50 protein-coding genes and 1 tRNA gene (1 of these 51 cut by a window edge) are annotated in these 55,163 nt (G+C 74.0%); 29 read left to right on the top strand and 22 right to left on the bottom strand.

Translation table 11 applies throughout. From position 1 onward, the window contains the following. The 3 genes from ACFY0O_RS21600 to ACFY0O_RS21590 all read left to right on the top strand — a co-directional run. Positions 1-143, top strand: the 3' end of a protein-coding gene (locus ACFY0O_RS21600) for a DUF4229 domain-containing protein (protein ID WP_388948900.1). The gene continues 166 nt to the left of window position 1, outside the view; only the last 143 of its 309 coding nucleotides appear in the window; the start codon falls outside the window, past its left edge; it ends in the stop codon at positions 141-143. Positions 144-531: 388 nt separating this feature from the next. Further along, on the top strand, positions 532-1,857 hold the full coding sequence (locus ACFY0O_RS21595) for a dicarboxylate/amino acid:cation symporter (protein WP_388948744.1): 1,326 nt from the start codon (positions 532-534) through the stop codon (positions 1,855-1,857). Between the two features lie 102 nt (positions 1,858-1,959). After that, entirely contained in the window at positions 1,960-2,925 is a 966-nt protein-coding gene (locus tag ACFY0O_RS21590) for a glycosyltransferase family 2 protein (protein WP_388948898.1), read from the top strand. An 11-nt stretch (positions 2,926-2,936) separates the two neighbouring features. Here ACFY0O_RS21590 and ACFY0O_RS21585 read toward each other — a convergent pair whose 3' ends face one another. The 3 genes from ACFY0O_RS21585 to ACFY0O_RS21575 form a co-directional block, all read right to left on the bottom strand. Further along, positions 2,937-4,139 (bottom strand): hypothetical protein, encoded by a 1,203-nt coding sequence (locus ACFY0O_RS21585; RefSeq protein ID WP_388948741.1) that lies wholly within the window; start codon positions 4,137-4,139, stop codon positions 2,937-2,939. A gap of 85 nt (positions 4,140-4,224) precedes the next feature. After that, complete coding sequence (locus tag ACFY0O_RS21580; protein WP_388948738.1) at positions 4,225-6,402, bottom strand: WD40 repeat domain-containing serine/threonine protein kinase; 2,178 nt, start codon at positions 6,400-6,402, stop codon at positions 4,225-4,227. Positions 6,403-6,797: 395 nt separating this feature from the next. Further along, positions 6,798-7,643: an MBL fold metallo-hydrolase gene (locus tag ACFY0O_RS21575; RefSeq protein ID WP_388948736.1), complete on the bottom strand. Its 846-nt coding sequence runs from the start codon at positions 7,641-7,643 to the stop codon at positions 6,798-6,800. Positions 7,644-7,755: 112 nt separating this feature from the next. On the opposite strand from ACFY0O_RS21575, the gene ACFY0O_RS21570 reads away from it, so the two are divergent. After that, the gene (locus ACFY0O_RS21570) at positions 7,756-8,190 is read left to right on the top strand and encodes a MarR family winged helix-turn-helix transcriptional regulator (RefSeq protein ID WP_388948734.1); all 435 of its coding nucleotides are present in this window, start codon (positions 7,756-7,758) and stop codon (positions 8,188-8,190) included. Between the two features lie 8 nt (positions 8,191-8,198). On the opposite strand, the gene ACFY0O_RS21565 is transcribed toward ACFY0O_RS21570, so the two are convergent. Further along, positions 8,199-8,528: a hypothetical protein gene (locus tag ACFY0O_RS21565; RefSeq protein WP_388948731.1), complete on the bottom strand. Its 330-nt coding sequence runs from the start codon at positions 8,526-8,528 to the stop codon at positions 8,199-8,201. A gap of 43 nt (positions 8,529-8,571) precedes the next feature. Between ACFY0O_RS21565 and ACFY0O_RS21560 the strand changes: the two genes are divergently transcribed. Beyond that, positions 8,572-8,919, top strand: coding sequence for a GntR family transcriptional regulator (locus ACFY0O_RS21560; RefSeq protein WP_388948728.1), 348 nt, complete (start codon positions 8,572-8,574; stop codon positions 8,917-8,919). Further along, positions 8,916-9,872, top strand: coding sequence for a DUF1648 domain-containing protein (locus ACFY0O_RS21555; protein ID WP_388948725.1), 957 nt, complete (start codon positions 8,916-8,918; stop codon positions 9,870-9,872). Before ACFY0O_RS21560 ends, ACFY0O_RS21555 begins: the two co-directional genes overlap by 4 nt. On the opposite strand, the gene ACFY0O_RS21550 is transcribed toward ACFY0O_RS21555, so the two are convergent. After that, entirely contained in the window at positions 9,857-10,636 is a 780-nt protein-coding gene (locus ACFY0O_RS21550) for a hypothetical protein (protein ID WP_388948722.1), read from the bottom strand. The genes ACFY0O_RS21555 and ACFY0O_RS21550 overlap by 16 nt on opposite strands. Positions 10,637-10,872: 236 nt before the next feature. Here ACFY0O_RS21550 and ACFY0O_RS21545 point away from each other — a divergent pair, with 236 nt between their 5' ends. Next, positions 10,873-12,741, top strand: a complete 1,869-nt coding sequence (locus ACFY0O_RS21545) for an AMP-dependent synthetase/ligase (protein WP_388948719.1) — start codon at positions 10,873-10,875, stop codon at positions 12,739-12,741. A gap of 82 nt (positions 12,742-12,823) precedes the next feature. Then, on the top strand, positions 12,824-14,368 hold the full coding sequence (locus ACFY0O_RS21540; protein ID WP_388948716.1) for an alpha/beta hydrolase: 1,545 nt from the start codon (positions 12,824-12,826) through the stop codon (positions 14,366-14,368). A gap of 31 nt (positions 14,369-14,399) precedes the next feature. On the opposite strand, the gene ACFY0O_RS21535 is transcribed toward ACFY0O_RS21540, so the two are convergent. Continuing rightward, positions 14,400-15,563: a lipase family protein gene (locus tag ACFY0O_RS21535; protein WP_388948714.1), complete on the bottom strand. Its 1,164-nt coding sequence runs from the start codon at positions 15,561-15,563 to the stop codon at positions 14,400-14,402. 173 nt (positions 15,564-15,736) lie between these two features. Continuing rightward, positions 15,737-16,750, bottom strand: a complete 1,014-nt coding sequence (locus ACFY0O_RS21530) for an AraC family transcriptional regulator (RefSeq protein ID WP_388948711.1) — start codon at positions 16,748-16,750, stop codon at positions 15,737-15,739. 117 nt (positions 16,751-16,867) lie between these two features. Between ACFY0O_RS21530 and ACFY0O_RS21525 the strand changes: the two genes are divergently transcribed. Then, a complete protein-coding gene (locus ACFY0O_RS21525; RefSeq protein ID WP_388948709.1) occupies positions 16,868-18,604 on the top strand; it encodes an AMP-dependent synthetase/ligase in 1,737 nt (578 codons plus the stop codon). A 30-nt stretch (positions 18,605-18,634) separates the two neighbouring features. Here the strand turns inward: ACFY0O_RS21525 and ACFY0O_RS21520 are convergent, their stop codons facing one another. Further along, positions 18,635-19,855 carry a PLP-dependent aminotransferase family protein gene (locus tag ACFY0O_RS21520; RefSeq protein WP_388948707.1) on the bottom strand — a complete coding sequence of 407 codons (1,221 nt, stop codon included), beginning with the start codon at positions 19,853-19,855 and terminating at the stop codon, positions 18,635-18,637. 128 nt (positions 19,856-19,983) lie between these two features. Between ACFY0O_RS21520 and ACFY0O_RS21515 the strand changes: the two genes are divergently transcribed. Then, the gene (locus tag ACFY0O_RS21515; RefSeq protein ID WP_388948704.1) at positions 19,984-20,847 is read left to right on the top strand and encodes a hypothetical protein; all 864 of its coding nucleotides are present in this window, start codon (positions 19,984-19,986) and stop codon (positions 20,845-20,847) included. Positions 20,848-20,967: 120 nt separating this feature from the next. On the opposite strand, the gene ACFY0O_RS21510 is transcribed toward ACFY0O_RS21515, so the two are convergent. From ACFY0O_RS21510 to ACFY0O_RS21500, 3 genes are all read right to left on the bottom strand, one after another. Next, complete coding sequence (locus tag ACFY0O_RS21510) at positions 20,968-21,171, bottom strand: DUF397 domain-containing protein (RefSeq protein ID WP_079427802.1); 204 nt, start codon at positions 21,169-21,171, stop codon at positions 20,968-20,970. Between the two features lie 198 nt (positions 21,172-21,369). Then, positions 21,370-22,254 (bottom strand): helix-turn-helix domain-containing protein, encoded by an 885-nt coding sequence (locus tag ACFY0O_RS21505; RefSeq protein ID WP_388948701.1) that lies wholly within the window; start codon positions 22,252-22,254, stop codon positions 21,370-21,372. A gap of 295 nt (positions 22,255-22,549) precedes the next feature. Then, on the bottom strand, positions 22,550-23,293 hold the full coding sequence (locus tag ACFY0O_RS21500; protein ID WP_388948699.1) for a GPP34 family phosphoprotein: 744 nt from the start codon (positions 23,291-23,293) through the stop codon (positions 22,550-22,552). Between the two features lie 278 nt (positions 23,294-23,571). Between ACFY0O_RS21500 and ACFY0O_RS21495 the strand changes: the two genes are divergently transcribed. From ACFY0O_RS21495 to ACFY0O_RS21485, 3 genes are all read left to right on the top strand, one after another. After that, positions 23,572-26,718 carry a hypothetical protein gene (locus tag ACFY0O_RS21495; protein ID WP_388948697.1) on the top strand — a complete coding sequence of 1,049 codons (3,147 nt, stop codon included), beginning with the start codon at positions 23,572-23,574 and terminating at the stop codon, positions 26,716-26,718. Positions 26,719-26,828: 110 nt separating this feature from the next. Then, positions 26,829-28,658, top strand: coding sequence for an MFS transporter (locus ACFY0O_RS21490; protein WP_388948695.1), 1,830 nt, complete (start codon positions 26,829-26,831; stop codon positions 28,656-28,658). Between the two features lie 98 nt (positions 28,659-28,756). Beyond that, positions 28,757-28,978, top strand: a complete 222-nt coding sequence (locus ACFY0O_RS21485; RefSeq protein WP_388948693.1) for a hypothetical protein — start codon at positions 28,757-28,759, stop codon at positions 28,976-28,978. Positions 28,979-29,411: 433 nt separating this feature from the next. On the opposite strand, the gene ACFY0O_RS21480 is transcribed toward ACFY0O_RS21485, so the two are convergent. Further along, positions 29,412-29,487: transfer RNA gene (locus ACFY0O_RS21480), tRNA-Arg, on the bottom strand. Positions 29,488-29,648: 161 nt separating this feature from the next. Here ACFY0O_RS21480 and ACFY0O_RS21475 point away from each other — a divergent pair. Together ACFY0O_RS21475 and ACFY0O_RS21470 are read left to right on the top strand one after the other, a co-directional pair. Beyond that, on the top strand, positions 29,649-30,509 hold the full coding sequence (locus tag ACFY0O_RS21475) for an alpha/beta fold hydrolase (RefSeq protein ID WP_388948690.1): 861 nt from the start codon (positions 29,649-29,651) through the stop codon (positions 30,507-30,509). 38 nt (positions 30,510-30,547) lie between these two features. Next, positions 30,548-31,774 (top strand): cytochrome P450, encoded by a 1,227-nt coding sequence (locus tag ACFY0O_RS21470; RefSeq protein WP_388948688.1) that lies wholly within the window; start codon positions 30,548-30,550, stop codon positions 31,772-31,774. 19 nt (positions 31,775-31,793) lie between these two features. Here ACFY0O_RS21470 and ACFY0O_RS21465 read toward each other — a convergent pair whose 3' ends face one another. Further along, positions 31,794-32,273, bottom strand: coding sequence for a RidA family protein (locus tag ACFY0O_RS21465; RefSeq protein ID WP_388948686.1), 480 nt, complete (start codon positions 32,271-32,273; stop codon positions 31,794-31,796). A 67-nt stretch (positions 32,274-32,340) separates the two neighbouring features. Further along, the gene (locus ACFY0O_RS21460) at positions 32,341-33,621 is read right to left on the bottom strand and encodes a M6 family metalloprotease domain-containing protein (RefSeq protein ID WP_388948683.1); all 1,281 of its coding nucleotides are present in this window, start codon (positions 33,619-33,621) and stop codon (positions 32,341-32,343) included. 260 nt (positions 33,622-33,881) lie between these two features. Between ACFY0O_RS21460 and ACFY0O_RS21455 the strand changes: the two genes are divergently transcribed. The 4 genes from ACFY0O_RS21455 (at position 33,882) to ACFY0O_RS21440 (ending at position 38,493) form a co-directional block, all read left to right on the top strand. Beyond that, positions 33,882-34,532, top strand: coding sequence for a TetR/AcrR family transcriptional regulator (locus tag ACFY0O_RS21455; RefSeq protein WP_388948681.1), 651 nt, complete (start codon positions 33,882-33,884; stop codon positions 34,530-34,532). A gap of 126 nt (positions 34,533-34,658) precedes the next feature. Continuing rightward, positions 34,659-36,212 carry an MFS transporter gene (locus ACFY0O_RS21450; RefSeq protein ID WP_388948679.1) on the top strand — a complete coding sequence of 518 codons (1,554 nt, stop codon included), beginning with the start codon at positions 34,659-34,661 and terminating at the stop codon, positions 36,210-36,212. 132 nt (positions 36,213-36,344) lie between these two features. Further along, positions 36,345-37,133, top strand: a complete 789-nt coding sequence (locus ACFY0O_RS21445; protein ID WP_388948676.1) for a dioxygenase — start codon at positions 36,345-36,347, stop codon at positions 37,131-37,133. Positions 37,134-37,515: 382 nt separating this feature from the next. Beyond that, positions 37,516-38,493: a sigma-70 family RNA polymerase sigma factor gene (locus ACFY0O_RS21440; RefSeq protein ID WP_358897220.1), complete on the top strand. Its 978-nt coding sequence runs from the start codon at positions 37,516-37,518 to the stop codon at positions 38,491-38,493. A 64-nt stretch (positions 38,494-38,557) separates the two neighbouring features. On the opposite strand, the gene ACFY0O_RS21435 is transcribed toward ACFY0O_RS21440, so the two are convergent. Next, positions 38,558-39,508: a helix-turn-helix transcriptional regulator gene (locus tag ACFY0O_RS21435; protein WP_388948673.1), complete on the bottom strand. Its 951-nt coding sequence runs from the start codon at positions 39,506-39,508 to the stop codon at positions 38,558-38,560. Positions 39,509-39,570: 62 nt separating this feature from the next. Here ACFY0O_RS21435 and ACFY0O_RS21430 point away from each other — a divergent pair, with 62 nt between their 5' ends. From ACFY0O_RS21430 to pfkB, 3 genes are all read left to right on the top strand, one after another. Further along, the gene (locus ACFY0O_RS21430; RefSeq protein WP_388948671.1) at positions 39,571-41,139 is read left to right on the top strand and encodes an MFS transporter; all 1,569 of its coding nucleotides are present in this window, start codon (positions 39,571-39,573) and stop codon (positions 41,137-41,139) included. Between the two features lie 146 nt (positions 41,140-41,285). After that, complete coding sequence (locus tag ACFY0O_RS21425) at positions 41,286-42,047, top strand: DeoR/GlpR family DNA-binding transcription regulator (protein WP_358897226.1); 762 nt, start codon at positions 41,286-41,288, stop codon at positions 42,045-42,047. Further along, positions 42,044-42,997: a 1-phosphofructokinase gene (gene pfkB, locus ACFY0O_RS21420; RefSeq protein WP_388948669.1), complete on the top strand. Its 954-nt coding sequence runs from the start codon at positions 42,044-42,046 to the stop codon at positions 42,995-42,997. Before ACFY0O_RS21425 ends, pfkB begins: the two co-directional genes overlap by 4 nt. On the opposite strand, the gene ACFY0O_RS21415 is transcribed toward pfkB, so the two are convergent. Further along, a complete protein-coding gene (locus ACFY0O_RS21415) occupies positions 42,994-43,794 on the bottom strand; it encodes a DUF6227 family protein (RefSeq protein ID WP_388948666.1) in 801 nt (266 codons plus the stop codon). The two genes, pfkB and ACFY0O_RS21415, sit on opposite strands and share 4 nt — an antisense overlap. 191 nt (positions 43,795-43,985) lie before the next feature. On the opposite strand from ACFY0O_RS21415, the gene ACFY0O_RS21410 reads away from it, so the two are divergent. Continuing rightward, complete coding sequence (locus tag ACFY0O_RS21410) at positions 43,986-44,624, top strand: vitamin K epoxide reductase family protein (RefSeq protein WP_388948663.1); 639 nt, start codon at positions 43,986-43,988, stop codon at positions 44,622-44,624. Between the two features lie 110 nt (positions 44,625-44,734). Here the strand turns inward: ACFY0O_RS21410 and ACFY0O_RS21405 are convergent, their stop codons facing one another. Beyond that, a complete protein-coding gene (locus tag ACFY0O_RS21405) occupies positions 44,735-45,145 on the bottom strand; it encodes a rodlin (protein ID WP_358897234.1) in 411 nt (136 codons plus the stop codon). A 281-nt stretch (positions 45,146-45,426) separates the two neighbouring features. On the opposite strand from ACFY0O_RS21405, the gene ACFY0O_RS21400 reads away from it, so the two are divergent. After that, positions 45,427-45,933, top strand: a complete 507-nt coding sequence (locus tag ACFY0O_RS21400) for a hypothetical protein (RefSeq protein WP_388948661.1) — start codon at positions 45,427-45,429, stop codon at positions 45,931-45,933. A 159-nt stretch (positions 45,934-46,092) separates the two neighbouring features. Then, the gene (locus ACFY0O_RS21395) at positions 46,093-46,335 is read left to right on the top strand and encodes a chaplin (protein WP_388948658.1); all 243 of its coding nucleotides are present in this window, start codon (positions 46,093-46,095) and stop codon (positions 46,333-46,335) included. 98 nt (positions 46,336-46,433) lie between these two features. Here ACFY0O_RS21395 and ACFY0O_RS21390 read toward each other — a convergent pair whose 3' ends face one another. The 5 genes from ACFY0O_RS21390 to ACFY0O_RS21370 form a co-directional block, all read right to left on the bottom strand. Then, entirely contained in the window at positions 46,434-46,775 is a 342-nt protein-coding gene (locus tag ACFY0O_RS21390; protein ID WP_358897240.1) for a hypothetical protein, read from the bottom strand. Positions 46,776-46,956: 181 nt separating this feature from the next. Beyond that, positions 46,957-48,201 carry a chaplin family protein gene (locus ACFY0O_RS21385; RefSeq protein ID WP_388948655.1) on the bottom strand — a complete coding sequence of 415 codons (1,245 nt, stop codon included), beginning with the start codon at positions 48,199-48,201 and terminating at the stop codon, positions 46,957-46,959. Positions 48,202-48,321: 120 nt separating this feature from the next. Then, positions 48,322-48,555 (bottom strand): chaplin, encoded by a 234-nt coding sequence (locus ACFY0O_RS21380; RefSeq protein ID WP_358897244.1) that lies wholly within the window; start codon positions 48,553-48,555, stop codon positions 48,322-48,324. 239 nt (positions 48,556-48,794) lie between these two features. Beyond that, positions 48,795-49,205, bottom strand: coding sequence for a rodlin (locus ACFY0O_RS21375; RefSeq protein ID WP_358897246.1), 411 nt, complete (start codon positions 49,203-49,205; stop codon positions 48,795-48,797). A 119-nt stretch (positions 49,206-49,324) separates the two neighbouring features. Beyond that, positions 49,325-49,579 (bottom strand): chaplin, encoded by a 255-nt coding sequence (locus ACFY0O_RS21370; protein ID WP_358897248.1) that lies wholly within the window; start codon positions 49,577-49,579, stop codon positions 49,325-49,327. A 181-nt stretch (positions 49,580-49,760) separates the two neighbouring features. On the opposite strand from ACFY0O_RS21370, the gene ACFY0O_RS21365 reads away from it, so the two are divergent. The 4 genes from ACFY0O_RS21365 to ACFY0O_RS21350 are packed head-to-tail and all read left to right on the top strand — an operon-like array spanning position 49,761 to position 55,043. Then, positions 49,761-50,864: a DUF3344 domain-containing protein gene (locus ACFY0O_RS21365; protein ID WP_388948651.1), complete on the top strand. Its 1,104-nt coding sequence runs from the start codon at positions 49,761-49,763 to the stop codon at positions 50,862-50,864. 19 nt (positions 50,865-50,883) lie between these two features. Beyond that, a complete protein-coding gene (locus ACFY0O_RS21360) occupies positions 50,884-52,110 on the top strand; it encodes a glycosyltransferase (protein ID WP_388948649.1) in 1,227 nt (408 codons plus the stop codon). Between the two features lie 2 nt (positions 52,111-52,112). Further along, positions 52,113-53,672 carry an exopolysaccharide biosynthesis polyprenyl glycosylphosphotransferase gene (locus tag ACFY0O_RS21355; protein ID WP_388948896.1) on the top strand — a complete coding sequence of 520 codons (1,560 nt, stop codon included), beginning with the start codon at positions 52,113-52,115 and terminating at the stop codon, positions 53,670-53,672. Between the two features lie 3 nt (positions 53,673-53,675). Beyond that, the gene (locus ACFY0O_RS21350; protein WP_388948646.1) at positions 53,676-55,043 is read left to right on the top strand and encodes an O-antigen ligase family protein; all 1,368 of its coding nucleotides are present in this window, start codon (positions 53,676-53,678) and stop codon (positions 55,041-55,043) included. Positions 55,044-55,163: the final 120 nt, after the last annotated feature.

Below are 55,163 nucleotides of genomic sequence, written 5' to 3'. Positions count from 1 at the left end.
CGGCCCCGCTCTCCTTCGTCCTGCTGCGCAAGCAGCGCGAGGAGATGTCCCAGCAGATCTCCGGACGCGTCGCGGATGCGAAGCAGAAGCTCGCCGCGAACCGCAGCCAGGAGGACGCGGCCGACGACGCCGCCCGCGCGTGACCTGCTGACACGAACGCTCCACACGAGCCCCGGCGCCGGGAACACCCCCCGGTCTGCCGGGGCTTCGGCGTTCCCGGGGTGCCGTCGGCGCGGCGGCTCGAGTGTTTCGCCCTCCATGGTCAAAGCATCTCTTTGGGTTTCTCAAAGCAGAAGTGTTAGCGTGTTCAACATGTTGACCTCCGCAGCGCACCCGATGGGCCCGAGCCCCGTGCTCGTGGCGCGCCTGCACGTCGACCTCTGCCGCCGCGTGTCCGCGGCCTGTTGCTGTTGCCGCTGAAGCGCCCGCAGCAGCGGTCGCCGGCCGGCCCGGCCCCTTTCCGGCTGCCGCCGTACCGCATCCCCCGCAGAAACCTTCCGCCGTACGTCCGTGCGTCCCCCGGAGATTGCCGTGTCCGCGTCCCCCCAGGCCCAGGCTCCCGCCAAGGCCTCGTTCAAGTTCCCCTTCTGGGCCCAGATCGTCGCCGGTCTCGCGCTCGGCGTCCTCTTCGGCTGGATAGCCCGCAGCCAGGACGTCAGCTGGCTCAAGACCACCCTCGAACAGGTCGGCGACATCTTCATCCAGCTGCTCAAGCTGGCCGTCGCCCCGCTCGTCTTCTTCGCGATCCTGGTGTCCATCACCAACCTGCGGAAGGTGAACAACGCCGCCCGCCTCGCCACCCGCACCCTGCTCTGGTTCATGATCACCTCGCTGATCGCGGTGGGCATCGGCCTCGCCATCGGCCTGCTGACCGACCCGGGCGCCGGCACCGGCCTCACCCCGGCCGACGGCAAGGAGCCCAAGCGGCACGGCTCCTGGATAGACTTCCTGACCGGCATCGTGCCGAAGGACATCGTCACCCCGTTCACCGAGCTGAACGTCCTGCAGATCGTCTTCCTCGCCGCCGTCGCCGGCATCGCCGCCCTCCAGCTCGGCGCCAAGGCCCAGCCCGTCCTGAACCTCGCCGAGTCCGTCCTGGAACTCCTCCAGAAGGCCCTGTGGTGGGTCATCCGCCTCGCGCCCCTCGGCACCGTCGGCCTCATCGGCACCGCCATCGCCAGCTACGGCTGGGACCTGATCGGCAAGTACGCCACCTTCACCGCCGACATCTACATCGGCTGCGCGCTCGTCATGTTCGGCGTCTACCCGCTGCTCCTGGGCACCGTCGCCAAGGTCAACCCGGTCCAGTTCTTCAAGGGCGCCTGGCCCGCCATCCAGCTGGCCTTCGTCTCCCGCTCCTCGGTCGGCACCATGCCCGTCACCCAGAAGGTCACCGAGCGCCTCGGCGTCCCGAAGGAGTACGCCTCCTTCGCCGTCCCGTTCGGCGCCACCACCAAGATGGACGGCTGCGCCGCGATCTACCCGGCCCTCGCCGCGATCTTCATCGCCAACATCTTCGACGTGCAGCTGGGCATCAAGGAGTACCTGCTCATCGCGTTCGTCTCGGTCGTCGGCTCCGCCGCCACCGCCGGTCTGACCGGCGCGACGGTCATGCTCACCCTGACCCTCTCCACCCTCGGCCTGCCGCTCGCCGGCGTCGGCCTGCTGATGGCCATCGACCCGATCCTCGACATGATGCGCACCGCCACCAACGTGGCCGGCCAGGCCCTCGTCCCGGTCCTCGTCTCGGCCCGTGAGGGGATCCTCGACAAGGAGGCCTACGCCGCCGCCTCGTCCTCCCCGCTGGACGAGCCCTCCGCGCCCGCCCAGCCGGCCCCGGTCGCCGTCGCCGCCTGACGCGACCCCGCCCGCACGGCGCGTACCCGCGGCCCCCGCCCCCGTCCGGGCGGGGGCCGCGTCGTGCTCCTCCGCATGCCGGTCCGGGGGGCTTCGCGCATGATGAGGGCTGTGGACGACCAGCGCGGGGACGCGCCCGCCCTGTCGGTCGCGGTCCCCGTCTTCAACGAGGAGGAAGTGCTGCCCGCCCTGGCGGCACGGCTCCGGCCGGTCCTGGACGGCTGCGGCGAGGCGTACGAGGTCCTCGCCGTCGACGACGGATCCACCGACCGCACCCCCCGCCTGCTGGAGGAGCTGCGCGCCGCCTGGCCCCAGCTGCGCGTGGTCACCCTGCGGCGCAACTGCGGCCACCAGGCCGCCCTCACCGCCGGACTGCGCCGCGCCCGCGGCGCGTACGTCGTCAGCATCGACGCGGACCTCCAGGACCCGCCGGAGGTCATCCCCGACATGCTCGCCCTCGCCCGGGCCGAGCGCCTGGACATCGTCTACGGCGTCCGCGCCGACCGCTCCACCGACAGCGGCTTCAAACGCCGCACGGCCGGCGTCTACTACCGGCTCATGCGCCGCCTCGCCGGCACCTTCGTGCCCGCCCAGGCGGGGGACTTCCGGCTGCTGTCCCGGGCCGTCGTGGACACCCTCAAGGCCCTCCCCGACCAGCAGCAGATCTACCGCCTGCTCATCCCCTGGCTGGGCTTCCCCAGCGGGCAGATCGCCTACCGGCGCGCGGAGCGGGCGGCGGGCACCTCCAAGTACCCCCTGCACAAGATGGTCCTGCTGGCCTTCGACAGCGTCACCAGCTTCTCCGCCGTCCCGCTGCGGCTGGCCACCGCGATCGGCGCGCTCAGCTCCCTGGTCTGCCTCGGGTTCCTCGTGTGGGCCCTCGTCGTCTTCGCCACGGGCAGCCCGCTGCCCGGCTGGAGCTCGCTGATCATCACCATGCTGTTCTTCGGCGCCGTCCAGCTGTTCTGCCTGGGCATGCTCGGCGAGTACGTGGCCCGCATCCACACCGCCGTCCAGGCCCGGCCGACGTACGTCGTGGCCCGCGACACGGGGGAGGAGGGGCCGTAGCCCCCCGGGCCTCAGACGAGCACCCCGGCGAAGAACATCGCGCCCAGGAGGGCGTACTGGACCGCGCAGGCCGCCAGCAGCGGGACCTGCACCCACGGGGACATGCGGCGGACGAGGACCAGCCCGACGAACATCTGCGCGTGGTTGCGGTACCAGGACATCTGAGCCCCGGCGACGAACGGCACCAGGAACACCGCCACCGTCAGCACCAGCGCGGCCCACTCCGCGACGGACAGCCGCCGCTCGCGGACCAGCAGGACGACGGCCGTCGCCAGCACCAGCAGCACGAAGGCGGTGTTCACCCACAGCTGTGGACGGTGCGCGGCGAGGGCGTGCCCCACCAGCCAGGGCAGGTCCCCCTCGGGCGTGTACCAGTCGCGGAACGGCACCCGGTAGGCCCGGGCCATCTCGGCGAAGGGCTCGTGCAGGTCGCCCTGCCCGTAGCTGCTCCGCTGGATGGTCTCGTACGCGTCCCAGCGGCCCGTCGCCTGCCACATCAGCCACTTGGCCCACAGCACCCCGCACCCGGCGGCCGCCGCCGACAGCCCGGCCTTGGCCCACCGGCGCGGCCACGGGTCCCCGCGCCAGGCGAACAGGGCGCTCGACAGCAGCAGCACGACGGCGACGGCCCCGACCGGGTGGCACGCGACCGCGACGAAGCCGCCCGCCGCGGCGGCCCACCAGGACCCGCGCCCGACCCCGGCGACGCAGACGAGCAGGGCCAGCGTCGCGAGGGCGATCGGGAACACCGCGTGGAAGTAGACGCCGCCCGGGAAGACGGCGGCGACGGCGAGGGTCAGGGCGGTGGCCCGGGTCAGGACGGCGCCGAGCAGCCACCAGAGCACCGCGAACATCCCCAGCAGCGCCGCCTCGGTGACGACGACGGCGGAGAGCTCGTAGGAGAGCCCGGTCGCGGAGACCGCCCGCACCGCCATGGGGTACCCGGGGAACCAGGCCACGTTCCCGCAGACGACGTCGGGGAAGTTCGCGTAGCGGTCCCGGCAGCGGAACATCTCGTAGCCGCCGCGCGCGATGGAGAGGTAGTGCTCGGAGTCCCAGCGGCGGCGGGCGGCCGTGGACCAGTAGGCCACCGGGGAGCCGTCACCGGCGACGGAGGCGCGCGCCACCGCCCAGGTGACCAGCTGGGACACCAGCCAGGCGACGACCGGCGGCAGCGCGGCGCGCAGCCGGCCGGGCCGGGGGGATCGGATCATCTCCCCGTCAGTCTGGCGACCCTCCCGCGCGATCGCACCCGGAGGCCCGCCGGCCGGACCGGCCGGACCGGCCGCTCACGGCCGCTCAGGAGACCTTCCAGAGGCGGACCGTGCCGTCGCCGCTCGCGCTGGCGAGCAGCTTGCCGTCGGGGCTGAACGCTACTGACCACACGGGCGCGGTGTGTCCCTTGGTGCGGGAGGTACGCTCCGTGCCGACGTCCCACAGGTGTACGGCGTTGTCCCAGCCGCCGCAGGCGATGGTCTTGCCGTCGGGGCGGAAGGTGAGGGAGCTGACGGTGGCGGTCTTGTTGGCGTGGAGGGCCGTCCGGGTCCCCTGCGCGGCGTCCCAGACGTCGATGGCACCCCAGATGCCGGCGGTCGGTTCCGCGGAGGCCGGGTCCGGGCCCGCACCGGGGTAGATGCCGTTGGACGTGCCGACGCTGCCGTAGGCCCCGGCGATGGAGCCGGCGACGGTGTGGCCGTCGGGGCTGAACGCCACCGAGGTCACCTCGTTCTGCTGGTTGGTGAAGGAGCGGCCGGGGGCGGTGGTCGGGCCGGCGACGTTCCACAGCCGCAGGCTGCGGTCGCTGCCGCCGGAGGCGAGCGCGGCGCCGTCGGGGCTGAAGGCGAGTGAGGTGACGCCGCCGGCGTGCCCGGTCAGCGTGGCCGCGGGGCGTCCGGTGCCGAGGTCCCAGAGGCGGATCCCGCTGTCGTCGCCCGCGCTGGCGAGCCACTTCGCGTCGGGGCTGAACGCCACCGACCGTACGCGGCCGGTGTGGTCCGTGAGGCCGGTGCGGGTTCCCTTGGCGACGTCCCACAGCTGGACCACGCGGTCCTCGCCCCCGGTGGCGATGGTCTTGCCGTCCGGGGAGAAGGCCAGGGAACGGATGGGGGTGTCGTGCTTGAGGGTCCCGGCGAGGGCCTTGGTGGACACGCTCCACAGCCAGACCGCGTTGCCGCGTCCGGCGGCGGCCAGGGTGGAACCGTCGTGGCTGAACGCCACGGATTCCACTGAGCTGCTGGGCTGGGAGAGGACGGAAAGCAGTTCCAGACCGGGCGCGGAGTCGTCCGCTTCGGTGAACCGCCGGACGAGGGACACCCCTCCCCAGGCCCCGGCCACGAGGCCGACGCCCCCGAGGAGCAGCCTCCGGCGGCTGGTACCCGGGCGGGGGTCGGTCGCGGGGACGGTCGGCGGGGGTGGGGGCGGGGTCGCGCGGTAGGCGGCGGGGACGTGGGCGTCGAGGCCGCCCGGTCGGACGGGCACGGCGGCGGGGACCGTTCCCGTCTCCTGTGTGGCGGTGGGGGTCGGTTCCGGGGCGGCCGCCAGAGCCCGGGCCCGGGCCGCCATCCGGTCCGCCGCCGGGGCAGCGGCCGGTTCCGGGGCGGGGGCCTGGGGCGCCGGTGCTGTCGCCGGGGCCTGGGCCGGGGCCGCCGCCGCTGCGAGCAGGGTGCGGAGCCGGGTCGTGGTGTTCTGGGCGTCGGGGCGTTCGGCGGGGTCCTTGGACAGGAGGGCGGCCACCAGCTCCACCAGGGCCGGCGGCAGGTCCGGCCGTACGGAGTCCAGCGCGGGCGGGGCCTCGTCCAGGTGGCGGCGCATCAGCACCCACACCTGGTCGGCCTGCGGGAACGGCGGGGCCCCCGTCAGCAGGGCGAACAGCACGCACCCCAGGGCGTACAGGTCGCACCGCGCGTCGACGTGCTCGCCGCGCCACTGCTCGGGCGCCATGTAGGCGGGCGTGCCGAACACCCGGCCGGTGACGGTGAGCCCGCCGGTGCTGTCGGCGGTGCGGGCGATGCCGAAGTCGCAGATCTTCAGGCGGCCGCCGGTGGTGAGGAGGAAGAGGTTCGCGGGCTTGAGGTCCCGGTGCACCACCTTCTGCGCGTGCGCGGCGGCCAGGGCCTCCGCGGCCTGGAGCGCCAGATCGAGGGCCTCGGGTACCGGTAGCCCGGTGCCGGGGGAGCGGGCCAGGCGGTGGGCGAGGTCCTCGCCCTCCAGCAGCTCCATGACGATGAACAGCCGGTTCTCGTGCTGCCCGATGTCGTGGACGACGGTGATCCCGGGGTGCTGGAGCCGCGCCCCGATGGCCGCCTCGCGCCGGAACCGGCCCAGGAGTTCGTCCGAAGCGTCGAACTCCAGCAGCACCTTCACGGCCACGGGCCGCCCCAGGTCGGCGTCGAACCCCCGCCAGACCTCGCCGATCCCGCCCTGCCCGAGCCGCGCGTCCAGCCGGTACCGCCCGGCCAGGCGTTCCCCCGCCCTCATCGTTCCCCCCGGTCGTCCAACGACAGCTGTGGCAGGGGCCATTGTTCAACACGGGGTGTCGGCGGGATCCGGGTGCGCCGGGATCCGGCGGCGCCCGACGTAAACCAACCCCCCTGACCCCCCGCTCGGCGGCTGCTCACTCACATGGGTGAATCATGCCAACTCGGCTGGATTTCTGGGTGGTTGGCTGGCACATGTTCGCCGCGACAACTCCAGACATGAGACGGCCCCCGGCGGGACTGGCATCCCGGTCGAGGGCGCGCGCGCCGCGTCCCGCATTCCCGCCGGGACCGTCCCAACAGGTGTCCTCCACGTCAACGTGGCGGACGCCGGTCCCTCCGTCGAGGTGGGCGCCGGTGCAGCGCCTGCCCGCCCGAGGAGCTGGACGCCGTCGCCTAGACGTCGACCGGGTGCCAGGACGGGCCGTCGGCGGCCTCGCGGACGTGGCCGAAGACCACGTCGGCGAAGTGGACGCCGAAGCCGATCGTGTCCGGCTCCGCGAGTTCCGCGGTCAGGCGGTGGCGGTGGACGGCGGTGGCGGGCTGGTCGTGGTCGAAGCCCGCGGACCAGGAGGGGTGGGAGGCCTGGAGCGGCGAGTGCATCGCGTCGCCGAAGGCGATCAGGCGCCGGCCGCCGCCGGTGATGACGTACTCGGCGTGCCCGGCGGTGTGGCCGGGGGCGATGCGGACGCGGACGCCCGGGAAGACCTCCTCGTCGTGGGAGATCGTGCGGACGTTCTTCGCGAGTGCCTGCGCCGCGCGGGGCTCCAGGACCTCGCGGTCCGCCCACTCCGGCTCGGAGATGAGGAACTCGGCGTGGCCGAGGAGGGGTTCGCAGGCCCAGCCGAGGTGGTCGGGGTGGAGGTGGGTGAAGGCCACCGCCTCGATGTCCTCGGGCCGGCGGCCGAGTGCGGCCAGGCTGTCGGGGAGGGCGCCGCCGTGGGCCGAGTGCAGGGGGCCGTCCGGGCTCTCGAAGGTGTGCGGGCCGATGCCGGTGTCGATGAGGAGGGCGCGGTCTCCGTGCTCGACGAGGAGGGCGCCGACGCTGCCGGCCAGGAGGCCCGCCCCGTCCAGGTACTCCGGGTGCGCGGCCCAGGTCGCGTCGGTGGTGTCGGGGAGGAGGTTCAGCGGGCGCAGGCGTACGGCGCCGTCCGGGACGTAGGACACCTTCGTGTCGCCCAGCTGGAGGGAGCGGATGCCCGAGGGGCGGTTCAGGCGGGTGGGCGTGGACAGGTCCGGCATTTCTTCTCCCTGGTGAGGCCTTCGGGGTGCGGCGATGATCACGATAAGCATCAAGCTTGAATCATTCAAGCTGTAAATGTTTCGTCTTGATGGGGTTGTTAGGCTGGGCGGCATGACCGAGTCCCCGGAGCCGCAGTCGCAGGCCGTCGCCGAACGGCAGTTGTGCGGCCTGGTCGACGGGCTCGCCCAGCGGATCGCCGAGCACGTGCGCGAGCGGGCCGCCGTCCTGGGGCTGACCGCCGCGCAGGCGACCGCGCTGCGGGAGCTGACCGGGCCGATGACCATGCGGGAGCTCGCCGAGCGGATGAACTGCGAGCCCTCCAACGCCACGTTCGTCGTGGACCGGCTGGAGAAGCAGGGCCTGGTCGAGCGCCGGCCCCACCCCACGGACCGGCGGGCCAAGCTCCTCGTCCTGACGGGCGAGGGTGACGTGCTGCGGGGGCGGCTGCTCGACCTGCTGCACGTCGATTCGCCGGTGGCGGGCCTCGCACCGGAGGAGCAGCGGCTGCTGCGCGACCTGCTGGAGCGGGCCGTCACCTGCTCCTGACGGGACCGTCAGAGCGTCTGGCCGCGCAGGAAGGCGACCGAGGCCAGCGCGAAGGGCGCCGCGTACCACCAGCGGCCCAGGGTGCGGTGGAAGACGGGCACGGCGGTGAGCAGCAGCCCGGCGAAGCACAGGGCGACGCAGGCGTCGGCCGTGAACAGGGCGTCGTCGCGGACCGGGTCGTACGGGCCGCCGTCCGGACGCAGGGTCAGGGAGACGGAGCAGAGGTAGCCGGCCGGCAGGTAGACGAACGCGGCCAGGGGGACGCCCAGGACCCACCGCAGGCAGCCCCGGTCCTGGGGCGGGTCGATGCTGTCACGGCGGCGGTGGTGGTGGGTCATGCCCACATCATCGCGAATGAATGGTGCTAGCTTCATTGGCACCATGTTGCTGAGGCTGAACGCCGCCGACACCCGCCCCCTGCACGAGCAGGTGGCCGGTGCGATCCGGCGCGCCATCGCCGACGGCGAGTGCGCGCCCGGGGACCGGATCCCGCCCGCGCGTGAGCTCGGGCAGGTGCTGGGGGTCAACGCCAACACCGTGCTGCGCGCCCTGCGGGCCCTGCGCGACGAGGGGTTGCTGGAGTTCCGGCGCGGCCGCGGCGTGACCGTCGCCGGTGGCGCCGAAGGACGCTCGGAACTGCTGGAGCGGGTGCGGGCCCTGGTCGCCCAGGGGGCGCGGCTGGGGTACGGCAGGGCCGAGCTCATCGAGATGATCAGGGGGATGACGTGAAGGACCGCGGGGTGTGGGGAGCGGCCGGCTGGGGGGCCGGGGTGCTGGCGCTGCTGGTGGGGCTGCCGCTCGCGGCGGCCGGCCGGCTGCCGGACCCGGTGGCCACCCACTGGACCGCGGACTCGACCGGGCCCGACGGGTCGTCGCCGCTGTGGGCGGCCGTGGTGTTCCCGGCGCTGGTGTGGACGGTCGTGGTGGCCGCCGTGCTGTTCGGGGCCCGGCGCGGACCCCGGCGCGCCTGGGGCTGGTCGGCGCTGGCCTTCGGCGGGGTGGTGCTCGCGGGGGCGCAGGCCTCGATCGTCCGGGCCAACCTGGACGTCGCCGACTGGCGGCAGGCCGGGGAGGTGACGGGCTGGGGCGTGGCGGTCATGGTCGCGGTGGCCCTGTCGGCCGGTGCCGGGGCGGGGCTGCTGGGGCGGGACGGGGCCGCGGAGCCGCCGGCCGCCGAGGGGCCCCGGATGGAGGTCCGGGACGGGGAACGGCTCGTGTGGCTGTCGGGCGCCGCCAACCCCTGGCTGCGACTGCTGGCCGGCCTGCTCGCCCTGGCCGCGCTGGGCGCTCTGGCCGCCGGGCTGGCGGGCCTGGCCGCGGGCCTTTTGCCGACCGCCGTGAGCCTCGCGTTCGCCGCCGTGGCGGTCCTGGGCTGCTCCTCCGTCCGGGTGCGGGTGACGGGGCGGGGGCTGGAGGTGGCCTTCGGCCCGCTCGGGTACCCGGTGCGGCGCTGGGCCGCCGAGGACATCCAGTCGGCCCGTGTGGAGGTGCGTACGGCAGCCCGGGCGGGCGGCTGGGGCTACCGGATCAATGGGCTGGGCACGACCGTGATGCTGCGCGGCGGGGAGTGCCTGGTCGTCCGGGCGAAGGGCCGCGACTTCGCGGTGAGCGTGGACGACGCCGCTCGCGGCGCCGCCCTGCTCAACGTGCTCTCCGCCGGCGAGGGTCAGCTCCGGGCGTAGGAGCCCAGGCCGACGAGGCAGTAGACGTACTCGTTGATGACGCTGCTGCCGAGGGTGTAGCGGTACGAGAACCCGTACTGCGTGTCGGGGTTCTGGTCGCAGCGGCTCATGTCCGAGGTCCCGGGGAAGCGTTGGATCACCCGGTAGTGCGCGTCGTCGGCCCCGCAGGACACCTCGCGGACGCCGGTGACGCGCGTCGCGGTCGTGGAGTCCGGCAACTGGCCGTTGAGGCAGGTCCCTTCGTCGAAGGGGCGGGGGGCCTCGGTGGTCGGGCCGGGCAGCGGGAGCGAGAACGACGGGGCGGTGGCCGGGGCGTCGTCGCCGGTGCCGGTGTCGGCAGGCGTGGGTGTCGGCGTGGATGCGGACGGGGTGTACGGGGTGTACGGGCTGTATGTCGACGAAGGCGTGACGGAGGCGGAGGCGGTCGGGTGGGAGTCGTCGTCGCTGCCGCTCGCCACCACGATGCCGATGACCAGCGCGGCGACGGCGCCGAGGGCCAGCAGGCAGCCGAGGGCGCCGGACTTCCCGGCGGGGGCGGGCGGAGGCGTCGGCGGGGGCGTCGGCGGGGGCTGCGTCGCGGCCGGGCCGCGCACCCGTATGCGCAGCAGCACTTCCTGATCGCCCACGCGGGCCCGGACGAGGTCGCCGTCCCGGGCCGGCGGTATCCGGAGCCGCACGCTTCCGGAGGGGAGGGGGAGGTCGACCGTCGCTCCGGCGGCGGCCTGGGCGGGGGTGAGCGTTAACTGGATTTCCTCTGACGACACCGGCTGCTCCTCAAGGTGGCGGTGCCCTGGCGGACGTCCGGATTCTCCCCCCTCCGACCTCGTCGACGCAGCCGTTCCGGCTCGTCGGGACCGGTTCGTGAGGTGTGCGGACCAGGGGTGGAGATCGTTCGCGGGGTGTGGAGCTGTGGAGGAGGGCTCGTTCGCAGGGTGTTCGCGGAGTGCGCGCGTGCGTAGATTACCGGCGGTAACTTGCGATCGACCGAGGAGAACGAGCCGTGGACGCTGCCGAGCCGAAGCTGGTCGAGCCCGTCAAGACGATCGTCGCCGGAGTGGTGCGCGAGGTGGCGGTGCCCGCCCTCGCCGGGGCGCCGGCCGGCGGATCGCTCGGGGACCTGCCCTTCCTCAACGCCCTGGAGGCCCCCGACGAGCCCGTGCTCGCCCGCAAGGAGCGCGACGGGACCTGGCGCGACGTCACCGCCGCCGAGTTCGCCGCCGAGGTGCTCGCCGTCGCCAAGGGGCTGATCGCCGAGGGCCTCGCGGAGGGGGACCGGCTCGCCATCATGGCCCGGACCACCTACGAGTGGACCCTGCTGGACTTCGCGGGATGGGCCGCGGGGCTGGTCACGGTCCCCATCTACCCCACCTCCTCCGCCCTCCAGGCCCGCTGGATCATCCACGACTCCGGGGCCGTCGCCTGCGCCGTCGAGGACACCGTCCAGGCCCGCCTCGTCAGCGCCGAACGCGCCCACCTGCCCGGCCTCGCCCACCTGTGGGAGCTCGACACGGGCGCCGTCGCCCGCCTCGTCAAGGCCGGGGAACACCTCCCCGACGCGGTCGTGCAGGCGCGCCGGGCCGTGCGCGGCCCCGACTCCTACGCCACCCTCGTCTACACCTCCGGCACCACCGGACAGCCCAAGGGCTGCACGCTCACCCACGGCAACTTCTTCGCCGAGGTCGACAACGCGGTGGCCCTGCTGCACCCCGTCTTCGACTCCGTCAGCAAGGAACCCGCCTCCACCCTGCTCTTCCTGCCGCTGTCGCACGTCTTCGGCCGGATGGTCGCCGTCGGCTGCATGCGCGCCCGCGTCAAGCTCGGCCACGCCCCCAGCATCGGGACCGAGGAGCTCCTCGCCGACCTGGCCGGCTTCCGCCCGACCTTCCTGCTCGCCATCCCCTACGTGCTGGAGAAGGTTTACAACACCGCCCGTGCCACCGCCGAACGCATGGGCCGCGCCGCCTCCTTCGACCGCGCCGCCGGCGTCGCCCAGCGCCTGGGGGAGGCGGCGGTCGAGGGAGTGCCGCCGGGGCTGGCGCTGCGGGCCGCCCGGGCCCTGTACGACCCGCTGGTCTACCGGCGCATCCGGGCCGCGCTCGGCGGCCGCGTCCGCTACGTCCTCAGCGGCGGCTCCCCCCTCGGGCGCCGGCTCGCCGCCTTCTACACGGGCGCGGGCATCGAGGTCTTCGAGGGGTACGGGCTCACCGAGACGACGGCCGCCGCGACCGTCACCCCGCCGCTGCGGCCCCGGCTGGGCACGGTCGGCTGGCCGCTGCCCGGCACGGCGGTGCGCATCGCCGACGACGGGGAGGTGCTGCTGCGGGGCGGGCACGTGTTCGCCGGGTACTGGAACGTCTCCGCGCAGCCGGCGGGGGAGTGGCTGGCCACGGGCGACATCGGCGAACTCGACGCCGACGGCTACCTCACCATCACCGGCCGCAAGAAGGACCTGATCATCACCTCCGGCGGCAAGAACGTCGCCCCCGCCCCGCTGGAGGACTGGCTGCGGGCCCACCCGCTGGTCGGTCAGTGCATGGTCATCGGCGACAACCGGCCCTACGTCGCGGCCCTGATCACCCTGGAGCCGGAGGGGCTCGCGCACTGGCGGCAGATGCACAAGAAGCAGGACGTGCCGGTGCGGGAACTGGTCACGGACCCGGAGCTGCGGGAGGAACTCCAGCGGGCGGTGGACGAGGCGAACCGGTTGGTGTCGCGGGCCGAGTCGATACGGCGCTTCGCGGTGCTGCCGGGGGAGTTCACGGAGGAGCGGGGGCATCTGACCCCGTCGATGAAGCTGAAGCGGGGCGCTGTCGCCCGGGACTACGGCCCCGACATCGAAGCCCTGTACGCCACCCCCCGCGGCACCTGACCCCGCCGCCCGGCGGGCGGGGGCCGGGTGGGCCGCTTATCGTGGGCTGACCGGTTCCGGGGGGTCACCCGAGGAGCGTGCCGTGCCACCTGCCCGCGCCCGCATAGGTACCGCCACCTGCGCCGCAGCCGTGGCCGTCGCCCTCTCCGCCACCCCCACCGGCACCGCCGCCACGGCCCCCACGGCCGCCGCCCGCGGCACCGCGCAGGCTTCCGCGTCCGGGGAGGGCGTGCGGTGGGGGGACTGCCACGGGGGGCCCGTGCCGGACGGCATGCGGTGTGCCGTGCTCGACGTGCCCCTCGACCACGACCACCCCGCCAAGGGCACCACCCGCGTGGCCCTCGCCAAGATCCCGGCGACCGCCACCGGCCACCGCCGCCTCGGGTCCCTCGTGCTGAACTACGGCGGCCCCGGCGCCCCCGGGATCGCCTCCCTCGCCGCCGACCCCGCCCTCTTCGCCAAGCTCAACGAACGCTACGACCTGGTCGCCTTCGACCCGCGCGGCGTCGGCCTCAGCGACCCCGTCTCCTGCGGCGGTGCGCAGACCGCCGACGCCGGCGACGCCGGCGACCCCGCCGCCCAGCTGGCGGCCCTGCGCGCCGAGGTCCGCCGGTGCGAGCGGCACTCCGGGCGCGTCCTCCCCTACATCGGCACCGTCCACGTCGCCCACGACCTGGACGACATCCGCCGCGCCCTCGGCGAGGAGAAGCTCGACTACCTCGGCTTCTCCTACGGCACCCGGCTCGGCGCCGTGTACGCCGCCCTCTACCCAAAGAACACCGGCCGCATGGTGCTCGACGGGGTCGACACCCTCACCGAACCCTTCACCGAGCAGGCCCTCGCCTCCGCGCGCGGCCAGCAGCGCGCCCTCGACAACTTCCTGACCTGGTGCGCCCACCAGGACCACTGCGTCTACGGCACCAACACCCGTACCGCCAAGGAGAAGGCCGCCGCCCTCGTCGCCCGCCTCGACGCGCACCCCCTGACCGGGACCGGCGGCACCCCCTTCACCGGCGACGACGCCGTGCTCGCCATCGGCTCCGCCCTCTACGCGAAGGCCTCCTGGCCCGACCTGGCCGAGGCCCTCGCCCGGGCCGAGGACCACGGCGACCCCGCCGGCCTCGAACGGCTGGCCGCACCCCCCGCCACGGCCCCCTCCGGCACCCCCTCCCAGGTGCCCGCCGACAACGCCACCGCCGCCCTCACCGCCGTGAACTGCGCCGACGACCCCGACCGGGGCGACGCCTCGGCCGACCCGGTCACGATCGCCAGGGAGATCGGCGAGCTGAGCCCACGGTTCCGCGAGGTGTCCGAGATCTTCGGCCCGCGCCAGCTGATGACCCTGCTGTCCTGCTACGGACGCCCCGCCGGCACCGACTTCATTCGCCGCATCGACCACCCCGGCGCCCCGCGCATGCTCCTCGTCGGCACCCGGGGCGACCCGGCGACCCCGTACGAGTGGACGGAGGAGACCGCCCGGCGCCTCGGATCGGCGGTCGTCGTCGACCACAAGGGCGACGGGCACACCGGCTACCCCTCCTCCGCCTGCGTACGCGGCTACGTGGACGGGTTCCTGATCGACGGCCGCCTCCCCGCCGCCACGCGCGCCTGCCCCGCCGGCGAGTGAACCGGCGGGGCGGGGAGGAGGGCGGCCGCGGTCAGCAGTCGGGGTGCGTGGCCCGCCCCGCGAAGCGGTCGGCCAGCCAGTTCGCGGCCGCCGGGGAGTGGGTGATCACCCCGCTGACGTGCTCGCCGAGCAGGACGGTGTCGAACTGCAGGTCGGCGCCCCGCGCGCACCAGTCCGTCCGCAGCTGCCGCCCGACCGCGTACGGGATCAGCTCGTCGCCCAGCGCGTGGTACTGGAGCACCGGCGCCGCCGGGGCCGTCCGGCCGAGCCGGCTCTGGTCCAGCCGGGCCCGCCAGTCGGGCTGGGCGAGCGGGTCGCGGGTGGTGAGGTCGGAGATCCGCTTGAAGGAGCCGGCGATCGCGTCGATAGCCACGCAGCCCTCCTTCATCCCCTCGACCAGGGACCGGCCGGCCGGGTTGAGGTAGGAGTCCAGCTTCAGCTCGGGGAAGGCCGCGTCCTGCCCGGCCGCCGCCATGAAGATCAGCCCGGCGCCGTACGAGCCGTTGTTGAACGCCGCCACCTTCATCAGGTCCGCCGGGACCCCGCCCGTCGCCGTGCCCTTGACCTTCAGCTCCGGCGCGTACGACCCCTGCAGTTCGGCGGCCCAGCCGCTGGCCTGCCCGCCCTGGGAGTACCCCATGATCCCGACCGGGGTGTCCGCCCCCAGCCCCGCCTCCGGCAGCCGGATCGCGGCCCGGGCGGCGTCCAGGACGGCGTGCCCGGCCGACGGGCCGACGGTGTAGGTGTGCAGGCCCGGGGTGCCGAGGCCCTCGTAGTCGGTGACCACCACCGCCCAGCCGCGCAGGGTCAGCTGCTGGATGAGGTTGGCCTCGTTGGAGGTGCCGTACGGGAGGTTGTTGCTCGGCGCGCAGGAGTCGCCCATGCCGACCGTCCCGACGGCGTACGTCACGAGCGGGCGCGGCCCGGTGCGGCCGTCCTGCGGGACGATGACGGTGCCCGAGACCACGTTCGGGGCGCCGTCGGCGGTGGTCGAGCGGTAGTGGACCTTCCACGCCCGGGTGCCGGTCGGCTGGCCGGGCAGCGGGTGGAAGGCGGACGGGGCGCTGTCGACGATGTCACCGGGCCGGGCGGCGGAGCCCTCCTCGCCGCCCGGTGCGGCGGCGGCCGCCGGCACCCAGGCCGACAGGACCAGGGCGGCTACGGCGGCGACCAGGGCGGAGCTTCGCAAACGCATGGGCGGGTCTCCCAACGTCCGTGTGGGGGTGGGTAGGTGAGGCGACCGTAGTGACCGACCGCTCGGCATGTCGCTGACCGCACAGCTCACCTTTCCTGACCGCCCCTCACACCACCCGCCCGAGTGAAGCCCGCACGCCCCGCTCTGACGCCCCCGGCCCCGGCCGCGCGCGCCTACCCGCCGGAGGCGATCCGGTACGCGCCCGGGGTCGTGCCCGTCCAGCGGCGGAAGGCGCGGTGGAAGGCGGTGTCCTCCGAGAAGCCCAGGCGGGCCGCGAGTTCCGCGATCGGCTCGCCGCCCTCCGCCAGGCCCGCGATCGCCGCGTCCCGCCGGACCTGGTCCTTGAGCCGCTGGAAGGAGGTGCCCTCCTGCTGGAGCCGGCGCCGCAGCGTCGCCGGGGAGACCGCCAGGCGGGCCGCGACCTCCCCGAGCTCCGGCAGCCCCGGCGCCCCGCGCAGCCCCCGGGCCAGCGAGCGGCGCACCTGCTCGGCGACGGTGGTCCCGTACTCGGGGCGCGAGAGCAGGTCGAACGGGGCCCGGCGCAGCATCGCCTCCAGCGCGGGCTCGTCGCGCACCAGCGGGGCGGTCAGCCAGTGCGCGTCGAACGCGGCGGCCGTCCGCTCGGCCCCGAACCGCACCGGACAGTCGAACAGCACCGCGTACTCCCCCCGGTGCGGCGGCGCGGGATAGGCGAACGAGGCCCCGGTCAGGGGGATGCGCCGGCCCACCATCCAGCTGCTGAGCCGGTGCCAGATCGCCAGCACGCACTCCGACAGGAACCGCTCCCCGTCCCCCTGCCCGAGCTCCCGGCGCACCGTGAACCGGGCCTGGTCCCCCTCCACTTCGAGCGCCAGCTCCGGCCCGCCCGGAAAGAGCCCGTAGAAGGCGGCGGCCCGCTCCACGGCGGCGCCCAGGTCCCGGCAGCCGACGCAGGCGTAGCACATCATCGCGAACGTGCCCGGCCTGCTCGGCAGCGCCGCCAGGCCCAGGAACTCGTCCCGCGTGGTCCGGTACAGGGCCCGGAACAGCCGCGCGAACTGCGCGGGCGTGACCCGCGCCCGGTCGTCGCCCAGCAGCAGCGGCGGGATCTGCGCCTCCTGCAGCAGCGGGACGAGGTCCACGCCGTCGCGCCGCGCGCCCGCGAGCACGGCGCGCACGTGGTGCACGCTGACCGTCCGCCTCCCCATGCTCCGACGTTAGCCGCCGTGAGCGCCGGGGTCAGCGGTAGTGACGCTTCCGGTCATGCCGCCGGGGCGCCGCGGGTGGCCACCATCGGGGGTCACCTATACCCGGGAGGGCGTGCGATGGACGGTGGTCGGCCGGAGACCCTGGCGGTCTTCACCCAGTGGACCGAGGAGCGGTACGGGCCGCTGACGGCGCTCAGGTTCCGTGCGCGCGGCGACCGGGACGGCGACTGGGAGACCCGCACCTACAACGAACTGGCCGCCTCGGTGCGGGAGGTGGGGTGCGGGCTGCTCGGCCTGGGGGTCGGGCCCGGGGAGCGGGTGGCGGTGCTCGCGGAGACCCGGCCGGAGTGGACGTACACGCACTTCGGGGTGCTGGCGGCGGGCGCCGTGCTGGTGCCGGTGTACCCGACGGCGGGGGAGGAGGAGCTGGCCTGGGTGCTGGCCGACTCCGGGGCGGTGGCGGCCGTCTGCGAGGACGCCGCTCAGGCCGCCCGGGTGGAGGCGCTGCGGCCGAAGCTGCCGTCGCTGCGGGCGGTCGTGACGATGGACGAGGAGGTGCGGCCGCTCGCCCCGGAGCCCGAACTGGCCGCGCGGGCCGCCTCCGTGACCCCCGGCGGCGACGCCGCGATCGTCTACACCTCGGGTACCACCGGCCCGCCGAAGGGCTGCCGACTCACCCACGGCAACCTCGGCGCGGTCCAGGACGCCACCCTCCCCCTCGTCGAGGGCGGCCCGGGGGACTCCACGTACCTGTACCTGCCGCTGGCCCATCTGCTGGCCCAACTGATCCAGTTCACCACCCTGCTGGAGGGCGGGGAGCTGTGCTACTTCGGGGGCCGCGTCGAGGACGTGCTCGCCGAGCTGGCGCAGGCCCGGCCCACGCACCTGCCGTCCGTGCCCCGGCTGTTCGAGAAGGTCCACGCGGTGGTGCTGGCGCTGGCCGAGGGCAGCGAGGGCGGCCGGGAGCGGTTCGAGGAGGCGGTGGGGCTGGGCGTCCTCGCGGCGGAGGACCGCCTCCCGGCCGAGTCCCGTCCGGCGTACGAGGAGGCGGAACGTTCCCTCTACGCCCCGGTCCGGGAGGCCTTCGGCGGCCGTCTCCGCTGGGCGCTGACCGGCGGGGCCCCCATCGCCCCGGCCACCCTCGACTTCCTGCGGGCGTGCGGGATCCGGGTGTTCGAGGGCTACGGGATGACCGAGTCGGGCGGGGCGATCAGCCTCAACCACCCCGGCGCGGCCCGCCCCGGCACGGTGGGCCGGCCGCTGGCGGGCTGCGAGGTGCGCATCGCCGGGGACGGGGAGGTGCTGGCCCGGGGGCCGATGGTCTTCCCCGGCTACCACGCGAACCCCGCCGCGACGGCGGCGGCCCTGGACGCGGACGGCTGGCTGCACACCGGCGACCTGGGCGCCCTCGACGCCGACGGCTACCTCTGCCTCACCGGCCGCAAGAAGGACCTGATCATCACCTCGGCGGGGAAGAACATCACCCCGACCGAGGTGGAGTTCGCCGTCCAGCAGGCCTCCCCGCTCGTCGCCCGGGCGGTGCTGATCGGCGACCGCCGCCCGCACCCGGTGGCCCTGCTCGCCCTGGACACGGCGGAACTCGCCGCCTGGGCGGCCCGCGAATCCCTCGACCTCGGCCCCGCCCCGACCACCCACCCGGCCCTGCGCGCCCACCTCGAACGGGCGGTGGCCACCGCCAACGCCACCGTCTCCCGCCCGGCCCGCATCCGCGCCTTCCACGTCCTGACTGAGGAACTCTCGGTCGAGGCGGGCACCTTGACCCCCACCCTCAAACTCCGCCGCCCGGCGGTGGCGACCCGCTACGCGGCCGAAATCGAGGCCCTGTACGCCTAGGGCCAGTCCGGCACCGCGTCGCGGGCCCCGCTACGAGGACGCCGGGGAGTAGGAGTCCACCGCCGTGCCCAGGCGGTCCAGGCCGACCGCGATCTCCTCCGGGGTGTGCGTCGTGAAGGACAGGCGCAGGGTGCGCGGGTCCGGGGTGCCGGTGAAGAAGGGGGCGCCGGGGACGTAGGCGACGTCGTGGGTGACGGCCGACTTCAGGAGGGCCGTCGCGTCGTGGCCCTCCGGGAGGCGGGCCCAGACGAACATGCCGCCCTGGGGGCGGTTCCACTCCGAGCCCGCCGGGAGGGCCGCGCCGAGGCCCGCCAGCAGGGCGTCACGGCGGGTGCGGTAGGCCTCGCGGACCCGTGCGACGTGGGCGTCGAGGTCCTGCGCCGCCAGGTAGTGGGCGGCGGCCAGCTGGTCCACCGTCGAGGTGTGCAGGTCGGCCGCCTGCTTGGCGACCACCGCCGCCCGGTGCAGGCCGGCCGGGGCGCGCAGCCAGCCCAGCCGCAGGCCCGGGGCCATGACCTTGGAGAAGCTGCCGATCAGGGCGGTGCGGTCCTCGGCGCCCGGGTGGGCGGCGAGCCACGGCTCGTGGGCGCCCTCGTAGCGCAGGTCCCCGTACGGGTCGTCCTCCACCAGCCACAGCCCGAGCCGGGCCGCGGTCCGCGCCACCTCCGCGCGGCGCTCGCCGGGCAGGGTGCGGCCGGTCGGGTTCTGGAAGGTGGGGACGGTGTAGAGCAGCTTGGGGCGCTCGCGGGCGGTGATCTCGGCGAGGGCGTCGGGGAGCAGGCCCTGCTCGTCGCAGGGCACGGGTATGACACGGGCCCCGGCCATCCCGAAGCACTGCAGGGCCGCCAGGTAGGTGGGGTTCTCCACGAGGACGGTGTCGCCGGGCTCCACGAGGGTGGCGGTGATCAGGGTCAGTGCCTGCTGGGAGCCGGTGGTGATCAGGAGGTCGTCCGGCGTGGTCGCCAGCCCGCGGGCTTCCGCCCGGGCGGCGACGGCCGCGCGCAGCTCCGGGGCGCCCTCGGTCGTGGAGTACTGCAGGGCGCGGGCGGCGGAGGCGGTCCCGGCGAGGGCGCTGTCGTAGGCGGTGCGCAGCCCGGCGGTGTCGAAGAGTTCGGGGGCGGGCAGTCCGCCGGCGAACGAGATCACCCCGGGGCGTTCGGTGAGCGCGAGGATCTCCCGGACGGGGGAGCCGCCCACGGCGCGGGCGCGGGAGGCGAAGGCGGGCAGGGGAGCGGGACCGGCGGGGGGCATGGGGGCTCCTTCGGGTGGCGGGTGGTCGTGAGCCTAGCCAGGAAAGATGCAGGCGGCACCTACCATTTCGAGGGGTGAACAGCGTTCGCACTCTCGCGAACTGACGATGCATCAGCTACACCGGTGCCATGACGAGCAGAAGAGAGCAGGAGCGGGGAGCGGAGGACACCCGGGCCGGCGACTACGCCGAACTGGCGGCCGTCGGCCCGTACGGGGTCCGCCCCGGCCACGCGCTGATCACCATGGTCGAACCGCACCCGGGACACGAGTACGCGTACAACCGCTGGTACGAGGACGACCACTACTACGCGGGCGCGATGGCCATGCCCTGGATGTACGCGGGCCGCCGCTGGGTGGCCACCCGCGACCTCCAGGAGCTGCGCTACCCGGAGAAGTCGGCGGTGGCCCAGCCGGTGACGGCCGGCTGCTACCTGTCGACGTACTGGGTGACCGAGGGCCGCTACGACGAGCACATGAAGTGGACCATCGGCATCAACAAGCGGCTGAACCGGGACGGCCGCGTCTACCAGGACCGTACGCACGTCTTCACGGCCTTCCAGGACCACGAGGCCACGGTCTACCGCGACGGGGCAGCAGGCCCCCGCGACTTCCACGCCCTGGACCACCCGTACGCCGGGCTGGTCCTCCAGGTCGTCGACGCCGAGGGCCCCGAGCGGCGCGCCGAGCTGCTGGAGTGGCTGCGCTCCCGGGCCCTGCCGCGTCGGCTGAACGGTTCACCGGCGGCGATGGTCACCGTCTTCCGGCCGACGCCGCTGCCGGGCGACCGGATGACCTACGTCAAGCAGGTCGAGGGGGTCGACACCCGGCTCACCCTGCTGTGGTTCCTGGAGGCCGACCCGCGCGGCTGCTGGGACCGCTTCCAGGGCCTGGACGCCGAGGTCGCCGAGTCGGGGCTGGGTCGGGTGGAGCTGGTGGCGCCGTTCATCCCGACGGTGCCGGGGACCGACCGGTACGTGGACCAGCTGCGCTGACCCCGGACTCCGGGCGGAGAGGGGGCCGGCCGCGCGTCCGTGCGCGGACATGGCCGAGCCCCCTCGGCCAGGACGGCGGACCGGTCGAGAGGGCTCCAGTCAGGGTGCGGGTCGAGGCGCTCAGACGAGCCGGTCCTCGACGACGCCGGTCACGAAGGAGGTCCAGGAGCCGGGGGCGAAGGTGATCGACGGGCCGTCCTGCACCTTGGAGTCGCGGACCGCGATCGCCTCGGTGACGGGGGACTTGACCTCGACGCAGGCGCCGTTTCCGCCGGAGTAGGAGGACTTGGTCCAGTTTTCGGTGCCGCCCTGACGAATGCCCATGGTTCTTCTCCGGTTCAGAGAGTGGTTCCGGGAGTTCCCGGCTGTGCGCCGGCGCCATTCCCCGGGCCGACGCGATCGACGCTACCGGCACTTCCCGATGGGCGAAGCAGGCATTCACTCGACCGGGTGGCATATTCCGGTCAGGCCTTTTCCGGCCGGGGACCGACGGTGTACGGTGCCGGACCCCCTGCCACCTCCCTACTTGTCCAGGGTCGCGTAGTGGTCGATGACCTCGGAGATGAACTGCCGGGTCTGTTCCACATTGAGGGCCTGGGCCCGCAGGTGCTCGTACATCACGCTGTATTTCTGAACGTCGTTCGCCTTCTCCAGGTACAAATCGCTCGTGACGCCCTCGATGTAGACCACCGTCGAGTCCGAGGCGTCCGGGAATTCCAGAATCGCGTACTGGCCGTTCACCCCGGGATGGGCGCCCATCGTGAACGGCATCACCTGCACGGTGATGTACGGCTGGTGCGACTGCTCTATCAGGAACTGCAGCTGCCGGATCATCAACTGCGGATCGCCCACGTGCCGGCGCAGCACCGCCTCGTCGATCACCGCCCACAGCCGCAGCGGCCCGACCTCCGCGTTGTTGTTGTCCGTCTCGGACAGCCGCTTCTGGCGGTGCATCCGGACCTGGACGCGCTTCTCCACGTCCGCGGGCGCCGTCTCCGGCAGCGCGCCGCGGATCAGCGCCTGGGCGTACTCGGGGGTCTGGAGCAGGCCCGGGACCATCTGGGGCTCGTACGTGCGCAGGCTGGCCGCGTCGGTCTCCAGGCCGATGTAGACGCTGTACGGGATGTCGCCGAAGGCGTGCCACCAGCCCTGCTGGCGGGAGTCCTTGGCCATCTGCATGAGCGAGTCCACCAGCCGCGGGTCCTCGACCTCGTACACCTCGCACAGGTCGCGGACGTCGCGCTGGCTGATGGAACGGCGACCGTTCTCCAGCCGGCTGATCTTCGACTGGGAGACGAGGAGGCGCTCGGCGACCTGCTCGGCCGTCATGCCCTTGTCCTCGCGGAGCTTGCGCAACTCCATGCCCAGTCGGCGGCGTCGGACGGTGGGATTGACATTGGACGCCACGGGATCGGCACCTCCGCCTTCTTCGTTGGCTGTCTCTCTGCGTGTCTGATGTTCAGCAGACTGCCACCGAAAGGTGCGGTGCCGCTGGGGAACGGCGTGGAAAAACAGACACGCGGGGCGGCGGGGGCCGGTGGGCCGGCCCCGCCGCCCCGCGTGCCGGGGCTCCTGGACCGGGTCTCTGGGGGGACGACCGGTCGCGGAGGTGGATCGTTTTCCCGCTGGTGGACCTAGGGGTGTCGCGGGCCGTGCGGTGGTGCGTGTGGTGCGTGTGGTGCGTGCCGTGCCCGCCGCGCGTTCAGTGCGCGGCCGCGCGGGCCATCGCACCCGTCCGGCGCGGCTGGAGGGGCACGCCGCCCGCCGTGGCCCGGGCGGCCGGCTGCGGTGCGGCGGCGGCGCGCTCGCGGCGCGGCTGTGCGGCCACGCCGTTCTGGACGTCCATGACGGCGTGCGCCACGAGACCGCCCATCGGGTCGTGCCTGATCAGGTCCCGCAGCCGGGACCTGGACGACCGCCCCTCGTTGCCGGGGTACAGGTGCTTGCCGAGTCCGACCGCGTGGGCCAGTGCGGCGAGCGCCGCGGTCCGCGGGTCCGGCGGTACGCCGGTGCGGATCGCACTGTCGAGCCGGGCACGGATCTCCCGGCTGATGGCCGTGTCCGTCGCCTGGTAGCGAGTCGTCGGCAGCACCCCGCACATCTGTCCCGCGACGGCATGCACCATGCCGCAGCGCTCCAGGTGCGCGAGGTAGATCTGGCGGAGCCCCAGCCGGGGTCCGCCGATCCAGTGGACCGCCCGTACCGGGCTGCCGCGCCTGCGCAGCAGTTCCAGTGCGGAGTCCAGAGTCGGATCTCCTGTCGGCCGTGGCATCACCACGGCGATACGATCCCCGTCAGGGGCTATCCGTCCTGCCAGAGCCAGCTCCACTAGCTGTGCCCCGGCCAGGCCGAGGTCGAGCGACTGCGGCTGCGCCGTGGTACCCGTGGCCGGGTCCAAAGCGAGCAGCAGAAGCTCCTCCGGAATTGTTCTGCGGCTCCTGCCCATCCATGCCTCCCCGCGTGGATGAGTGACAGGGTGACGCCTCTCACATTCATCTGTCGAGAGCGCCTGATCGCTTTGTGGGGGAACCAGTAGCTATGTCGTTCTCGTCTAGCGGGTGGGCGAGGCCCCCGAGACGGGACACTGTTAGACGGTTCGGACAGTGGCCGGACGGCGATCGAGGAGGAACGGTGGCGGGCGAGTCCCCCGACAAGTCGGTAAGTGAAGGAGCGTCGGGGGCGGCGAAGTCCTCAGGGGCCGGGGATCAGGACCCGAGGGTCTCGGTGTTCCAGCCCCGCGTTCCCGTGAAGGACGCCGCGGCGGCCCGGGCGGTTGCGGACGGGCCTGCCGGCCGGGGCGCGGACGCGGACGCGGACTCCGAGCCGGCGTCGGACGCGGGCCGGGGTTCCGGCGCGGACGAGGACGACGCCGAGCGGTCGCCCGGACGGGTGGGACCCGGCGCGCCGGCGGCGAAGTCCGAGCCGACCGGTCGACGTTCCGCTTCCGGCCCCTCCGAGGCCCCTGGTTCCGACTCCGGTTCCGATGGCGGCCCGGCCGCGGCCGCCTCCGAGCGGACCGCCGTATTCCGCGCCGTCAGGCCCGGTTCCGGTTCCGGTTCCGAGGGTGAGGGCGGGAAGCCGTCCGCCCCGTCCGCGGCCGCCTCCGAGCGCACCACCGCCTTCCGCGCGGTCAGGCCCGGTTCCGAGCCGGCCGACTCCGCACGGGACGCCGGTGCCGGGAAGTCCGGCGGGGGGACGCGCACCACCGCCTTCGGTGTCACGACCTCGGACCCCGACCCGCGGGACGAGCCGGCCCCCGCCCGGGACTCCGCTTCCGGCCGGCCCGACCGGACCCCGGCGGCGGACCAGCCGTCGCCCGCCGAGCCGGCTTCCGCCGCGGCCGACCAGGACCGGCCGGAGTCCGCCGAGCGGGGTTCCGCTTCCGGCGCTCCGCAGACCACCGAGGACGCCCGCCCCGCGCGGGACCCGCGTACCGCCGAGCCCTCCGAGCGCACGGCGGTTTTCCGTACGGTCAAGCCGGGTTCGGCCCCGGCGGACTCCGCGAAGGGGTCCGCCGACTCCGGTTCCGGTTCCGGTTCCGACGAGCGCACGGCGGTCTTCCGCGCCGTCAAGCCCGGTTCCGCCCCGGCGGACTCCGCCGCGCGGGACCCGCGTTCCGCCGGGGAGTCCGAGCGGACCGCGGTCTTCCGTGCCGTGAAGCCGGGTTCGGACGAGGAGGCTCCGGCCGAGCCGTCGGAGCGGACGGCCGTCTTCCGCACCGTCAAGCCGGGTACCCGCCCGGCGGACCCCGCCCGCAAGGCGACCCCGGCCGCGCCCGGCCAGGACCCGCGCGCCGCCGAACCCTCCGCGCCCGAGCCGACCGATTCCGGCAAGCCCGCCGCCCCCGCGTCTCCCGACTCCAGCAAGCCCGCCGGGCCCGCGTCTGCCGATTCCGGCAAGCCCACTGGCCCGGCGTCCGCCGAGTCCGGCGGGTCTGCCGGGCCTGCGTCTGCTGCGTCTGCCGACTCCGGCAGGTCCACTGGCCCCGAGGCCGGCAAATCCGCCGGGCCCGCGTCCGGCGGCCCCGCCGACTCCCGCAAGCCCGCCGACTCCGCCGGCACCGGCACCGACTCCGAGCGGACCGCCGTCTTCCGGGCCGCCAAGCCGGGTGCCGCCCCGGCCGGGGTTGTCGGTGAGGGCGCGGCCGTCGAGCGGGCGGCCGGCGACGGGAAGCCCGGCGCGTCCGCCGCGTCGGCCGACTCCGGAAAGCCCGCCGGCCCCGCGTCCGCCGGCTCCGCCGGGTCCCGGAAGGGCGCCGGCACCGCCGGCCCCGGCAAGCCCGCCGACTCCGCCGGCACCGGCACCGGCACCGACTCCGAGCGGACCGCCGTCTTCCGGGCCGTCAAGCCGGGGGTCGCCCCGGCCGGGGGTGTCGGTGAGGGCGCGGCCGCCGAGCGGGCGGCCGGCGACGGGAAGCCCGGCGCGCCCGCGCCGAAGGGCGCCCCGGCTCCCGAGGCGCGGGTCAGCAGGTTCGTGCCGCTGGGCGACCAGTCGCCGGCGCCCGCCGCCCCGAAGCCCGACCCCGCCGCCGCGCCCACCGTGCGCCGGCTGGACCCCAGCGAGCGCACCACGCAGCAGCCGCTGCCGCCCCGGCCGCCGCTCGACATGCTGGCGGACCTCACCAACAACCCGCCCCCGCCGCCCAGCCCGATGCGGACGGTGGTGCGGCGGGTCAAGATCTACGCGCCGATCGTGGTGCTGCTGGCCGTCATCCTGGCCGTCGTGCAGCTGGTGCGCCCGCTGCCCGCGCCGAAGCTCGTCCTGACGGCGAAGTCCCAGTACACCTTCCCCGGCGGGACGCCCGAGCTGCCCTGGCCCACCGAGGGCCAGGCCTCCATGGCCGCCGCCGGCCTCGGCACGATCGGTTCGTCCGGCGAGCAGAAGCCCGTGCCGATCGCCAGCGTCACCAAGTCGATGACGGCGTACATCATCATGCGCGACCACCCCTTCAAGAAGGGGGAGAAGGGCGCGATGATCGACGTCGACAAGACCGCCGAGACCGAGGGCCAGAAGGACAAGTCGGACAACGAGTCCACCCTCAACACGGTCAAGGAGGGCGACAAGATCTCCGAGTACGACGCGATCGCCGCCCTCATGATCCCGTCGGCCAACAACATCGCGCGGCTGCTGGCCCGCTGGGACTCCGGCTCCCAGGAGGCGTTCGTCAAGAAGATGAACGACACCGCCAAGCAGCTCGGCATGACGAACACCACCTACACCGACCCCTCGGGCCTGGACGCGACCACCGTCAGCACCGCCGAGGACCAGGTCAAGCTGGGTCTCAAGATCGTCGAGCTGGACGCGCTGGTGGACATCACCCGCAAGCCCAGCTGGACCGACCAGACCGGCAAGAACTGGCCGAACTGGAACCGCCTGGTCCCGTACAACGAGTCCCTCGGCATCAAGACCGGTACGACGACCAAGGCCGGCGGCAACCTCCTCTTCGCCGCCTACAAGAAGGTCGGCGACACCAACCAACTGATCGTCGGCGCGGTCCTCGGCCAGCACAAGCCGCCGATCATCGACACGGTGATCGCGGCGAGCAAGAACCTCCTCGTCGCCACCCAGAAGTCCCTGGAGGGCGCGCCCGTCGTGAAGAAGGGCGATGTCGTCGGGTACGTGGACGACGGCGTGGGCGGCCGGACCAAGGTCGTCGCCACCGCCGACGTGCAGGCGGTCGGCTGGTCCTCGCTGACCGTCGACATCAAGCTCGGCGACGGCGGTACCAAGATCCCCGGGACGGCGAAGGCCGGTACGGCGGTCGGCGTGCTGACCGTCGGCGAGGGGGCCAGTCAGGTGAAGGTGCCGGTGGCGCTCCAGTCGGAGCTGGCCTCGCCGGGCATCGGCAGCAAGCTGACCCGTATCGGCTGATACGGGTCGGCGGCGCGGCGCGGCGCCCCGGGCACAACCCCGGGGCGCCGTCGCGCGTCCAGGGAGCCGGGACGGGACGAACGTGTCGTTCCGGGAAGAGAGCATCGGTCGTGACCACAGCAGAGCAGCACAAGCCCGAGCGCCGGGTACCCGCACAGAGACAGCACCCGCCCGCCGGGGACCCGGCGGGCGGCGCCCTGGGCTGGGCGCACCGCCACCCGGTGCCGGTGGCCGCCGCCGTGGCGGCCGTCCTGCACGTCGTCTGGTTCTTCTGCTTCGCCAACAGCGGCGGGGACCTGGCCGCGCAGGACGCGTGGGCGGAGTTCGTCGGCCGGCACCCGGACACGGCGTACAACCTCGCCTGGTACGGGGGGATGCACCCGGTCTCGTACAGCGTGGTGTCGCCGTACGTGATGCACGTGCTGGGCGTCCGGACCACGATGATGATCGCCGGGACCGCCTCGGCGGCCCTCCTCGCCCTGGTCCTGACCCGCTGCCGAGGCGCCGTCCGGCGCCCCCTGTGGCCGGCGCTGGCCGGGGTGTACGGGCTGTTCTGCAACGCCCTCTCGGGCCGCGTCACCTTCGGGCTCGGCACCCTCTTCGCGCTGGGGGCCGTCGCCGCCGTCTTCTGCTGGCCCCGCAAGTGGGCCCGGCGGCGCTGGGCCAAGGCCGCCGCCGCCGCGTCGCTGGCCGGGCTCGCGACCGCCGCGAGCCCGGTGGCGGGGCTGTTCCTCGGGGTGGTCGCGGCCGCGCTGTTCCTGAGCGGGCGGCGGCCGGGGGCGTACGCGCTGGGGCTGGCCCCGGTGGCGGTGGTCGGGCTGTCGGCCTGGCTGTTCCCGTTCTCCGGGACGCAGCCGATGAAGATCGGCTCGGCCTGGCTGCCGTTCGTCTTCGGGCTGGCCATCGCCTTCCTGGTGCCGAAGCGGTGGAAGACGGTCCGGATCTCCGGCGCCGTGTACGCCCTCGGGGTGTTCCTGACCTGGGTGATCGACTCCCAGATCGGCTCGAACGCCACCCGTCTGGTCATGCTCTTCGGCGGGGCGGTGCTCCTCGCCGCCCTCCCGTACGAGGTCCCGCGCACCCGGCCGTGGTACGCCGTGCTGCTGGCGTTCGTCGGGCTCAACGTCTGGATCACCACCAACAGCATCACCGACATCGTCCGCACCACGCCGGTGGCCGCCTGGAACCGCGAGCTGGCCCCGCTGGTCGACCAGCTGCAGAAGGCCGGCGCCGACCGGGGCCGGGTGGAGGTGGTCCCGGCCAGCAGCCACCGCGAGTCCTCGGCCTTCCCCTCGTACGTGAACCTGGCGCGCGGCTGGAACCGGCAGGCCGACCTGGAGCGCAACCCGCTGTTCTACGACGACACCCTCACCGCCGAGAGCTACCGGGGCTGGCTGGAGCGCTGGGCGGTGCACTACGTGGTGCTGCCCGCCGACAAGCCCGACTCGGGCGGGCAGGCGGAGGCGGAGCTGCTGCGCGGCGGGCTGCCGTACCTGCGGCAGATCTGGGGCGACGAGAACTGGCGGCTGTTCCAGGTGGAGGGTCCGACGAGCCTGGTGAGCGGGCCGGCGACGGTGGTCCGGGCGGGCGCGGACCAGCTGGTCGTGGACGTCTCGGCGCCGGGCCGGGTGCTGGTGCGGATCCCGCACTCGCCGTGGCTGGGCCTGGTGGACGGTGCGGGCAAGGCCGTGGAGCCCCCGCAGGAGACCCCGGAGTCCAAGGCGCGGGGCGCGGCCGGGTCGAAGGCGCCGAAGGAGTACGCGAACACCGCCGGGTGCCTGTTCAAGGCGGCCCAGGACGGCGAGGGGGACGTGTGGACGGAGCTCCTGGTCCCGGCGCCGGGGGAGTACCGGATCGCGGCGAAGTACCAGCTCCCGCGGGGGACGCCCTGCCCGGAGGAGCTGGTCAGGGCGGCACCGGGGACGGCGGGGCGGCCCTGACGCGGATCCTTTACGCCCCATCCGGGTGCATAGGCCCGCATATCTGCATACCATCCCTTTAGTTCGATCGGATGCTTCCCGAAGGAGTTGACGACGGGATGAGCAAAGAGCAGAAGCAGGACGTGCAGGCCGCGGTCGCGAAGGCGGTGGAGCGGCTCGGACTGCAGGCGCGTCGCGCACAGGGCCACGGCCCCGACCACGGCTTCGAGGGCCCCCTCCACACCAAGGTGAAGGGCGGCGCGCACACCAAGGCGGCGCTCAAGCGGTCCGGCGCCCCCCAGGGCGACCGCATCGGCGAACGCAGCAGAGGCCTCAGCTGACGGCAGCCCTCCCCGGCCCTCCCCTCCCGGGAGGGCTCTTCACATACCCGCCCCGCCCCGCCTTGCGGCGAAATTCATTGATCGGTCCACAATGGAGCGCATTCACCGTTGAACGGTGCGCGGAATATGACTTCTTGACTTGCGACCAGGTCTGCGTGGTGCTGGTCTCCTCACCCTCGCCTCGTCGCACCACGCGTCAGCGTCCTGCGCCGCCAACTCCTACACGCGAAAGTGGCGTTCGACCGACGGCAGGCTCAAGCGCATCGACGTGCGGCCGGGTGGAGACGACTGCCGGCTCTACGCGACCGCCTGGTCGACCTGCCAGGACGACGCGTCGAGGATCTGCAGCTGGGGGGCCAGGCAGTTGCAAGGCAGCCCCGACCCGAATTTCCGCAGAACGGCCCGGACCATGATCGGTCCGGGCCGTTCTCTCTGGTGCCCCCGGCAGGATTCGAACCTGCGACACCCGCTTTAGGAGAGCGGTGCTCTATCCCCTGAGCTACGAAGGCGGGGCCTCGTGGAGGCCCGGGCCGCGGTGAAGCGGTCCAGGCACAGCGTAGCGGATCAGGTAGCGGCTCCGTGGGTCGGTTTCCCGCCGGGGCGGGCGGGTGGCGGGCGCCGGGGGTTAGGGTCGACCTGGTGTCGGGGTGGGGCGGCGGCAGGGGGAGACATGCGTACCGAACGGTCCGAGGGGCTGGTGCCCGTGCCCGGGTCGGCCGGGATCTGGCGCGCCGGGGCGGACGCGGGGGCGCCGCTGGTGCTCGTGCACGGGATCCGGCTGTCCGCCCTGATGTGGGACCCCCACGCCCGCCGCCTCGGCACCCGGTTCCGGATCACCGCCCCCGACCTGCCCGGCCACGGGAGCCTGCGGGGTGGCGGTCCCTTCCGGCTGGAGGAGGCCGTCGCGCGGGTCGGGGCGGCCGTCGAGGAGGCCACCCGGGCCACCGGGCGCCGTCCGCTGGTGGCGGGGGCCTCGCTGGGCGGGTACGTCGCCCTCGCCTACGGGGCCGCGCACCCGGACACCGCGACCGGTCTCCTCGTCCAGGGTTCCACCGCCCGGCCCGACGGGCCCGCCGGCCTGGTCTACCGGGCCACCGCCCGCGCCTTCGCGGCCCTCGGCCCGGACCGCGCCGCCCGCCTCAACGCCCGGGCGTTCCGGCGCGGCCTGCCGCCCGAGAGCTGCGAGGCGGTCCTGCGCGGCGGCCTGGCGATGCCCGCCTTCGGAGAGGCCGTCGCCGAGCTCGTGCGGCAGGACTTCCTCGCCGTCGCGGGACGCTGCCGGCTGCCCGTGCTCTTCGTCAACGGACGGGGCGACCGGCTCTTCCGCACCGCGGAGCGGGAGTTCACCGCCGCCGCCCGTGCGGCCGGGGGCGGCGCCCGCCTGCGCCACGTCGACGGCGGGCACCTGATCTCCCTCACCGACCCGGAGACCTTCGCGAAGATCCTGGTGCGCGGCCGTGAACTCCTCGCCGCAGCCGGCCCGGAGGCCTTCGCCGGGCAAGATCACGCCGGTGGGTCCGCGCCCGCATAATCGTCGCCGGGGCCGTGCCGTACCGAGGGGGAAGAACCATGACCGAAGCCGTCGAGAGCGCCGGGACCGTCGAAGCCGCCGTGCTGCCGCAGCCGTTCGGGGAGGCCTTCGCGACGGACCCCCACGCCGTGTACGCGCGGCTGCGCGCCGAAGGGTCCGTGCACCGGGTCGCGCTGCCCGACGGGGCGCCCGTGTGGCTCGTGACGCACGAGGCCGACGTGCGCGCGGGGCTCGCCGACGGCAGGTTCTCCGTCGACAAGCGGCACTCCCGGGGCGGGTTCAAGGGGTTCTCGCTGCCCCCGGCGCTGGACGCGAACCTGCTGAACATCGGCGCCGAGGACCACCTGAGGCTGCGCCGCCTGGTGGCGCAGGGGTTCACGCCCCGGCACGTCGAGGGGATGCGCACGGCGATCCAGGCCGCGGTCGACACGTTCGCGGACCGGCTCGTGGCGCGGCTGGAGGACGCGGGGTCCGCCGACGTGGTCGCCGAGTTCGCCCGGCCGCTGCCGCTGAAGGTCATCGGGGACCTGCTGGCCGTGCCGGAGGAGGAGTACGGGCGCTTCGCCGGGTGGATCGGGTCGATGCTCCTGCCCGCCGGCCCCGAGGAGCTCGTCGGCGCGGTGCGCGGCGTCCACGGCTACCTGGTGGAGCTCGTCGCCGCGCGGCGCGCCGCCCCGGGCGACGACGTCCTGTCGGGGCTGATCGCCGCCCGTGACTCCGGCGACCGGCTCAGCGAGGACGAGCTGGTCTCCCTCGCCTTCCTGATCCTCATGGCCGGCAGCGAGACCGTCCAGCACCTGATCGGCGGCGGCCTGTTCACGCTCCTGACGCACGAGGCGGAGCTGGCCGCGCTCCGGGAGCGCCCCGAGCTGCTGCCGGAGGCCGTCGAGGAGCTCTTCCGGTACGCGGTCCCCCACCAGACCGCCATCCGCCGCTTCCCCACCGAGCCGGTGGAGATCGGCGGCGTACGGATCCCCGCGGGCGACACCGTGCTGTTCGCGCTCGCCTCCGCCCACCGGGACCCGGCCCGCTACCCCGACCCGGACCGCTTCGACATCGGCCGGGCGGACAAGGCCCACCTGGCCCTGGGGCACGGGGTGCACTACTGCCTCGGCGCGCCGCTGGCCCGTACGCAGGTCACGCTCGCCCTCGGGACCCTGCTGCGGCGGCTGCCGGGGCTGCGGCTCGCGGTCCCCGCGGGCGAGGTGCGCTGGAGCACCACCTTCCGGTTCCATGCGCCGCGCGCGCTGCCCGTCACGGCGTGAGCCCTCCGACGGGCCCCTTTCAGACCCCCATCGGGGTGTGGAGTTCCACGGTGAGTTCGACCTCCACCGGCGCGTCCAGCGGCAGTGCGGCCACCCCGACCGCGCTGCGCGCGTGGATGCCCGCGTCGCCGAAGGCGGTGCCCAGCAGTTCGCTCGCACCGTTGACCACGCCCGGCTGGCCGGTGAAGTCCGGGGTGGAGGCGACGAAGCCGACCACCTTGACCACCCGTTTCACCGCGGACAGGTCCCCGGCCACCGAGGCCACGGCGGCGAGGGCGTTCAGCGCGCACTGCCGGGCCAGCTCGGCGCCCTGCTCCGGGGTGACCTCGCCGCCCACCTTCCCGGTGCGCGGCAGCGCCCCGTCCACCATCGGCAGCTGGCCGGAGGTGTACACGTAGTGGCCGCTGACCACCGTCGGCACGTACACGGCGACGGGCGGGGCGACCGGCGGCAGTTTCAGCCCGGCGGCCGCCAGGCGTTCCTCGGGGGTGGTGTTCATGGGGAGCGCTCCTCGTGGAGTGGAAAGCGGAGGGGAAAGCGAAGGGGAAAGCGGAGGGGAAAAGGGGTCAGGGGCGGGTGACGCGGACCCGGAAGCCGCCGCCCGGGAGGGCCGCCACCACCGCGATGCTGACGTGCGCCTTGTCGTCGGTGAAGGTCTCGCCCGGCCGGAACGGCGCGTCCGACAGCTCGGCGTGCACGTTGGGGCGGCGCGTGCACCCGCCGCTGCCGCTCGCGCTGTCCGAGACGGTCACCGGCCCGCGCCCGGTGTCCACCTCGGAGTCCACCTTGTAGATCAGCACCCCGGGCTTGCAGACGGCCTCGTCGTTCCCGGCCCGGGTGCGCACCTCGACGGCGTAGCCGGCGCTCTCCGACAGGGGGACGAAGGCCAGTTTCGTGCCGCGCCCCTCGGCGGCCAGCGGGGCCAGCAGGTGCTCGCTGACGCCCGGCTTGGAGGCGCAGCTGATCTGGGACGCGTCGAGCCAGCCCAGCTTCCACTTGTGCCAGCCGAGGAGGTCGTTGTTGGCGCCCCAGTCCTCGCTCATGATGTCCCAGTGCCCGACCGTGCCGCCCCCGTCGGAGGTGTAGAGGTCGGGCAGTCCGAAGACGTGCCCGTTCTCGTGCGGCAGCACCCGGTAGCCGGTCTCCCGGTAGGAGCCGGAGCCGTCGTCCTGCCGGCTGTAGACGAAGGACGTGTTCGCGAGCGGCACCCCGTCGGCCATGGGGGCCTCCCCGTTGCCGGAGAAGGTGACCGACAGGACGGTGTCCAGGGCGGACGGTCCGGCGTTCGGGGTGACCAGGATGTTGATCAGGTCGTAGCGGCTGAAGTCCACCTCGGCGTCGGCGGCCCGCGCGATGTGCTCGACGAGCTGCCGGTAGCCGGGCTCGTAGGGGGAGCCGCGTTCGATCCCGTACGACGCGAAGGGCATCGGCATCCGCAGCCAGTTCCGTATCGGGGCCTCGGCCCGGTAGGTCAGCCGGCCGTAGGAGCTGGTGCGGAACCATTCGGAGGTCTGGGGGAAGAACTCCGCCAGCCGGTCCATGGCCGAGCCCTCGCCCTTGGCGTCGGGAAAGTCGATCATCAGGTTGAGGGCGCGGACCTCGCCCGTCGAGCGGGAGTACCCGGGCGCGGTCGGCAGGCCCTCCGACATCTGGACGCCCATGGTCGCGGAGATCCGGCAGGGCGCCAGGGCGGATTCGGCGCTGGCGGCCTTGGGGCCCGAGGTGGCGTGGCCGCGGGTGTGGATGCCGCCGCTGGCGGTGGCGGTGACGCCCAGGGCCAGGGCGGTGAGGCCGATGAACGCGCCGGTGCGGCAGGGTCTGCGTATCCGGTGGCGGGTCTGCGGCATGGAGATCGCCTTCGGGTGCGCGGCAGCCGGCCGGGTCCGGACTGCTCTCTGTGCGCTCACCCTCCTTCGGCTGCGACACGCCCGCGCGCCGAAAGCGTCCAAACGGGATGAAACCGCAGGATTCGGGTGTGATGCGGGTCACACTAAGGAGTGAAATAACCGGGGACTGTTTCCCCGTTTGCAAGAGAGTCCCCACAAGCGGGGATCCAGTCCCCGGTTCGGGGTCCGGCCGCACGAGTCCAGCCCAGGGAGGCCCGGACATGCAGAGCTCCACCGCCGCCGCCACCCGGGTGCCCAAGCCCCGCGCCGACGCGGTGCGCAACCGGGAGCGGATCCTCGGCGCGGCCCGTGAGATGTTCGTGGAGTTCGGTGCGGACGCCCCCCTCGACGAGATCGCCCGCCGGGCCGGGATCGGCAACGCCACCCTGTACCGGCACTTCCCCGACCGGGCCGACCTCGTCCACCACGTGGTGCTCTACGTGATGGACCGGGTGACCGCCCAGGCCGAGGACGCCCTCGCCGAGGAGCCGGACGCCTTCGCGGCCCTGTGTCGCTTCACCCACGCCGCGGCCGACGAGCGGATCGGCGCCCTGTGCCCGATGCTCACCGACGGCTTCGACCACGACCACCCCGAACTCCTCGCCGCGCGCGAGGCGTTGGGGGCCGCCGTGGACCACCTGGTCGCCGCCGGCCAGAGCGCGGGCCTGCTCCGCGCCGACATCGGCACCGGTGACCTGATGCTCGCCCTGTCCCAGCTCGCCCGCCCCCTCCCCGGGACCGACTGCACGATGGTGAGCGGGTTCGTCCACCGCCACCTCCAGCTCTTCCTCGACGGGCTGCGGGCCCCGGCCCGCTCCCAACTCCCCGGTACGGCCGTCACGTTGCAGGACCTCAGCCGGAAAACCATGTGACGCGGCGCCCGCTGCTTCCGTAGTCTCGAAAAACCGCCTCTTTTCGCTCCATACCTGTCGTTTCCTTTCTTCTTCAGTCATTCCGCAGTCATTCCGTTCTTTCCGCACAGTGAAGTGGGTACCCCCATGTCCAAAACAGCCGCGTCCGCCCCGCCGGCTGCCGCTGCCGCCGCCGACCCCAGTCGCTGGAAGGCCCTGGTCTTCATCGCGCTGGCGCAGCTGATGGTCGTCCTCGACGCGACCATCGTGAACATCGCCCTGCCCTCCGCGCAGACCGACCTCGGCATCTCCGACGGCAACCGGCAGTGGGTCATCACCGCCTACGCGCTCGCCTTCGGCGGCCTGCTCCTCTTCGGCGGCCGCATCGCCGACAAGTGGGGCCGCAAGAACGCCTTCATCACCGGTCTCGTCGGCTTCGCCCTGGCCTCCGCCCTCGGCGGCGCCGCGAACGGCGAGGCGATGATGCTGGGCGCCCGCGCCCTCCAGGGCGCCTTCGGCGCACTGCTCGCCCCGGCCGCGCTGTCGCTGCTGGCGGTCACCTTCACCGACGCCAAGGAGCGCGCCAAGGCCTTCGGCATCTACGGCGCGATCGCGGGCGGCGGCGGCGCCGTCGGCCTGATCCTCGGCGGCTTCCTGACCGAGTACCTCAACTGGCGCTGGACCTTCTTCGTCAACATCCCCTTCGCGATCGTCGCGGCCGCGGGTGCCTGGATGGTCGTCCGCGAGCCGGCCGGCTCCCGCAACAGCGCCCGCCTCGACATCCCCGGCGTGGTCCTCTCGACCCTCGGCCTGGTCTCCCTCGTCTACGGGTTCACCCGCGCCGAGTCCGCCGGCTGGACGGACGGGACCACCGTCGGCCTGTTCGTCGCCTCCGTCGTGCTGCTCGCGGCCTTCGTCGCCGTCGAGTCCAAGGTCAAGTCCCCGCTGCTGCCGCTGCGCGTCCTGCTGGAGCGCAACCGCGGCGGTGTCTACCTCTCGCTCGGCCTCGCCGTCATCGCGATGTTCGGCCTGTTCCTGTTCCTGACCTACTACCTCCAGGTCGTGAAGGGCTTCTCGCCCGTCAAGACCGGTTTCGCCTTCCTGCCGATGATCGCGGGCATGATCACGGGCTCCACCCAGATCGGCGCCCGCCTGATGACCCGGGTCGCGCCGCGGCTGCTGATGGGCCCGGGCTTCCTGCTCGCCGCCACCGGCATGCTGCTGCTGACCCAGCTGGAGGTCGGCTCCTCCTACCCGGCGCTGATCCTGCCGGCGCAGCTGCTGCTGGGCCTCGGCATGGGCACCGCGTTCATGCCGGCCATGTCCCTGGCCACGTACGGGGTGAACCCGGCCGACGCCGGCGTGGCCTCCGCCATGGTCAACACCTCGCAGCAGGTCGGCGGCGCGATCGGCACCGCCCTGCTGAACACCATCGCCGCCTCGGCGACCACCGCCTACCTGACCGACCACGCGGCCCAGGCCGCGGCGGGCGGGGTCGCGGGGAAGCTGGTCCAGGCGCAGGCCATGGTGGAGGGCTACTCCGCGGCGATCTGGTGGGCCGTGGGCATCCTCGCGGTCAGCGCGGCCCTCGCGTTCACCCTGATCAACACCGGCCGTCCCGGCCAGGGCGGCCCGGTGGCCGCCGGTTCCGGCGCGGCCTCCGAGGACGCCGAGCTGCCCGTTCCGGTGATCGCCCACTGACGGGGGCGCGTGCGCGGGAATGACTGAGCACCCCGCTTCGTTCAAATTTGAACGGAGCGGGGTCGGTCTTTTCGGGTGAATCGAGTGAGCCCTCCCCGTGGACGACGTGCCGACTGGCCCGAGGAGCGCCCGATGACCACCCCCGCAGTCCCCGCCCCCGCCCGGATGCCGGTGCTCTACCTCAGCCACGGCGCCCCGCCGCTCGCCGACGACCCGCTGTGGCCCGCCGAGCTGGCCGCCTGGTCGGCGGAGCTGCCCCGGCCCCGGGCGATCCTGATGGTCTCCGCGCACTGGGAGGAGGCCCCGCTCGCCCTCGGCGCCACCGAGCGCGCCCCGCTCGTGTACGACTTCTGGGGCTTCCCCGAGCACTACTACCGGGTCCGCTACGACGCCCCCGGCGCCCCGGAGCTCGCCGCCTCGGTCCGCGCCCTGCTGAAGGCGCCCGGCACCCCGGTCCAGGACATCCCCGACCGCGGGCTGGACCACGGCGCGTACGTCCCCCTCGTCGAGATGTACCCGGCGGCCGACGTACCGGTCCTCCAGATCTCCCTGCCCACCCTGGACCCCGCCCGCCTGATGGACCTCGGCCGCAGGCTCGCCCCGCTGCGCGACGAGGGCGTCCTGATCGTCGGCAGCGGCTTCTTCACCCACAACCTGGCCGCCCTGCGGCACACCGGTGTTCCCGGCTGGTCGGCGGAGTTCGACGCCTGGGGCGGCGAGGCCCTGGCCGCCCGCGACGTGGACGCCCTGCTCGACTTCGAGGCGAAGTCCCCGGCCGGCCGCCTGGCCCACCCCCGCACGGAGCACTTCGCCCCGCTGTTCGTCACCCTCGGCGCGGCCGGATCCGACCTGGACGCGCAGAGCACGCCGGTGGACGGCTTCTGGATGGGCCTGTCGAAGCGGTCGGTGCAGTTCGGCTGAAGACGCCCACATCCGTGCGAACGGGTGCACGGCAGGCAACCAGAAGCCGGTGCGGATCGTCTTGGGGGGCGGGAGTGCAGCCCGCGGACGGTGTCGGGGCGGCCGTGACGCGTGTGACGGCGGTCTCATCGGCGACCCGGCCGCGCGGACCGTCCGGATCGCCCCGGTACCGGCCTGACCTGCACCTCTACCGGTTCTCGCGGGCCGCCGGAACCACCCGGCCGGGGTGGCGGCGGGGCAGGATACTGCAAGATCCCGGGAAAGAGGGAGGCGTGTGGGAATTCTGTCCCGATTCCAGTCGTTGTTTCCCTCGGAAGCGGGCACTCGGGAGAGTGTCCGAAGACGCACCGCGACCGTTCATCGCATCGCAAGGGAGCACCGCATGGCAACCCGCGCCGTCGCCCGTCGTCAGTCCACGAGCAGCGCCCGCGCCGCGGGCGGCGAGATCGTCGACCGCGACCTGGTCGGCATGTACCTGGACGAGATCGCGCGCACCCCGCTGCTCGACGCCGCCCGGGAAGTGGAGCTCTCACAGATCATCGAGGCGGGCGTCTACGCCCGGCAGATCCTCGACGGAGAGGTCGAGCGCGACGGGGAGACCCCCGCGCGCGAGGAGCTGGAGGCCCTGGCCGCCGAGGGGGAGCGGGCCAAGGAGGTCTTCATCCGGTCCAACCTCCGCCTCGTCGTCGCCGTCGCCCGCCGCTACCCGCGCAGCGGACTGCCCCTCCTCGACCTGATCCAGGAGGGCAACGCGGGCCTGGTCCGCGCCGTGGAGAAGTTCGACTACACCAAGGGCTTCAAGTTCTCCACGTACGCCACCTGGTGGATCCGCCAGGCCATCACCCGCTCCATCGCCGACCAGTCCCGCACCATCCGCCTCCCCGTCCACCTGGTGGAGGAGCTCGGCCGCATCCGCCGCGTCCAGCGCGAGTTCAACCGCGAGAACGGCCGCGACCCGGAGCACGCGGAGATCGCCGCCGAGCTGGACACCACCGAGAAGCGCGTCGGCGACGTGCTGGACTGGGCGCGCGACCCGGTGAGCCTGAACATGTCGGTGGACGACGAGGGCGACACCCAGTTCGGCGACCTGCTGGAGGACACCGCCGCGATCTCCCCCGAGCAGTCCGTGCTCGCGCTGCTGCGCAGCGAGGAGCTGGAGGACCTCCTCGGCAAGCTCGACCAGCGCACGGCGTCGATCCTCAAGATGCGCTACGGCATCGAGGACGGCCGCGAGCGGACCCTGACGGAGGTCGGCAAGCAGCACGGTCTCACCCGCGAGCGGATCCGCCAGATCGAGAAGCACGCCCTGCTGGAGCTCAAGCGGATGGCCCGCGACACCGGCTTCGACGCCGTGGCCTGACGGCCGGCCGAAGCCCCCGAGACGAGCCCCGGTGCCTATCCCCCCCAGGTGCCGGGGCTCCCCCCTACCCGGCCCCGCCCGCCGCCCCGGCCAGCCGCTCGGCCAGCGCGCCCGCCGCCCGGAGCAGGAACTCCGGCCCCCGCACCGTGAACTCCAGCCCCGTCAGCGCCAGCCGCGCCGCCAGCCACTCCGGCGCGTCCCCGCTCTCGAAACGCACCCGCGACCCCGGCCCCTCCGCCACCGCCCCCTCCCGCAGCCACCCCGGCAGCTCGTGCGGCGGCGCCGCGAAGGACACGTCGGCCGGATAGGTCTCCCCGCCCCGCAGCCCGCGCCGCACGAACTCCGCCGCCTCCATCGGCAGCGGCCGCGGGGTGAACCGCGCCCCCGTCGGGTACGGCTCGCTCACCCGGTCCACCCGGAAGGTGCGCCAGTCCCCCCGCTCCAGGTCGAAGGCCACCAGGTACCACCGGCTGCCCGTGCTGACCAGCCGGTACGGCTCCACCAGCCGCCGCGAGTCCACCCCGTCCCGCGCCCGGTAGGCGAACCGCAGCCGCTCCGGCCCCGCCACCGCCGCGGCCATCGCCGTCAGCGTCCGCGGGTCCACGCTCGGCCCGTCGCCCCGGGTCACCGCCACCGTGGCGGACTGCAGCGCCCCCACCCGGCGGCGCAGCCGGGCCGGCAGCACCTGTTCCAGCTTGGCCAGCGCCCGCACGGAGGCCTCCTCGACCCCCTCGATCGCATGCCCGGCCCCCGCCCGCAGCCCCACCGCGATGGCCACGGCCTCCTCGTCGTCCAGCAGCAGCGGCGGCATCGCCGCGCCCGCCACCAGCCGGTACCCGCCGACCGCCCCCAACGTGGCCTCCACCGGGTACCCCAGTTCCCGCAGCCGCTCGATGTCGCGCCGGATGGTCCGCGCGCTCACGCCCAGCCGCTCCGCCAGCTCGCTGCCCGGCCACTCGCGCGGGGTCTGGAGCAGGGACAGCAGGGTCAGCAGCCGGGCGGGTGTGTCGTTCATCCTTCAAGATTGCCAGGTAAATAGGACACATTCTGGCCTAGATGGGGTCTACGTTTCTCCCCATGAGCACCGAGACGCCCACAGCATCGCCCGAAAGAGAGAACGGGCCCGTACGAGAAGAGGGGAAGGCGGCCGCCGCGCCGGCATCCGACGCCGCCGACGGCCCCGCCACCCCCGACGCCCCGGCCGACCGCCTGCGCTGGCTGGCGCTGGCCATCGTGATGACCGCGTCCTTCATGGACCTGGTCGACGTCACGATCGTCAACATCGCGATACCCAGCATGCGCCAGGACTTCGGCGCCTCGACCAGCGCGATCCAGTGGATCACGGCGGGCTACGCGCTCGCCTTCGCCGCCGGCCTGATCACCGGCGGCCGTCTCGGTGACATCTACGGCCGCAAGCGCCTCTTCCTCGTGGGCGTCGCCGGCTTCACCGCCGCCTCGCTGCTCTGCGGCATCGCGGCCGACCCGGGCATGCTCGTCGCCTCCCGCCTGCTCCAGGGCGCCATGGCGGCGATGATGGTCCCGCAGGTCCTCGCGATCATCCACGTCACCTTCCCGCCGCACGAGCGCGGCAAGGTCTTCGGTATGTTCGGCGCGATCGTCGGCCTCGGCGCGGTCTCCGGACCGCTGCTGGGCGCGCTGCTCACCGAGTGGAACCTCTTCGGCCTCGAATGGCGCACGATCTTCCTGATCAACCTGCCCGTCGGCATCGCCGCCGTGATCCTGGGCCGCAAGTACATCTCCGAGTCCAAGGCCCCCAAGGCCCTGCGCCTGGACCTGGTCGGCGTCGTCCTGGCGACCCTCGCCCTGGTCCTGCTGATCTACCCGCTCACCCAGGGCCGGGAGAACGACTGGCCGGTGTGGGGCTTCGTCTGCATGGTCGCCTCGCCGCTCGTCTTCGCCCTGTTCATCGCGTACGAGAAGTACAAGATCAAGAAGGACGGCTCGCCCCTCGTCGAGCTCTCCCTCTTCCAGGTCAAGAGCTTCGCCGGCGGCGTCACCGTCCAGCTGGCCTTCGGCCTGGCCACCGGCATCTTCTTCCTGGTCTGGACGCTCTACATGCAGATGGGCCTCGGCTGGACCCCGCTGCGCGCCGGCTGTACCGGCATCCCCTTCTCCATCGCCGTGTCCGTCGCCGCCGGCCTCTCCGTCGAGAAGCTCGTCCCCCGCTTCGGCCGCAAGGTGCTCCAGGCCGGCGCGCTGGTCATGGCCGCGGGCCTGCTCCTCTACATCTGGGAGTCCCACCGCTACGGCATGGAGATCGCCTCCTGGCAGATGGCCGCCCCGCTGATCGTCATGGGCATCGGCATGGGCCTGATCGTCGCCCCGCTGAACGACACCATCCTGTCCCAGGTGCCGCGCGAGCACGCCGGCTCGGCCTCCGGCCTGATCAACACCACCGGCCAGATGGGCAACGCCCTGGGCCTCGCCCTGACCTCCGTGGTCTTCTTCGGGTCGATCGAGGACGACCGGCTCCTCGGCGCGCCCTACGTCGAGGCCTTCCGCGGCGCGCTGTGGTGGGTCGTGGCGGTGCTCGTCGTGATCTTCGCGGTGATGTTCGTCCTGCCGCGCAAGCAGGTCCCGCTCGCGGAGCGCGAGGGCGCCGTGGAGCAGGCCGCTCAGGCCTGAGTCCGCTGCCGGGCGTCCCGGGCGCACCTCACGGACATGTCCGCCCCTGTGGCCGGACATGTCCGTTTTTCTTGGTTTATGCCCCTTCTGGGCGTACGGTGGGGGAAGAGCCCGCCCGAACGGACAGAGAGTGGAAGCAAACCCACATGTACGCCCCCGAGCGCCAGCAGGAGATCCTCCGCCTGGCCCGCGAGGCCGGACGGGTCGACGTGCTCTCCCTCGCCGGGCGCTTCCAGGTCACCGCCGAGACCGTCCGCCGCGACCTCACCGCCCTCGACCGGGCCGGACTGCTGCGCCGGGTGCACGGCGGAGCCATCCCGGCCGGCCGCCTCGGCTTCGAGCCCGACCTCACCGCCCGCGAGGCCACCGCCGGGGACGAGAAGGACCGCATCGCCGCCGCGGCCCTCGCCGAGCTTCCGGCCGGCGGCAGCGCCATCCTCGACGCCGGCAGCACCGTCGCCCGCCTCGCCGACCGCATCCCCCTCGACACCGCCCTCACCGTGGTCACCCACGCCCTGCCCGTCGCCGCCCGCCTCGCCGGCCACACCGGCGTCGACCTCCACCTGGTCGGAGGCCGGATCCGGCACCGCACCCGGGCCGCCGTCGACGCCTGGGCGCTGCGCGCCTACGCCGAGATCCACGCCGACGTCCTCTTCCTCGCCACCAACGGCTTCGGCGTCCGGGCCGGACTGACCACCCCCGACCTGGCCGAGGCCGCCGTCAAGCGGGCCGCGATCGCCGCCGCCCGCCGGGTGGTGCTGCTCGCCGACTCCGCCAAGGCCGGCCAGGAACGCTTCGCCCGCTTCGGCTCCCTCGCCGACGTCTCCCTCCTGATCACCGATACCGGGCTCGCCCCGGCCGAGAAGGCGGCCATCGAGGCCGCCGGTACGGAAGTCGTGCTCGTATGATCCTCACCGTCACCCCCAACCCCTCCCTCGACCGGACCTACGAGATCCCCCCGCTGGGCCGCGGCGAGGTGCTCCGGGCCGCCGCCGGTGACCGGGTCGAGCCCGGCGGCAAGGGGGTCGACGTCTCACGGGCCGTCGCCGCGGCCGGCGTGCCCACCACCGCCGTGCTCCCGCTCGGCGGCACCCCCGGCGCCCTGCTCGCCGAACTCCTGGGCGCCCAGGGCGTGGACGTCACCGCCGTCTCGATCGCCGGGCAGACCCGCTCCGACATCTCCCTGGCCGAACCCGACGGCACCCTGACGAAGGTCAACGCGGCGGGGCCGGAACTCTCCGCGCGGGAGGCCGCCCTGCTGCTGGACACCGTCCGCACCTGCGCGGGCGGCCCCGAGTGGATCGCCTGCTGCGGCAGCCTGCCGCCCGGCCCGGGCCCCGGCTGGTACGCCGAACTCGTCGCGGGGGCCCGGCAGACGGGGGCTCGCGTCGCCCTCGACACCTCCGGCCCGGCGCTGCTCGCCGCCCTGCCGGCCGGCCCGGACCTGATCAAGCCGAACGCGGCGGAGCTCGCCGAGGCGGTGGGCCGCCCCCTGGCCACCCTCGGCGACGCCGTCAAGGCCGCCGGGGAACTGGTCGCACGGGGCGCCGGCGCGGTCCTGGCCTCCCTCGGCCCGCAGGGCCGGCTCCTGGTCGACGCGGAGGGCGCCTTCCACGGGACGGCGCCGGTCGCCGCCGTCCGCAGCGACGTCGGCGCGGGCGACGCCGCCCTGGCCGGCTTCCTCGTCGCCGGCGGCCACGGCCCCGCCGCCCTCGCCGCCGCCCTGGCCCACGGCGCGGCCGCCGTCGGCCTGCCCGGCAGCGCGATGCCGGCCCCGGCGGACCTGCGCCCGGAGGAGGTCCGCATCACCCGCGACCTCCCCCTGGACCTGCCCCTCGACCGGACGCCCCGGCGCTAACGCACCCGCGTGCGCAGCTCCATCGCCCCGCGCGCGGCGGCCTCGCTCCCGTAGACCTCGCACATGTGCCGCCCGTCCGGCGTGGCCGTGTGCTCGACCTCCCACAGGCTGAGCTCGGTCCCGTCCAGCAGGACGAACGCGTGCTCGTACAGGCTGAATCCCGCGTCCCGCCCGTCGGCCAGGCACTGCCGGCCGCCGAAGGCCTGGGTGATCTGGTGCGCGTACGCCGACCGCAGCAGCTCCGCCGTCTCCTGCCCGGGGCGGTCGGCGTTCTCCGCGCGCCGCAGCACCCGGCGGGCATGGTCGGCGGAGTCCTCCACCGCGTACTCGCGGTGCCGCTCCCGCGGATCCTGGACGGCGAACAGGGCGCTCAGCAGGGCCAGATCCTCCTGCGTGCCGTCCGCGCCCCAGCCCCGCGCCTCCTCCTCGGCCCCGTCCGGACCGGGCGGCGGGGTCAGGACCGGGTCCGCCGCGGCCTCGCCGAACAGCCGGGCCCCGGCCAGGGTGAGTTCGTCCCGCCCGGCGAACACCTCGTGCCGGCTGACGCGCTCCCCCCTCATCCGGTACGCCAGCTCCCACAGGGAGGCCGTCTCACCGTCGGCGAGCAGGTAGGTGTGCCGGTGGGTCTCCCGCCACAGCCCCGCCGAAGGGCTGTGGTGCGTGGTGTAGAGGGAGGAGCTGTGGGCGAGCGCGCTGCCGAGGCGCTCGACCAACGCGTCGGGAAGGTCGAAGGAGTTGAGGGCGCGGCCCAGGAGTCGCTCGAGGTGCGCCTCGGTTGTCTCGTACGGATCGCTCAAGGTGGGCTCCAGGCCGTCGCAGCTTGTCACTTCGCGGAAGCACAACGTAGCCCCTGGCTCTGACATCACGTCCGGGATTCGGTAAAACGTCCGGGAAGCGTCAGGGGTTCCCGCCACCCCTTCAGGTCAACTTGCCCAGGAATGGCCCATGTTAGTGAGGGTTTGCGGCGGTACGCGGGACTATGGGCAGCATGGCAACGAACACAGTGGACGTCCCGCGCCAGCGGCGGCGCTCCGGTACCCGCTCCGAGGGCGAACCGGACGCCCCCCGGTCCCTGGCCTGGCTGCTGGTGGCCACCGGGGCCGCCGGGCTGCTGGCCTCCTGGGTGATCACCCTCGACAAGTTCCTCCTGCTGGAGGACCCGGACTTCAAGCCCGCGTGCAGCCTCAACCCCGTCGTCTCGTGCGGCAGCGTCATGAAGAGTGCCCAGGCCGCCGTCTTCGGCTTCCCCAACCCGATGCTCGGACTGGCCGCCTACGGGGTCGTGGTCTGCGTCGGCGCCGGGCTGCTCGCCGGAGCCCGCCACCGCCGCTGGTTCTGGCTGGGACTGAACGCCGGCACCGCCTTCGGCACCGGTTTCTGCGCCTGGCTGATGGTCCAGTCGCTCTACGAGATCAACGCCCTGTGCCTGTGGTGCTGCCTGGCCTGGACGGCGACCCTGCTGATGTTCTGGGCGGTCACGGCCCACAACGTCCGTACCGGCCGGCTGCCCGCGCCCGCCCCGCTGCGGGCGTTCTTCGCCGACTTCGGCTGGGCCCCGCCCGCCCTGCACCTCGGGGTGATCGGGATGCTGGTCCTGACCCGGTGGTGGGACTTCTGGACCGGGTGACGGGGGCGGCCCCACGCGTGCGAGGGCCCCGGCGGCTGGACGCCGCCGGGGCCCTCTTCACTGCGCTCCACGGGCTGACGCGGCCCTAGACCAGGAGGGGTGGAGCTCGGTCAGCTGCCGGAGGAGACGTTGCCGGAGAGGACCGGGATGTTGTCCAGGATGTGCGAGAGCGGCTCGTCGCCCTTGGCCTGGGTCGAGTTCTCGGTGCACTGCTGGTTCTGCGGGTTGGACAGGACGTTGATGTCCTGGACACCGATGTTGAGCAGGGCGACCAGCGACTGGGCGTTGACCTTGACCGGCAGGCCGACACAGGGCTTGTTGAGGGTGCCCTGGACCAGGCTGAGCTGGGGGCTCATGTCGCCGGCGGTCTTCTGGTTGCCGTAGATCTGCTGGGAACCGTTGCCGTTGACGGTGTTGACCCCGTTGTCGTTGCCGATGGCCATGGCCGGGGCGGCGGCGGCGGCGCCGGCGCCGACGGCAACGGCGGAGACCGCGGCGGCGGTCATGATCTTCTTGAGCATCATCGATCCTTTTGTCGCACGAGTGCCCGCTAGTGGAGCGCCCTGATCAACCGGCCGCCGGGGGGCATGGTTGCGCTGCTTCACTCAAACGGCCCGTACGGGCCCGGGTTTTCCCCAGGGCGGGTGAGACCGCTGCGGACACCTGCGCGAAGCCCGTACGCAGCACCATGCGCGCGCGGCGGCGCCCGGGCTCCGGTTGCGCTCCGTCGAGGGTGTTCGCACGGTGGGTGAGTAAGTGGACTACTCCGGTCCGCTTGCGCGACCACCCCGAAGGATTCCCCATGCACTCCACCAAGGCGTCCCGTCTCCGCGTCCTCGTCCCGTCGGCCCTCGCCGTCGTCATACTGTCCGGCGCGGCCGTCCCGGCGGGCGCCGCGGACGGCCAGGGCGCCGCCGCCGTCGAACGGAAGGCGGCGGCCGTGCAGCAGCAGATCGAACGGCTGGAGGAGGCGGCGGAATCGCGGGAGCGGGTCGCGGCCGGCCCGATCGACGACCTCCTGGCCGGCCTCACCAAGACCCTGTCGGACCTGCTGAACTCGCTCACGGGCCTGCTCGGCGGGATCAAGATCCCACCGATCGAGCTGCCGAAGCTCCCCGAGATCAAGATCCCCGACGTCAAACTGCCGGACCTGCCGGTCACCGTCCCCAAACTGCCCGACCTCCCGGTCACCGTGCCCGCGGTGCCCGCGGTCCCGGCGGTGCCCGGGGCGGCGCCGGCCGTCCCGGCCGTCCCGGCCGTGCCGAGCGTCCCCGACGTCGAGATCCCCGACATCCCCATCTCCAACTAGCGGCCGGCCGCGGCGCCCCGACGGGCAGGATGGTTACGACTATTGGGCTGAACAGGTCAGATCTGGCCGTCGGCCGTGTCGTCTGGGATGGTGGACCGTTTCGCTCGGTGTGAGCCCCGGGACCGGGGCAGGACATTCGAACGAGAAGGTGCACTCCCCATGAACTCTGCTGCCAAGAAGGCCGCCGTGGCCCTGGCCTCCGCTGGTCTCGCCGTGGCCGGTGCCGCCGGTGCCGCTTCCGCCGACGCCCAGGCCGAGGGTGCGGCCGTGGGCTCCCCGGGTGTCCTCTCGGGCAACCTGGTCCAGGTTCCGGTTCACGTCCCGGTCAACGTCTGCGGCAACTCCGTGAACCTCATCGGCGCCCTGAACCCGGCGTTCGGCAACGTCTGCGTCAACGACTGACGTTCCACGCAGTCGGCACCACGTGACCGTGGGCGCCACCGGCCTCGCCGGTGGCGCCCACGGTCGTGTCGGGAGCCTCGAACGGCGGCCCCCCGGCGTCACTTGCCGCCGTTGAGCTCCACTCCGCCGAGGAGCGGGGAGGCCTTGGTCGCGCCGTTCGCCAGGCCCAGGGCCGTACCGGGCACGTCGTTGCGGATCTTGTTGACGCTCTGCGCGGTGTGGACCACCTTGCCGACCGTGTCGCCCTGCTCGGCCAGTGCGTTGCCCGCCGTCTGGGGGAGCGCCTCGGAGACGGGGTTCACCGCGTTCAGCACCTCGGTCACTCCGCCCGTCGCGCTCATGGGGGGCATGGCGGGGGCGTCGGCCGCGAAGGCGGGGGCCGTGGCGCCGAGTGCGGCGACGGAGCCGACGACGACGGCGGCGACCTGGGAGAGCTTCATTGTCGAAATCCTCTTCTTTTCGTGGACCGAGGAGTCAGCGGCGACCGGCTCGCCGCTTTCGTCCTGCGTAACGATTCCCGGCCGTTCCGGAAACGCCGGCCGGGCGGACGCACGGCAGCGGCCGGAGAATCCGACGGTGGATTCTCCGGCCGATATTTCTTCCGATTACCGGTATTCCCGGTCAGGCGGCCGCGGACCTCCGGTAGAGAATGGCGCCGCCGAGGACGAGCGCCGAGGCGAGGGCCGCCATGGCGCCCAGCTCACCCGCGCCGGTGGCCGCCAGCTGCGGCCCCGCGTGGGCGGGGGCCGGCGCCGGGGCGGGCGCGGGGAGGGTCACCGGCGGGGCGGTGACGGGAGCGGGTGCCGGAGCGGGCGCGGGCGCCGGGGGCAGGTGCACCGGGAGGTCGCCCGCCGGGGCGGCCGGGGGCTGGTCGGCCGGCGGGGCGACGTCCGGTACGGGCGCGGGGGCCGGCCACTGGGGCTGGCTGCCGTGCGGGGGCCGGGGCGCCGGGACCTCCTGCGCGGGCGGCGCGGGGACCGGCTGCGCCTCGGGGGCCGGGGCGGGCGCGGGCGCCGGGAGGGTGTGCGGCTGCTCCGCCGCCGGGGCGGGGAGGGTGTGCGGCTGCTCCTCGACCGGGGCCGGGAGCGTCTCGGCGTGCTCCTGCGGCGGCACGGGGGCCTTCACGGGCGGGGCCGGGGCGGGCGCGGGCCGGGGCGCGGGGGCCGGCTTCGGCTTCGGCTTGGGCTTCGGGTGGTGCGGCGCGGGCGCGGGGGGCGCCGGGTGCGGGGCCGGGGGCTGCGCGTGGGGGGCGGGCGGGTGGTCGTCGCACTCCTCCTTCCCGCCGCGCGGGCCGCGGTCCTCCTCGTGGCGGCCGTCGTCGTGGCGGGGCGCGGCGTGGCGCGGGGCTTCGGGACGGGGCGCCGCGTGCTTGGGGGCCTCGGGGCGCGGGGCCTCGGGGCGGGCCTGCCCGGGGCGGGGGGCCGCGTGCCGGGGGGCGTGTGCGCGGGGGCCCTCGTCGCCGCGCTCCCCGTAGCCGCCCTCGTCCTCCCCGCGCTGCGCGGGCAGCGCGTGCCGGCCGCTCTCGCGCTCCTCGAGGTAGTGCCGGAAGGCCTCGGCGTTCTCGGGGCTCAGGTAGCGCTCGTAGTCGTGGTGGCCGGCGTCCGAGCCGGTCGAGGTGGCGCAGGTGTTGCCCATGGCGGGGTTGAGCGCGGCACCCCCGTCCACGCTGTTGCCGCACACGTTCGGCGACAAGGTGATGGGTACCGAGACGCTGTTGCCGGACAGCACGCCCGGTGAATGCGAGGCCTCCGCCATCGCCCCGGGATGCGCGTAGGCCGCGCCGGTCGCGATCGACAGCAGACTCGAGGCGGCCGCAGCCGTGAGCACCCCCTTGCCCAGTACCTGTCGGCTCAGTACCTGTCGCATGGGTCCTTCCCTGTCTACCGGCGCGGGGGCCGGTGCTGAATCGAAGGTGGCCTCGGAGTGCACCGCCGTGCACTCCGAGGCCACCCGAGGAGGTTTGCCCTTGCGGGCGCAGGCGCTTCGTCAGTCGTTGACGCAGGTGTTGCCGAACGCGGGGTTCAGCAGCGCGATCACGTTGACGGTGTTGCCGCAGACGTTCACGGGGATGTGGATGGGGACCTGCACCACGTTCCCGGAGCCCACGCCGGGGGAGCCGACGGCCTTGCCGTCGGCGACCGAGTCGGCCATGGCGGGGGAGGCGGCACCGGCGGCGACGAGAACGCCGGCGGCCATCACCACTGCCTTCTTGTACTTCATCTGAATTCGATCCTTCCCGCAGAGGTCTGTCCGCTGCATAGACAACAACGAGTGGGCCGGAGAAAAGAAACCGCGGAATCCCGGTATTTCCGAGGGGTGTCGGCCAATTCACTCCGATGCTCCGGAGGTGCGTTCGGGGAAATTCGGTCCGTATTTACCGGCGGGGGAATTCCGGGTCCCGATACGCGGCGAGGCCGCCGCGACCCCGGGGGTGCGGCGGCCTCGCGGTGCGGCCTCGGTCAGCTGCCGGAGGAGACGTTGCCGGAGAGGACCGGGATGTTGTCCAGGATGTGCGAGAGGGCCTCGTCGCCCTTGGCCTGGGTGGAGTTCTCGGTGCACTGCTGGTTCTGCGGGCTGGACAGGACCGGGATGTCCTGGACGCCGACGTTGACCAGGGCCAGGATCGACTGGGCGTTGACCTTGGCCGGCAGGGCGATGCAGGGCTTGTTGAAGGAGCCCTGGATCAGTGCCATCTGCGGGCTCATGTTGCCGTAGGTGGCCTGGTTGCCGTAGATCTGCGCGGAGTTGTTGCCGTTCACGGTGTTGATGCCGTTGTCGTTGCCGATGGCCATCGCCTGCGGGGCCATGGCGGCACCGAGGCCGACGGTGGAGGCGGCAACCGCTGCGCCGGCGACAAGCTTCTTGATCATGATCATCCCTTTTTTGCAGGATTGCCCGGTACGGGGAGCACCCGGATCAACGGCCCGGCTCGGGCTCGGGTTGCGTCGCTTCACCCGGATGCCGCCGTTTCGGGCGGCGCGGTTGACGTTCAGGCGTTCACGCACTGGTTGCCGAAGGCCGGGTTCAGCAGTCCGACCAGCTGGGCGGTGAGGCCGCAGACGTTGACCGGCACGTCGACGGGGACCTGGACGAGGTTGCCGCTCAGCACGCCGGGGGAGCCCGCGGCGACGCCTTCCGCCGTCGCGCCGTCGCCGCCCTGCGCGGAGGCGAGGCCCGCGCCGCCCATCAGCAGGGCGGCGCCCGCGAGGGCCACCGTCGTGCCGCGCATCAGCCTCTTCTTCATCTCCGTATTCCTTTCGGTTCGAACTTCGAACAGCGATGCACCGGCATAACGACCCGCCCACCGGCAGGGTGCGTGCTATCGCCCGAAAGGCCGTACGAGCGAGTCCGACGTGATTTCCAGCCCGATTTCTGACAAAGTTCACTCCTGTTTTGTCCCCTTGATCGAAAATGGAGACGGGGTCATGGGTTCCTCCCGCAGAATCCTCGGCGCACTCGGTCTGCTGTCCTGCCTCGTGCTTTCCGCGCACGTCCCTTCGGCGGGTGCCGCGGTTCCCGTCAAGGCGCGCGAAATGCCCCGGATCCCGTTCACCCAGCGTTACCAGGCCGAGCTGCACGGCGGGCTGGTCCGGGCCTCGAACTCGGCGATCAGCTGCCGCCGCGAGGAGTCCCCGAAGGCCGAGCCGTGCGCCGAGGTCAAGAAGGGCGCGGCCGGGACCAACGGGGACTTCGAGATGTTCTACGACGAGGTCGACAAGGACCCCGACACCTACAACTCCACCCGGGCCGAGCTCAAGGTCCCGCGGGGCGCGAAGGTCTCGTACGCCCGGCTGTACTGGGGCGGGAACCTGCGGGTCGGGGAGCAGAAGCCGCCGGAGGACAACGGCCGCGTCCTGGTCGCCGAGCCCGGGGGCGCGTACAAGGCGGTGCTCGCCGACACCGTGATCGGACACCGCACCGACGCGGGCAGCGACGCCTATCAGGCCTCGGCCGATGTCACCCCGCTGGTGCGCAAGGGTGGCGCGGGGATGTGGACCGTGGCCCAGCTCAACGTGGCCATGGGGCACTCGGAGGTGGGCGCCTGGGGCGGCTGGACGCTGGTGGTCGCCTACGAGCACCCGCAGGAGCCGCTGCGCCGGATCTCGCTGTGGGACGGCTTCGAGTCCCTCGCGGCGGGGGCCGGCGAGGCCGCCTCGGAGACGGTGCGGGTCGCCGGGCTGGACGCGCCCCCGGGGGCCGCGGGCAAGGCCGGGGTGGTCGCGTACGACGGGGACCGCGGAGCCCTGGGGGACTCACTCACCGTGACGTCCGACAGCGGGCGCCGGATCAACGTCAGCGACGCGGAGAACCCCTTCGACGACGTCATGAATTCCACGATCACGGAATTCGGACGCCCTGCAACAGTACGACAGCCTGAAAATATTAATAATCTCGGATATGACGCGGACGTGTTCGATCTGAGTCCCGCCCTGTCCGGTGGCGCCCACAGCCTGGACTTCAGGCTCACGGGCGAAAGCCAGGGTCAATTCCTCGGTGTGCTCTTCGTTCAGACAGACGCGCGCCGCTGAGCGCAGGAGACCGCTCCACGTGCCCAAACAACCCTCGCCGGCCGGCTCCCCGGCCGCGCAGTCCTTCACCGTCCTGCACCTCGTCCAGCCCGTCGAGGGCGGCGTCGCACGGGTCGTCACCGACCTCGCCCGGGCCCAGTCCGCCGCCGGGCTGCGCGTCGTCGTCGGCTGCCCGGACGGCGGCGTCCTCGCCGACGCCGCCCGCGACGCCGGGGCCGAGGTGCTCCCCTGGCGCGCCGGACGCTCCCCCGGTCCCGGGCTGCCGGCCGAGGTGCTCGGCGCCGCCCGCCTGGTCCGCCGGGCCCGCCCCGACCTGCTGCACGCCCACAGCGCCAAGGCCGGCCTGGCCGGGCGGATGGCCGTACGGGGCTCCCTGCCCACGGTGTTCCAGCCCCACGCCTGGTCCTTCGACGCCGTCGGCGGCACCACCGCCGCCCTCGCGCTGCGCTGGGAACGGGCCGGCGCCCGCTGGGCCGACCGGGTGCTCTGCGTCAGCGAGGCCGAACGCCGGGCCGGGGAGTCCGAGGGCATCCACGCCCGCTGGACGGTGATCCGCAACGGCGTCGACCTCACCCACTTCCGCCCCGCCCACCCCGACCCCGGCCGCGACCGCGCCGAGGCCCGCGCCGCGCTCCCGCTGCCCGCCGCCCTCCGGGACGGCCCCCTCGCGGTCTGCGTCGGGCGGCTCTGCCCCCAGAAGGGCCAGGACGTCCTGCTGCGCGCCTGGCCCGAGGTCTCGGCCACCGTCCCCGGCGCCCGCCTCGCCCTGGTCGGCGAGGGCCCCGACGCCGAACGGCTGCGCCGCGCCGCACCCCGCGGAGTCCACTTCGCCGGAGCCGCCGCCGACATCCGACCGTGGCTTCGGGCCGCCGATCTCGTTGTACTGCCGTCGCGGTGGGAAGGCATGGCGCTCGCCCCCCTCGAAGCCATGGCCTGCGGTCGACCGGTCCTGGTCTCCGACGTCAGCGGTGCGCGGGAGAGCCTGCCGTCCGGCCACGGACGGCTCTGCCTGGTACCTCCGGAGGACCCGACGGCGCTGGCCAAGGCCCTGGGACGGCTGCTCGCCGAACCGCGGCTGCTCACCGAACTCGGGGAGCAGGCCCAGCAGCACGCCCGGAGCGAGTTCGACGTGCGGCGGACCACGGACGCGGTCACCGGCCTGTACCACGAACTGCTGGGCAGGCCCGCCCCCTTGCTCCACCGGGGGGACCCCCAGCCCTTGAACCAGGAGCGCATCAGCCGATGACGATGGACAGCGCAGCCGCCCGGCACACCGGGGCGCAGAGCGGCACGGGGCACGCCGGCGGCAGCGCCTTCGCCTCCGTGTCACAGGCCGCCCCACCCGCCGTGTCACCCGCCAAGCCCCGCCGTGCCGTGACCGCCATCCACCCGCCGCGCGGCCCCCGCGCCGAACGGGCCCGGCCCGCCGTCCGCCCGGGCCGGCCCCGGCCCGGCCGGGGCGCCGCCCCGCTGATGGCCGCCGACGCGCTGGCCGCCGCCGTCACCGTGACCGCCCTGCCCGGCTCGCCGCTCCCGGCCCAGGCCGCGGCGGCGGCCGCCGTCCTGCTCGCCGCCGCCAACGCCGCCCTCCAGGCGCGGGGCGGCCTCTACCAGCCCCGCCTCGCACCCTCCGCCCTGCTCGAACTGCCCGCCCTGGCCGGGCGGGCCGCCGCGCTGTGGTGCGGGGCCGCCGCCGTCCTCGCCGCCGCCGCGCCCGAACGGGCCCTCGGCTGGAACGCCCTGCTCACCGCCGTCTGCCTGCACGTCCTCCTGGCCTGCGCGGGACGCGGGCTCGTCCACCGGGTGTGGCGCCGCTCCGCCGTCCGCCACCCCGTCTCCACGCTCGTCGTCGGCCCCGGGGAGGGCGCCGGCGCGGTCGCCGCCGCACTGCACGGACGCCCCGAGTACGGACTGCGGCCCGTCGGGATCGCCGACCCCGCCGAGCCCGCCGACGGGGAGGGCGGCCCGCTGCCCGTACTCGCCACCCACGAGGACGTCCGGCGCGCCGTCATCCAGAACTCCGTGCGCTGCGCCGTCTTCACCCGCCCGCCCGAGGCCGACGAGCGCACCGCCGCCCTGGTCCGCCTCTTCCACGACCACGGCTGCCGGCTCTGGCTCGCCGACCCCGCCGGCACCGCCAAGGTCACCGGCATGCGCGTCGCCCAGCCCGCCGACCAGCTGTGGGGCCACGCCGTCCAGCCCCTGCTGCCCCGCCCCGCCCGGCCCCTGGAGCGGTCCGTCAAGCGGATCGTCGACTCCCTGCTCGCCGCGCTGGCCCTGCTCGCCGCCGCCCCCGTCATGGGGGCCTGCGCCCTGGCCGTACGGCTCTCCGACGGACCCGGGGTGATCTTCCGTCAGGAACGGGTCGGCCTCTACGGACGCCCCTTCACCCTGCTGAAGTTCCGCACCCTGCGCGCCGACGCACACGAGTCCGCCACCCGCTGGACCGTGGCCGGCGACCGCCGGATGAGCCCCGTCGGCTCCTTCCTGCGCAAGTCCTCCCTGGACGAGCTGCCGCAGCTGTGGAACGTGGTCCGCGGCGACATGAGCCTGGTCGGTCCCCGCCCCGAACGCCCGTTCTTCGTTGCCAAGTTCAGCACCGTCCACCCCGGCTACGAGGCCCGCCACCGGATGCCCGTCGGCATCACCGGCCTCGCCCAGATCAACGGGCTGCGCGGGGACACCTCCATCGAGGACCGGGCCCGCTTCGACAACCACTACATCGACACCTGGTCGCTCTGGCAGGACCTGTGGATCCTGGCCCGCACCGCCGCCTCCTTCTTCCGCTTCCGGCTGGGCGGGAGCTGAGCCATGACCCTCGCCCTCCCCGGACCCGCACGCCCGCCCGGCCCGGCCGCCGCCGCCGCGCTGCGCCGGCACTGGCCGCTGCTGCCGCTCGCCGCGACCGTCCTGTTCCTCCTCGCCCCGCTCCCCGCCGGTGACGCCACCGCCTCCGGGAAGGTCGGCCCCGCCGACGCCGCCTCCCTGCTGCTCGCCCTCGTCTGCGCCGTCCAGGCCCTGCGCGGGCGGGTGCGCCGGCTCAGCCCGCTGGGCGTGCTCGTGCTCGGGACGCCGGGGATCGGCCTCGCCGTCTCCACCATGACCGCGGGGGATCCGTACGCCGCGCTGCCCGGGTTCGTGCGCTACCTCCAGGTGTTCGTGCTGGTCCCGGCGGCCGTGGTGCTGCTGGTGCGGGGCGCGCTGGAGTTCCGGCTGGCCGCCGGGTGCTTCGTCGTGCTCGCACTGGTGCAGGGCGCCGTGGGCGTCGTGCAGTACGCGACCCACACGGGGGCCTCCTACCAGGGCGAGGACATCCGCGCCGTGGGCACCTTCGGCCCCGGCGACGTCATGGGCATGGCCACCGTCGTCGCGTACGGGCTGGTCGTCGCCACCGCCGCCGCCCTCGCCCCCGGACTGCCCGCCAAGGTCCGGCGGGCCGCCGGGGGCTGCGCGCTCGCCCTGGTGGTCCCGCTGGTGCTCTCCTTCAGCCGGGGCGCCTGGATCGCCACCGCCGGGGCGGCGCTGCTGGTGATGTGCCTGGCCGGGATCCGCCGGGCGCTGGCGGTGCTGCTGGCCCTGACCGCCCTCGGGGTGGTCCTCGTCGGCGGACTCGGGCTGGGCTCGGAGATGGTCGCCGAGCGGCTGAACTCCATCACGCAGGTCTCCAGCGCCCCCGACCAGTCGGTCACCGACCGCTACACGATGTGGGCCGCCGCCGAGTCGATGTGGCGCGAGCGGCCCGCCGTCGGGGTCGGCCTCAAGGGCTTCCCCGCCCACCGCGACGGGCACTCCTCGCTCGGACTGTCCTCCGGCAGCGACACCGCCGGGGCCGGGCAGGCCTTCATGAAGCAGCCGCTGCTCTCCCCGCACAACATGTACCTGCTGGTCCTCGGCGAACAGGGGCTCGTCGGCCTGCTGGCGCTGGCCGGCGGCTGGGCCGCCCTCCTGGTCGCGGGGCTGCGCCGGTACGCGGTGGCCTCCGGCGGTTCGGGCCGGTCCGGAGACGGGCTGCGCGACTGCGGGCTGATCGCCACCGGGCTGTTCGTGTGGCAGCTGACCGACTTCCTGTACGCGGACATCGGTGGCCCCTCCACCGTGCTGACCGGTGTGATCATCGGACTCGCGGCCTGGTGGGCGCTGCCCTCCACCGGTCTCGCGGGCGGGCCGGCCGCCCGGTGACCGACACGACACCCTGGCGGAGGCCCGCGGCCCCGGCGACCGACGTCGCCGCGGCCGCGGGCCCCGCCGCTGTTCCCCCCGACCCCCCCGCCCCCCGCCCCCCGGCCCCCGGCCCGTCCG

Source organism: Streptomyces sp. NPDC001594 (assembly GCF_042893675.1).
Lineage (GTDB): Bacteria > Actinomycetota > Actinomycetes > Streptomycetales > Streptomycetaceae > Streptomyces.
Note: the sequence above shows the minus strand (reverse complement) of the source record. Positions and strands in the feature narration are given on the sequence as shown.

Excerpts from the sequence above, each read along its gene's own strand:
- ACFY0O_RS21440 (WP_358897220.1), top strand. The coding sequence starts at position 37,516 with ATGGCAACCCGCGCCGTCGCCCGTCGTCAGTCCACGAGCAGCGCCCGC.
- ACFY0O_RS21535 (WP_388948714.1), bottom strand. The coding sequence starts at position 15,563 with ATGCGTTTGCGAAGCTCCGCCCTGGTCGCCGCCGTAGCCGCCCTGGTC.
- pfkB (WP_388948669.1), top strand. The coding sequence starts at position 42,044 with ATGATCCTCACCGTCACCCCCAACCCCTCCCTCGACCGGACCTACGAG.
- ACFY0O_RS21395 (WP_388948658.1), top strand. The coding sequence starts at position 46,093 with ATGAACTCTGCTGCCAAGAAGGCCGCCGTGGCCCTGGCCTCCGCTGGT.
- ACFY0O_RS21500 (WP_388948699.1), bottom strand. The coding sequence starts at position 23,293 with ATGGGCAGGAGCCGCAGAACAATTCCGGAGGAGCTTCTGCTGCTCGCT.
- ACFY0O_RS21565 (WP_388948731.1), bottom strand. The coding sequence starts at position 8,528 with ATGACCCACCACCACCGCCGCCGTGACAGCATCGACCCGCCCCAGGAC.
- ACFY0O_RS21470 (WP_388948688.1), top strand. The coding sequence starts at position 30,548 with ATGACCGAAGCCGTCGAGAGCGCCGGGACCGTCGAAGCCGCCGTGCTG.
- ACFY0O_RS21400 (WP_388948661.1), top strand. The coding sequence starts at position 45,427 with ATGCACTCCACCAAGGCGTCCCGTCTCCGCGTCCTCGTCCCGTCGGCC.
- ACFY0O_RS21435 (WP_388948673.1), bottom strand. The coding sequence starts at position 39,508 with ATGAACGACACACCCGCCCGGCTGCTGACCCTGCTGTCCCTGCTCCAG.
- ACFY0O_RS21475 (WP_388948690.1), top strand. The coding sequence starts at position 29,649 with ATGCGTACCGAACGGTCCGAGGGGCTGGTGCCCGTGCCCGGGTCGGCC.
- ACFY0O_RS21385 (WP_388948655.1), bottom strand. The coding sequence starts at position 48,201 with ATGCGACAGGTACTGAGCCGACAGGTACTGGGCAAGGGGGTGCTCACG.
- ACFY0O_RS21370 (WP_358897248.1), bottom strand. The coding sequence starts at position 49,579 with ATGAAGAAGAGGCTGATGCGCGGCACGACGGTGGCCCTCGCGGGCGCC.
- ACFY0O_RS21465 (WP_388948686.1), bottom strand. The coding sequence starts at position 32,273 with ATGAACACCACCCCCGAGGAACGCCTGGCGGCCGCCGGGCTGAAACTG.
- ACFY0O_RS21570 (WP_388948734.1), top strand. The coding sequence starts at position 7,756 with ATGACCGAGTCCCCGGAGCCGCAGTCGCAGGCCGTCGCCGAACGGCAG.
- ACFY0O_RS21515 (WP_388948704.1), top strand. The coding sequence starts at position 19,984 with ATGACGAGCAGAAGAGAGCAGGAGCGGGGAGCGGAGGACACCCGGGCC.
- ACFY0O_RS21580 (WP_388948738.1), bottom strand. The coding sequence starts at position 6,402 with ATGAGGGCGGGGGAACGCCTGGCCGGGCGGTACCGGCTGGACGCGCGG.
- ACFY0O_RS21485 (WP_388948693.1), top strand. The coding sequence starts at position 28,757 with ATGAGCAAAGAGCAGAAGCAGGACGTGCAGGCCGCGGTCGCGAAGGCG.
- ACFY0O_RS21390 (WP_358897240.1), bottom strand. The coding sequence starts at position 46,775 with ATGAAGCTCTCCCAGGTCGCCGCCGTCGTCGTCGGCTCCGTCGCCGCA.
- ACFY0O_RS21575 (WP_388948736.1), bottom strand. The coding sequence starts at position 7,643 with ATGCCGGACCTGTCCACGCCCACCCGCCTGAACCGCCCCTCGGGCATC.
- ACFY0O_RS21355 (WP_388948896.1), top strand. The coding sequence starts at position 52,113 with ATGGACAGCGCAGCCGCCCGGCACACCGGGGCGCAGAGCGGCACGGGG.
- ACFY0O_RS21455 (WP_388948681.1), top strand. The coding sequence starts at position 33,882 with ATGCAGAGCTCCACCGCCGCCGCCACCCGGGTGCCCAAGCCCCGCGCC.
- ACFY0O_RS21460 (WP_388948683.1), bottom strand. The coding sequence starts at position 33,621 with ATGCCGCAGACCCGCCACCGGATACGCAGACCCTGCCGCACCGGCGCG.
- ACFY0O_RS21350 (WP_388948646.1), top strand. The coding sequence starts at position 53,676 with ATGACCCTCGCCCTCCCCGGACCCGCACGCCCGCCCGGCCCGGCCGCC.
- ACFY0O_RS21405 (WP_358897234.1), bottom strand. The coding sequence starts at position 45,145 with ATGCTCAAGAAGATCATGACCGCCGCCGCGGTCTCCGCCGTTGCCGTC.
- ACFY0O_RS21425 (WP_358897226.1), top strand. The coding sequence starts at position 41,286 with ATGTACGCCCCCGAGCGCCAGCAGGAGATCCTCCGCCTGGCCCGCGAG.
- ACFY0O_RS21530 (WP_388948711.1), bottom strand. The coding sequence starts at position 16,750 with ATGGGGAGGCGGACGGTCAGCGTGCACCACGTGCGCGCCGTGCTCGCG.
- ACFY0O_RS21445 (WP_388948676.1), top strand. The coding sequence starts at position 36,345 with ATGACCACCCCCGCAGTCCCCGCCCCCGCCCGGATGCCGGTGCTCTAC.
- ACFY0O_RS21520 (WP_388948707.1), bottom strand. The coding sequence starts at position 19,855 with ATGCCCCCCGCCGGTCCCGCTCCCCTGCCCGCCTTCGCCTCCCGCGCC.
- ACFY0O_RS21410 (WP_388948663.1), top strand. The coding sequence starts at position 43,986 with ATGGCAACGAACACAGTGGACGTCCCGCGCCAGCGGCGGCGCTCCGGT.
- ACFY0O_RS21430 (WP_388948671.1), top strand. The coding sequence starts at position 39,571 with ATGAGCACCGAGACGCCCACAGCATCGCCCGAAAGAGAGAACGGGCCC.
- ACFY0O_RS21450 (WP_388948679.1), top strand. The coding sequence starts at position 34,659 with ATGTCCAAAACAGCCGCGTCCGCCCCGCCGGCTGCCGCTGCCGCCGCC.
- ACFY0O_RS21375 (WP_358897246.1), bottom strand. The coding sequence starts at position 49,205 with ATGATCAAGAAGCTTGTCGCCGGCGCAGCGGTTGCCGCCTCCACCGTC.
- ACFY0O_RS21510 (WP_079427802.1), bottom strand. The coding sequence starts at position 21,171 with ATGGGCATTCGTCAGGGCGGCACCGAAAACTGGACCAAGTCCTCCTAC.
- ACFY0O_RS21525 (WP_388948709.1), top strand. The coding sequence starts at position 16,868 with ATGGACGGTGGTCGGCCGGAGACCCTGGCGGTCTTCACCCAGTGGACC.
- ACFY0O_RS21590 (WP_388948898.1), top strand. The coding sequence starts at position 1,960 with ATGAGGGCTGTGGACGACCAGCGCGGGGACGCGCCCGCCCTGTCGGTC.
- ACFY0O_RS21560 (WP_388948728.1), top strand. The coding sequence starts at position 8,572 with ATGTTGCTGAGGCTGAACGCCGCCGACACCCGCCCCCTGCACGAGCAG.
- ACFY0O_RS21365 (WP_388948651.1), top strand. The coding sequence starts at position 49,761 with ATGGGTTCCTCCCGCAGAATCCTCGGCGCACTCGGTCTGCTGTCCTGC.
- ACFY0O_RS21380 (WP_358897244.1), bottom strand. The coding sequence starts at position 48,555 with ATGAAGTACAAGAAGGCAGTGGTGATGGCCGCCGGCGTTCTCGTCGCC.
- ACFY0O_RS21585 (WP_388948741.1), bottom strand. The coding sequence starts at position 4,139 with ATGATCCGATCCCCCCGGCCCGGCCGGCTGCGCGCCGCGCTGCCGCCG.